Origin of the sequence: Anaplasma capra (assembly GCF_025628805.1) — a bacterium.
Classification (GTDB): Bacteria; Pseudomonadota; Alphaproteobacteria; order Rickettsiales; family Anaplasmataceae; genus Anaplasma; species Anaplasma capra.
On the sequence record NZ_JAOTBG010000002.1, the window covers coordinates 18,875 to 76,545 of the forward strand.

A 57,671-nucleotide genomic window follows, 5' to 3' on the forward strand; every position below is an offset into this window, starting at 1 on the left:
CTTTAAGAAAGCTCAGGCACCCCAGTAGGGCTAGGAAGCTACGTGGCTTCTTTTAGCCCATAAAATTGGAAGGGCGGTAAAGACCATACCCTAGAAGAGGTTGGCAAACTTTTCAACGTAACCAGGGAGCGCATCAGGCAGATTGAGGCAAAGGCTTTAAGAAAGCTCAGGCACCCCAGTAGGGCTAGGAAGCTACGTGGCTTCTTTTACCCTAAATAGAGCGGCGAAGCTTGTATTTGAACAAGCGAGCAATCCCTACCCCTTTAGCACTGCCAAAGACCCCTAAGTTTGTCATCTATCTCCTTTGCATGCTCAGAAAGATTCAGTGCGATATCATATCTGCCTTCCAACCTGAGTTTCACTATTTGACCACGGATTTCTTCCAGCTGTTTTGATAGCATCAGCTTTTCCCACTCCTTTCTTGCGCGCGTCTCCACCTCCTCGCCAACTGCCGCAAACTCGCATCCCATAGCCGACATATTATGTTGCATTGAACGCAACAGCGACTCAAAATTGTTGCCTCTAGAACACAGCTCTCCAATCAGGTCCTCTTTGGAAAGCTCAACACTATGCGTTTCTATTATATCTACTATGTGCTGCTGTAGCAGCTTCATGTCTCCAACAAGGTCAAGACTGGCAAATTGCTCAAAAATCGCGGTATCATATAGTAGCTTCGGACACCCAATAACTGCACATATCACCCGCATCTGGTAACTTTCCTCCACATATGACTGCAGGGAAATACCACCCATCCTGCTGGACCTTAATTCCTGCTCTATAGCACGTGCATCGTTGTTAAACTTGCTATTTTTGTTGTATTTCTCTCGCTGTAAAGCCCTAACCTGCTGATAAAAAAAATTCCTGTAATGTCTTGCAATGCTTGCATCCCGAATCTTGGACGTGTATTCCTGCATCTTGCTTTCGAGCATCACGTATTGTTCAGGCACCATTTGACCTGAAGAAGACACATCCACTCGCGTTAGCTCGTAGTTCCACACAAATTCCGAAAGAGGCTTGGCTTGCACAATAAGATCCTTAACAAGATCTGCCCCCAGGGCGACACAAACATCATAGGGGTCCTTCCCATGCGGAGCAACGACAAAGCGTATGCTCTGGCCAGGTTTCATAACAGAGAGAGCAAGACCCGCTATCTTAATAGACGCATTAACTCCCGCGCTGTCACCATCCATCCAAACTATTATTTCAGGTACGATGTCCCACATGTACCTAAGATGCGCTTCAGTCATCGCGGTGCCTAGAAGCCCTACAACATTGTTTATCCCCAGCTGACTGAGCATAAGAACATCCATGTAACCCTCTACCGCGATAATCTTTCCTAGCTTTTTTGCGTGGGCCAATGCCAGGTGCAGTCCGTAAAGACTCTCCCTTTTCTTAAACAGTATATTTTCCGCTGAGTTTAAGTATTTGGGAGTATGCCCATCACTTACAGATCTCCCACCAAAGGCTATAACCCTACCCGTAGCACTGCATATGGGAAACACCAATCTGTTGTACAAACAATCTTGAAAATTTTTAGTCAGCAAACCCGCGTCGCGCAGCTTCTCCGCACTTATTTGGGATGACGCAAAGCACATCTTGATGCCAGATGCGGGAACGTACCCCAACCTGAATTTACGCGCAGTCCTTTCGTCTATACCCCGCATCTTTAAGTACGAAAGCGCAACCTGCGACTTCGATAACTGCTCACCAAACCAGCGAGCCACATGGTTCATTAACTCATACAGGAAATCCACCTCCCTATTTCTGCTTTTCGCCGGTAGATTAACACCGTACGTCTGCGCTAGGTGTTCAATAGCTTCTTTAAAGCCCAATCCGTCAATGTCGGACACGAACTGTATTACATCACCGTGAACTCCGCATCCGAAACAGTAGAACAGACCGTTGTCACAATTTATGTGAAATGATGGCGTCTTTTCTGAGTGAAATGGGCATAAGCCAACATAGTGGTTCACGCCCCTCTTGATGAGCTTAATCTTTTTAGATACCACGTCAAGCAGCCCAACTTTCTCTCTGATCAGAGTTACGTGATCGCTCTCCGAGTGGCTACTACTCATCAACGTTATATCCCAGGCCTCACCGCAAAATTATATCGCCAGAACCACACGTTGTCACACTGATATGTGTCGGTACCCCAATACTGCAAATGGTTCACATTAGTAAGTCTGTGTAATACGGACGCCGAACGGCACAGGTATCACGCGCAGTTGAGCAACAATACTTTGAACAGAGTACCCATATTCTCCGTGAGGCGCAAAAACGCATTTTTAAGCTCCTGCGCTTGTCGCTCCGTAGCGTTGCGCATCAAACACTCCAACCTTTCCCGAATCCCAAATTGGTATAAAAACTCCCTTTGTGTCATAACGCTACTAGTGACACATCGCAAACTTCTCCGCAGAAAACTGAAGTTGACATGCGCAGTAATATCGCACTTTCCGATATTGTTGAGAAAATTGCAGTAGCGATGTTGCATAACCGACTGTATGGTGCTCTTATATGGCGGGTCTAAGTACCCGTAATCTAGCACGATACCCGCCCCCCCGTTGCGCACAATTAGCCCTTCAAGATACCTCAAAACACTTTTGGCGGCATCGCAGTGCTCAATTATCCCTCCTGTAGGTGCATCAGCATATTCGTCAAAATCCCACGTGGTTTCCATGGCCACAATTCCCAGATTCCCTTGCTGATCACAACATATACAGTTCTCTTTCCAAGTTCCGTCATCGGCACGTATAAACTGCTTCACAGGCAACGCATCGAAAAACTCATTCGCTATCACAATCGTGGGCATTTCAGGTAATTCTTCAAGCCTGTAGTGCCAAAAGATCTCTCTGCAAACCAACTCACCCTTCAACGTTTCGCGCTGCACTTTACGCAATAATGAACTGATTTCAAGCAAATGAACTTCAAGTAGATCATCGTACCTAGAAAATTGTCTCAGCACCCTCAGAATGTCGTTCATTAGCGTTCCTCTACCCGGACCGAGCTCCAAAAGGGAAAACTTTCCTGAGATTCCCGCACCTTCTAGGTAGTGCAAAAGCCAAATAGCTATTACCTCTCCAAAAAGCTGGCTGATTTCCGCAGATGTTATGAAATCCCCTTCCCTACCAAAAGGGATTTTAGTCATATAGTATCCATGCTCATCGTGATAGAGAGCAAGTTCCATAAACTTGTCTATCGTGACGCAAGCTGAACTGGAAAAAATTAACTTCTTAAAGGAAAAACCCATACGTTAACGCATATATTACCCGGGTAAGTTACCATGGTGGTAAGGCCCATGTGCAGCCTCAGTTTACGAGGTTTTGTCGTACAAGGCAACAGCGCGCCTAGTCTCACACGGTCTTTACTCCTGCTATCGTTCCAACAAATTTTGTTGTACACACGGAACGTTAAGATCTGTAGAATGTCCAGAAGGGCGCAGTTTGCAGTTACTATAGTAGTTGAAGTTATGACTAACATTAAGAAGTTCATCGTCCCATGCGAGTTTGGTGGTAAGATTGCGCCATTTGCTATATACATTGGCGAACCAAGACCAGACGCGCATCCAGTACAACATCAAAATACCTGGCTGTCGAAAGAGCGCGGCGGGTCCGTACCCGAAAAAGTTAAAAACAGCCTGGAAAAACTACACAAATTGGCCAAGAAGAACGGCATATGCTTTGCAGACCTGTGCGCATACGCTCTAAGTGTGGCATCCTCAAACAAGAAGGATTGCAATACCGCCGACGTGCAGCAATAGACTAAACACTAGCGCAGAGAACTCCAGTTCGTGAGCAAGGCCGGCCCCCGCTGGGGCAACACTTTACTGTGAAGCTATAGACAGCAACTTTCCTATGACGTCAACGCCGTCCCACTTCACATTGCCATCTATACGGTAAAGCACAAGACCGCCTCTGTCGACAATAAGAGTAAGCGGTATGGCCCTCACATTGAAGTAATCAAAAAGAGCCCTACCCTCATCAAGGTACACGGTCATGCTGATCCCGTACTCTTTACAAAAAGACCGTACTGCATGCCGGTCGCCATAGGAGATCGGTAAAAAGGTGATCTTATCCTTTATTTCTTTTTGATTCAAATGATCCCAAATGGCCTGCAGCTCCCTAAGCAGCGCCACAGACTCAAGACTCCACGGAGCCCAAAACGCCACAACCAACACCCGCCCTTCAAAGTCTTTCGCGGAAAACTCCTTACCACTCAAATCGAAAAAGGGCTTATTCGCCATTTTAACGTTCTCTCTTAACTCCCCAGCGATAAACGCCTTGGGCAGCCCGCCAACGTCCTCGCTTGCGTCATCACCGAGAGCAACTGACCCCTGAAAGAACACCGAGGTAGCCGTAAGGAGAAACCAACACATCCATGTTAGTAAGGCTCTACCCATCTTCAAACGCCTCATCCCACGTTCCCTCCGTCGCGGCACGTGAATACTCTGTGACCCGATTCTCAAAGAAATTAGTGTGCTCAACCCCATTAAGAATCTCATCCAGCCATGGCAGGGGATTGACATTATCGCTATACATGGGCTCCAGATCCAGTTGTCTTAGCCTCCTGTTTGCTATGTAGCGTATGTACCGCTTAACCTCAGACGCCGAAAGCCCTTCTACATCCCCAAGAGCAAACGCAAGATCTATGAACTCATCCTCTAGCGAGACTATAACCTTACAGGCGCCATACAACTCATTGCGCAAATCCTCATCCCATATCTCGAGATTCTCGTGGATAAAGGTGTTGAACAACCGTATTATAGACTCAGTGTGCAAAGTCTCATCTCTAGCCGACCAGGCTATGATCTGCCCCATCCCTTTCATTTTGCCAAAACGCTGAAAGTTAAGCAGAATCGCGAACGATGCAAAAAGCTGCAGGCCCTCAGTAAAAGCACCAAACACAGCCAGAGTCTTTGCTACATGTCTCTTATCACCCTTTCTAGATTCTTCGAACCTCTGCATATAGTCATACTTTTTCTTCATTACCTCGAACTTCAGGAACGCCTGATACTCAACTTCAGGCATCCCGATAGTGTCTAAAAGGTAAGAATACGCCGCAATGTGCACAGTCTCCATGTTAGAGAAGGCAGAAAGCATCATGCAAATCTCTGTGGGTTTAAAGATGTTCGAGTAGTGCTTCATGTAGCAGTTGTTGACTTCTATATCCGCCTGGGTGAAGAAGCGGAAAATCTGCACCAGGAGGTTCTTCTCCTTCTCGGACAGTTTGGTCTTCCAATCCTGAACATCGTCTGCGAGAGGAACCTCCTCAGGTATCCAGTGTATTCTCTGCTGGCACAACCAAGCATCATACGCCCACGGGTAATAGAAGGGTTTGTAAACCGGCCTGGCATCCAACAAAGACATGTACGCGCTACCCCAGAAAATGCCCATAGCCCAAACTTACAAATAACTCAGAAATTGTCAATCATTACCGCTGCTTTTTCGGAACACAGAGCATTGGCCGTTCTTATCAATATTGCCTACTAGAGGGCAACCAATGTGCTACAACAATTTAAGCACCGTAAGATTTAGGTACCCGAGCACTACACCCCAACTTGTAAGTGCGGAAGCGGTGGTTTATCCGTAGTAGTATGTCTATGTTTGGGGCGCACTAGCCTTTTCTGTACCAATGTGTTGAGCCATCTTTTTCGTCAGAGATCCCTATCCCCAGGTCAGACAGACGCTGTCTTATTTTATCTGCCAATTCGAAATCTCCGCACTTCTTAGCTGCACCCCTCTCTTCTATTAGCTTAATAATCTCGCTCTCATCGATTGTGCGTTGTGCGCCATGTAATCGCCTCTCTGGAAAATTGCGAAACACACCCATAAGTATTGCGCTCTTGTTCAACACTCTGGCAAGTCGCAACTTCTGCTTACTACTGTCGGCTTTGTTAATTTCCTTTACAAGCTCATGAAGAGCCGCGATTGCCCCTGGCGTGTTCATATCATCCTTCAGTGATTCCATTACCGCATCATGAACATCCACATCCTCTAAATTTGTATTCAGTGACTCAGCAGAAAACTCCCCGCAGGAACGGTACATCCTGTTCAGTGCCTCCCTGGCATCAAGCACGGCTTTATCTCCCCAATTAAGGGGCTTGCGGTAATGCGTACTAAGGAAGACGTACCTGATCACCTCCCCATCCACTCCCCCACTAAGCAATCCCCTAACAGTTATCACGTTACCAAGAGACTTGCTCATCTTTTCACCGTTGTTTACTGTTAGAAATCCGTTGTGCACCCAGTATCTGGCATACTCGCTGCCAGGAAATGCACAGCAACTCTGCGACAGCTCATTTTCGTGATGCGGAAACATCAAGTCCGCTCCACCCCCATGGATGTCAAAGTCTTTACCCAGGTAGCGATAGCTCATGGCAGAGCATTCTATGTGCCACCCAGGCCGCCCCATGCCCCATAAACTAGGCCAACATGCCCCAAGCCTTAGGTCGAGCTCAGTTGCAGGTTTCCAAAGCACAAAATCCCCGGGGTGACGCTTGTCGGCATCAACCTCCACTCTGCTACCAGATATCATATCCCCTAGCCTCCTTCCGGACAGCCTCCCGTAGGGCTCATAGGACTCCACACTGAAATACACGGTACCGCCTTTTACGTAAGCGTGGCCTGACGCGATTAATTCATTAATTAAGTTAAGCATAACCTCGATTTCTTCCGTAGCCCTAGGCTCATGGGTCGGTGCAAGACAATTGAGCTCTGCAACATCTTCGTGAAATAGTTTAGTATAGTGCGCGGTCAGCTCCGCTATGCTTTTACCTTCCGCATCTGCGGCATTTATAATCTTGTCGTCTACATCAGTTATATTCCTAACGTATACAACCTCCGGATACAGCGCCCTCAGCAACCTGAACAGAACATCGTATACAACAACAGAGCGCGCATTCCCTATATGCGCCAAATCATAAACCGTGGGACCACAAACGTAGACACCCACACGCCCACAATCAAGAGGCGAAAAAACCCTCTTGTTTGCGTGGAGGGTGTCATAAATCCTCATCTCACCACAGCCCCGACAGGAAGGAAAACATCTCAATAACCAATTTGGGCCCCGCAACCAGCACAACTGAAGTAACTGCAAGCCCGAAAAGCCCCACCAACGCTCCAAGCACAACCAGTATACCATCCCTGTTCAGTACACCGAGCGCCATGGCCGATATACCCCAAGCGGGAATGAAGTTGGTCAAGGGAAGAGGGATCGCGATGGAAATAGCACACAAAAGGCACATCAAAGCCACCATCCTGTCTCCTATGCCGCTAAACACCACTAGCACCCTAGGCTTACTCCACCTTTCCATTCTCTTCAAAACTGGCGACGTCTTCTCAATCACAGTCGCCAAGAACTCGCGTTTGAAGGACCGCTTCTCCAAAAAGGCAGGTAGCCAGGGCGCGGAAAAACCCATGAGCATCTGAGCAGAAAACAACAAGAGTGGCAAAGACAGTACAGTCGTATAACCAGGCGGTACAGGAATTGGTATGGAAAGGGGAAGCGCAACAATAAGCATCAGTACACCGAACCCCCTGTCGCGCAAGATCGCCTTGAGCTCATACAGCGTGACCCTATCAGCGTCCCCCTGCGTTCCCACCTCTGCCAGCAAGTCAGAGACAGCTTTCCCACCCTTGTATGCAACCATAACACAACTCACAACAAACAACGTACCAGCAGAGCTGGATATCACAATAGCAAAATCGTGTACAGAAAAATGTCGGGGCTAGGCGAGGACAATCGAGCGGGCCATCCTCATAAATCACACCTTGCAGTTACGCCTATAATCCTGCGCCCCGCACGGGTGCGGTTGCTAGATGCAGGCAAGCAAAGTTGGTTAAGATCACTAATTACCGAGCTCTACCCCACATTGGTTGGTATCGTAATCTGCCACGTCCCTGCTCAACAAAAATTTAGCTGCGATCACAGCCAATATACGCAGGAGCCTCAATCATCCGCGCATCACAAACGCGCAAGTGTACATGATATGCATTCACAAACGTATTGTGATACAGGCACATAAATCCAGACTCGGTTCCACGGGCGCGAAATAGAGTGCGTACAATAAATTTTCAAAAAAAATTTAATATTGCTGTGTACGACAGCCGGTTATATGGTTACCATACAATCGGGGGATCTACATACAAGAGTTCGGTGAATTAATTGTGTTTTAATCGGTATGGGATATGCTACCCTGGGGCCTGTGGTAGGTTGTATTGCTCCCTGTTGGTTTTTGTTCCTTAAGACATGTAAAGTAAATGCGCATCCCACAAGATAGTGCTTACAGTTTCGATGAACATGTGGTTGCCCCCGTACTCAACGCTCTGAAGCAGAAGTTTCCATCGTCAGCCAGCAGCTATAGTGTACTAAAAAGCTTCATAGAGCAGTTCTACAGTTTTTCCTACAGCACAGACGTCAGGCTTACCAGCGAGTTTCTGTTGGATGTCGCAGAGGATTTATACAATTTCATAGGTGGCCGAAAACCCCAGGAGAGCATGGTGCGCGTATTTTTGGCGGATCGCCCGGGTTTTCCCGGAGAGTCCCTCACCGTTGTAGAAACCGCCCACGACAACATGCCGTTCATAATAGACTCGGTGATAATAGCGCTGAAGAAGCATGGGCTGCCCATATATCATTACACAAACGCTGTTTTACTCCTCAAGAGGGAGAATGGCAAAATTGTGGAAGTTGATGCGTCATCCACTAAACCCTGCACAGAAGGGTATACGCGCGAATCTGTAGCATACTTTGTGGTGGAGTCTACAAGCACGGAGTTGCAACATGAGATAAAAGTAGAAGTCGAAAGGGCTCTGCGCTCAGTTACCCATTGTGTGGGAGATTGGCATCCTATGCTTGATCAAGTGGACGAGCTAATATCTCACATGAAGGAAGATGTGTCACACGGGGAGGTTTGCGATTTTCTGAGGTGGTTGCGCGAGGACAACTTTGTATTTCTAGGGTACAGCGAATATGAAGCGTCAAAGTCCGGAAGTTTATTGCTGAAACCGGAGCGCAGCCTGGGATTACAAAGAATAGGGGAAGCCCCCCAGGAGCCCGAGAAAAGCCCGATACAGGGCGGAGAGCCTTTGTACGTCGTGCAATCAAATTGCATTTCCCACGTCCATAGGCACGGATATATGGTCTGCATAGGCCTCCGCATACTGGACAGAGCAGGAAGCACAAAACGGGAAGGGTGTTTCTACGGATTTTTCACCTCATCGATAGAATTCCAAAGCGCGTGCCACATACCAGTGATCAGGAAAAAGGTAGAGCTTGTCGAGAAGAGATCTGGGTTCCTCAAAAATGGGCATAACAGCAAAGCGTTGATGGCTATCATGCAGAAATTCTCTAGAGAGGAGCTTTTCCGCTTTTCCGAGGAGGATCTATTCCAAATTTCAATGGGGATACTTTTCCTGTCGAGCAACCAGAAAGTGAAGTTGTTTATTCTGAAAGATGTAGTAAACAACTTCATCGGCTGCATCATATTCATACCAAAAAATCTAGCCAGCACAGAGTTGGCCAACCGGATAGCTTCAGTACTGGAGAAAGTCTTTGATGGCAAAGTAGTCGGCCAGTACTACAACATGTATGACGAGTCTGACCTGGTGAGGCTGCAATTCACAGTAAAGACTGACAACGAAGCTTCCTATACCATATCGGCGCAAGAAGTCGAAAGGATAGTGGTGGAATCAACAAAGCGGTGGGAAGACAGGTTGCAGCAAGTGGTTTCCCAGAAACTGGAAGGTGACTTCTCAGCATACGTAAACGCCTTTCCCGCCAGTTACCAGGAGTATTTTACTCCGGAGAATGCGCGCCACGACATTTTGAAAATACACAAAGTGCTGGAGAGTTCCACAGGTGAAAGCGAAGCAGATCTTTATCTACTGGAGAGCTGTAGCCACTATCAGCTCAAGATATACGTACCACTAGAGGGGGATCTCAACCTATCAAAGGTTCTCGATGTGGTGAAAAAAATGGGAGCAAAAATGTCGCAGCACTACAGCTATGACATTACAGTGCGGGACAAGTGCGTACGTTTGCATCACTTCGTGCTTGCCAATACGAGCAAATCCTTTGACCATCGCGACATAAAGGGCCGATTTGAGACTACACTGAAAAAGGTATTCTCCGGAGAAATTGAGAACGATTACTTCAACAGTTTGGCGATCCTAGCAAATTTGAAGTGGAAAGAGGTCTTGCTCGTGAGAACGCTGAGCAGGTACCTGAAGCAAATCTCATTCAACTACAGCCAAGCGTATATTCAAAAGGTCGTCAGGAAGAACTCCAACATGGTGCACCTGTTTGTAAGGCTATTTGAGGCTAGGTTTGACCCAGACATAAAGGGCAACAGAGCAGCCAAAGTGGCAAGCGTGCGCAAGTCAATCGATGAGCTGTTTACGCAGGTCTCAGATATAGTACACGACTATATTCTAAAATGTATATACAACCTTATATCCGCGGTGCTACGGACGAACTATTACCAAGACGCTAGAAGTTACCTCTCCATAAAGCTAGATTCCAGCGCGGTTCCCGATATCCCTAAACCCTACCCCTTCAGGGAGATATACGTTTACTCCAACACACTTGAGGGAATACACCTGCGTGGTGGCAAGGTGGCAAGAGGCGGCATACGGTGGTCTGACAGGACAGAGGACTTTCGCACAGAAGTTCTGGGATTGATGAAAGCACAAATGACAAAAAACTCTGTGATAGTCCCAGTCGGCTCAAAGGGCGGCTTTGTCTTGAAAGGCAATTCGAGGAAGCTGGGATCCGTTGAGTGTGCGGTTGAGTGTTACAAAAACTTCCTGCGTGGTATATTGGATATCACTGACAACATAGTAGATGGAAAGTGCATCACTCCCGACCGCGTAATTAGATACGATGACGACGATCCATATTTGGTAGTCGCAGCCGATAAGGGCACTGCGTCTTTTTCCGACCATGCGAATAAGGTATCTGCTGAGTATAGTTTCTGGCTCGGGGATGCGTTTGCATCTGGAGGATCTGTTGGATTCGATCACAAAAAAATAGGCATCACAGCGAAGGGAGCGTGGGTCGCTGCTCAAAGACATTTCTGGGTCATGGGAAAAGACATACAGAAAGATACCTTTACAGCAATTGGCATTGGAGACATGTCGGGTGACGTGTTTGGAAATGGAATGTTATTATCCGACAAGATACGCCTGCTCGGGGCCTTCAACCACATACACATATTTGTTGACCCATCTCCTGATCCGGCCACAAGTTTTGTGGAGCGCAAGCGGTTGTTTGAGACTCCCGGATCGTCTTGGAAAGATTACAAGCCAGAGCTCATATCTGAGGGCGGAGGTGTGTTCTGCCGCAATTCAAAAGCCATCAATCTGACTCCAGAAATGAAAAAGTGCTTTCGGATAGTCACCGATGACGAAAGCATTTCCCCTACTGCCCTGATCAGATCTATGCTGAAGGCACCTGTGGATATGATTTGGAACGGGGGGATCGGAACATATGTTAAGTCATCAAAGGAAACCCACATCACTGTTGGTGATAAGGCCAATGATAGGCTTAGAATTGATGGCAAAGACGTACGTGCTGCGATGGTAATAGAAGGAGGTAACCTCGGGTGCACACAGCTGGGTAGAGTGGAGTATGCCAACAATGGGGGGAGAATCAATACAGACTTCGTGGATAACGCTGGTGGGGTTATCTGCTCGGATTTCGAAGTAAACTTAAAAATCTGCCTGGAAATGGCTGTCAAGGACAAGTTCATATCACTAGAAGAGCGCAACAAAATACTGTACGGCATGCTCAATGACATCCCCAATATTCTAATGGAGCACCATAATAAGCTGGAAACCAGGACACTAATGCTAGAATGCATGCAAGCACAAAAGCGGATAGAGCAGCATCATAGGATAATGCAGTACCTCGAAAAGATAAAGGTTCTGGATCGAAGTATAGAGTTCCTACCCAGTGACGAAGAGGTCTTGAAAATGGTCTCTGAATCTCGGGGGCTTGATGCACCACAAATAGCTGTGCTCATAGCATATGTGCGAACATTTATAAAGGGTGAGATTATAAAATCTAACCTTCTTAAGCACGGTCTAGCGGACATTTACGAGTCTCAGTATCTGCTTTCATATTTTCCAGAGTGCATAAGGAACAAGTTTGGGAAGTACATAAAGCAGCACAAGTTGAAGCATGAGATACTGGCCACCTGTATCTCAAACGACATAGTAAACAGGATGGGTTGCGTCTTTGTTAGCCACATCGAGAGTATGGGCATCACTATAGACACAATCGCCAGGGTGTATGTAATAATATCAATGATATACAACCTGCAGGACATATGGAGCGAGCTTGACAGGGTAGACGGCACCATAGATGCAAGCGATTATGTTAAGATTGTCAGAGAGGTTCAAAAATTTGTCGGGCAGGCAACTTTTTGGCTGTTCCGACACATGCACAAGTTTGTCGATATAGAGAAAAGGCTGGGGAGCCTCTCAGCGCAAACTTTGCTTATTGAACAGAACATGGAGAACATTCTGTGCGGTGAGTTCTTGGAATCCTACAACGCAGTACGGGAAAACTTCCCATGGCAAAGCTTGAGCCCCGAAATAGCGCAAAGAATCAAAGGGCTACAGTTCCTGGTTTTCGCTATGGATATAATATATCTGGCGGAGAGCACTGGAGTTGACATAGTCGCAGTTGGCAAGGTGTATTTCAGGCTGCGTTCCGTCCTGAGCTTTAGTCGGATCAGAGAATTAGCTATGCAGATGGATGCGGTTTCTCCGTACTGGCAGCGTATAGCCATCAGAAACCTGCTTGACGATCTAAGCGATTATCAGTCCATAATCACGGGTAATATAGTAAGGCATGTGTCCCCCGAGGAAAAAGCGGGCACACAAAAATGCATGGACACCGTAGCAAAGGAGCACGTAGACTCCTGGTGTACTCAGTACAAAAATCAATTAGATGGGTATTACAGGTTTTTGGAAGATATAAATTCGACTCAGCTCGACCTGAGCAAATTGGTACTAGTGATAAGGTCTCTCAGTGTCTTCACTGTGGGAAAGGACTATCATGCTTAATGTAGGTTTTTCCGAAATGGTGTTGATCCTGGTGGTAGGATGCCTGGCTACAGACCCTAAAAAAATTCCGGGATTGCTGAGAACCGCAGGAACGTACTATAGGAAGTTTTCAGAGATTAAGGAGGAAGTGCTGAGTGCCGTGCGTGCAATGTGCAACGAAAGTAAAGACGGCAACAAGACACATGCAGGCAAGAAAAGGTATATCATGGGCAACGACGGGGCTCTACACGAAGCGTACGAAATTCGCGACATGGTGGGCCGCAGTACATCTGAGATTCAGGAGTCCGTCGACGAAAATTATGCACCTGTCCCAGACGAGAGGAAGCATCAATCAGAAGATTGACTCGAGTGGCGAGGCATCCTGCTAGCTGCGCGTAGTGAGGCAGTTGAAACGTGCGCTTCTGGGTGGTATTATCTAGACATCGGGTACAGGATTACAACGTTTGGGCCACGGTACCTATGCTTCGCTGCATAGCGTGCGTTTGTCAGTAGTGACAAAACCAGGTCGACGTACGCAACCCAAAATATGCAATCAACTTAGTGTGGCAGAAGACAATGACAGCTAAAATATTGGTGGTAGATGACCTCGTAGCCAACGTTAAGCTACTGCAGGCAAAGCTCACAAAAGAGTATTACAATGTACTCACCGCAATGAGCGGAGAAGAGGCTATAGAAGCGGCAAGAGAAAAACATCCGGACATGATACTGCTAGATGTAATGATGCCGGGCATGGATGGATACGAAACTTGCAGAAGACTCAGGGCAGACCCTGCAACCACCTATATACCAGTTGTGATGATCACGGCGCTGGACAACACTACTGACAATCGCGTACAGGGAATTAGCGCTGGAGCCGACGATTTCCTCACTAAGCCAATCAATGATGTGGCGCTCTTCTCAAGAATCAGGTCACTTACCAGATTTAAAATTCTTGTCGATGAGTTGAGACTCAGAGGCAAAACCAATACTGAGATAAGCTCAGTAGATGGGGATATCATGCATTATGCAAACCAGATCTCCAACGCTAAGGTCATGATTATAGACGGGGATAAGACGCGCTCAGAACACATCAACAATGTACTACAAGAGTCTTTTCAGGAAACAGCAGTTTTGGACAATCCGTCGCAGAGCGTCAATCTCCAGAACGCAGAAAGCTATGATCTTTTCATAGTAGATCTAAACTTCGACGGCGATGGATTAAGGCTCTGCTCAAACTTTAGGAGCAATAACAACACACGTTATACCCCAATCCTGGTGCTATTGGACGAAAGCGATGATGCTGGAATATTGAGTAGGGCCTTTGAGATTGGTATTAGCGACTACATCATGGCTCCCATAGATAGCAACGAGCTTCTGGCAAGAGCAACCGTGCAGGTTAAAAGAAAAAGGTACCAGGATGCGCTTCGAATGCATCTGGAAGATAATGCAGCAATGTCCATCACGGACCCGCTTACAGGGTGCTACAACAGGAGATACTTTGACATGCACTTTCAGAATATTGTGAATGAAGCGCGAAACAAGGATAAAAACCTATCCGTAATGATAATGGATGTAGACCATTTCAAGCGTGTAAACGACACTCTTGGCCACACAGTAGGGGACGAGCTACTGCAGCAACTCAAAAAACGAATTTTTGACAATATTAGAATATCTGATTTGCTCGCAAGATTCGGAGGTGAAGAGTTTGTAGTAATTTTACCCGAAACAGACATAGACAACGCAGTGGGAGTGGCCAATCGTCTCAGGACAAAAATAGCCGAGGCGCCCTTTGATACAAGTGCGGGTGCAATTGACAAAACCATCAGTATAGGCGTTGCAGAGTTCAATCCCACTGAAGAGGCAAAAGACTTTTTAAATAGGGCAGATAGGTGCCTGTATTCCGCCAAGGAAACCAGAAATACTGTTTACTACTAGCAATGTAGCTCCCTGCCCCTGCATTTCATGCAAATTGTGATCGCGCCACAGCATAGCGCCCCCACTTGCAGCCACACTCCTGTTGATGAAGTGGCAGCTAGCAAGAGCCATCGCGAACTTGGCAAGCGGTAGAAAGCGCGTTTATTGTCTCTTCCATGTAATTGGGAATAGGAGCAGATATACTCAGCTTGCGCCCCATTGGCTCCAAGATCAGTAGAGAAGCATGAAGATGTAGTGCTTGCTGTCCTGTAGGATCACATTTACAGTACTTCCTATCCCCAACGATAGGGCACCCCATCTGCGACATATGAATTCGTAATTGATGCTTTCTTCCAGTTACAGGATGTAGTAACACTACTGCAAAGTTCCCTAAAGTCTTCACCACCGAGAATATGGTTCTTGCCTCCTTGCTAACCACCCCACCCCCAATTTCGGCCTTGTATAGTATCGGCGTATTCACCTCCCCAGTAGTTGGGCTTGGTATTCCTAGGGTAATCGCCGTGTACTCCTTATGGACCCTTCTGTCCCGAAACTCACTAGCTAAGCGCCTAGCAACACTCAAGTTTCTTGCGAGCACGAGCACACCGCTCGTATCTTTGTCCAATCTATGAACTATCCTGCAGCATTCACCGGGCCTTATTTTATCCAGCAAGTCAGCAATGCTAGTCTTAACATTGCTACCACCTTGAACGCTGACACCAGCAGGCTTGTTGACCGCTATTATGTCTTCATCTTCATACACTATGCTACTGCTTATCAGGCGCAAAAGCGACGTATGCCGAAATTCGTGAATTTCCTTCCCGCGCTGCTCGATGCGGTGAGTGCCTTTTATACTTAAGACATCACCATCACTCACCCTAGTAGACGATTTTGTCTTAGTGTTGTTAAGTAATATTTCTCCTTTGCGCAGCGATTTCTCTATGAAAGACTGGGGAACACCGGGCAACAGGTTACGCAAATACCTGTCCACCCGCACTCCAGGGCACGCTTCTTCAACAATATATTCTTTTCTCACTGCAAGAAATTCCGCTCGACAAAATCACACAGAAATGGGTTGCCAGCAACCAGCATTCCGCCCTTGCTGATCATACCACCCTGACTCCCCTCAATAAAGAGCCTGCCCATACGAGCCTTGTACTCACCAACACCAGAGTAGACCACTACGTCATAATATGCGGAAGATGCGTACACAAACCCAAGAATAACAGACCCCATGGAGCGCAGTATAGCATGCTTAGACACAAACCCCTGAGCTACAGGCAGGACATTAGAACACCCAGCAGTAAAATCTACCAATGCGGTACCGACGCCCTCTTTCCTGGAAACACGCATTTTAACATATCGAGATTGATTATTCTCCACAAAAGCACCCAAGCCTTTATCCACGTAAAACGTTTCCCTCAGCACTGGAGCATCAACCACTGCTGCTATTACATCTCCGTCCTTCACAAGCGCAACTGCAGTCGCGAAATATGGTAACCCATTGATAAAATTCGTCCTGCTGTCTATCGGGCTCACAAACCAGAACATATTCCCCAACTCTTGTGCTTCGCTGGAGCTACCATCAAGGAATATCCCATATTCCTGCTTGTAGGCCTTAAGCTCTTCACCTATGATCATACCAGATCTTGAGTAAGCAGATTTGGTAAACTCTCTTGCAGCAGCGTGGGAAGATTGCAAACACCTGATCTCATTAAAGTCCCGGGCCAGCCCCCTGGAGGATTTGCGCACAGCTCTGAGCATAACACCAACTACTGGAGAAAAAAGCGCAGACATACTTAGTCTTTTGCCCTCTCGTAGTATGTGTCATCCACAGTATATACGACTATCTTCTCACCGACCTTAATGAAAGGCGGAACACTAATTCTCTTGCCATTTTCCAGTGTGGCAGACTTATAGGAAGAAGACGCAGTCTGCCCTTTTATTACAGACTCAGTCTCCATTACTTCTAGAACCACGTAGTCGGGAACCCTAGCAGCTACAACTTGCCCCTGGTAGAACGACAGAGTAAGAACCATGCCTTCCTGAAGATATATACCCTTCTCGCCAAGGAGATCAGCACTTATAGAAACCTGCTCATAGGTCGCGGTATTCATGAGAGTGAGCGATGCACCGTCACTAAAGATGTACTGATGCGCTACCTCTTCAACTATGGCGCGTTTTACGTAACCATCGGAGCGAAACCTTTCCTGATACTTCGCACCAGTCTTAATGTTCTTGAGCTCGGCTTGTATATAGGCCCCACCCTTGCCGGGCTGGGTGTGCATAGTCTTCACAACAAGATAAAGAGCGCCATTATGATCGAGAACCTGGCCAGGCCTTATATCGCTACCCCTCTCAGCCATGTCGACCTTCCAAAAACAGGTTCCATTCTAGAACCAAGAGCGCAGCAACTCAAGTAAAAAGAGGCATACTACCACCACATCTTGTTCACACACTACAACACCACTGTGTACTCGCCGCTATAAGTGCAGGCTACCCCACCACATACCAAGCATCAAGCAGCGATCAACGTTTAAAGAATCTATTCACCACAGAACAAAATTTTGAGCTGGCATCGGGCATAGAATGTTTTATCGCATTGTCCGACATTTCGCGCAATTTGCCCCGATTGTTTAGCAGATACAAAAGTGTATCTCTAGCCACCGTTACGTTAAGATCTTTCTCCTCAATGCACAAGCCGGCACCTAAGCTCTCAACCAACCTCGCATTGTGTAGCTGATGATTATTCACAGATCGCATATGTGGAATGTATATGGCTGGCTTACCAACAACCATGACTTCCGCAATTGTGGTTGCGCCGGCTCTGCTGATAATAAGGTCAGCCTCATTGATTACATTTTCCATGTCCATAAAAAAGTAGTCTACCCGGTGTTTTATATGATTTCGAGTATATAACTCTTTGATCGTATCCAACTGCCCTTTTCCGCACTGTTGGGTCACAAACACTTTACCCCTAATACCGGCGGGCAATTCGGTAATTGCCAACGCAAATGCCTTACCAAAAGTGCAAAGGGCTTGACTACCCCCCAACAGCACTAGATTAATCTCTGCAGTGGAAGCGCGTTTCACAACCCTTCTAATGTTGGTAGGAATGCCCGTGTAAACAGCCTTGCGTGCAAGTTGGTGAGTTACCTGTTTGAGCTGTAATCCCAGAACAACAACCTTTGCGTACTTCGCAAATACACGATTTACCCTTCCCAAAGTGGTGTTTTGTTCGTGCAACATCACATCCACAGACATTAATCGCGCAGCAAGTAGCACAGGAAAGGATATGTAGGCACCGAAGCCAACGACCAAATCTGGTTTTAGTGAACGTAATTTCACATATGACAGCACACAACTATATACGAAAAGCGCGGAGAACTTTGCGAGCTTAACAGCTCCGCCCGACCTCCTGCAGAGGGGGAGAACATATCTTTCTATGCCAGGAAATCTCTTCTCGTACAGCAAGAAGCTCCGGTCAGTAAATAAGGTGCATTTATAACTCTCACGGTTTAGGGCTTGGTAAAGCGCAGCTGCCGGAACTATATGCCCCCCTGTCCCACCAGCTGCAAGTACTACTCTCTTCACTGTCATATGCCTAGCGTGCCCAAGGTCTACTACATCATTCCTCATGTGGCATGCGCATTTTACATTACTAGCGCTCCAAAAACACCACAAAAGCGCGCAACAAATCTGAATCCAAAATGGTAATACAGCCGTAAGCAAATTGTTTAAAGAAATTAATATTAATTATTAATTTATTGACTTTTATTAATTTCTTAATAAAATTCCGGGTCCCTTACAGAAGGTAATCTTTATGAAGAAGAAAACTAAACAACCCATATCACAGGAACGTATAGAAAAAATGCCACTGCTTTCCGAAGAAGCCGACAATTTATGGGATCTTAGTGCCCCTAATTATGAAACTTCAGAAAAATATCGTGAAAGTCCTAGAGCAAGTATGTTGCGTCATAACATAATGTTAAATGCTAAGTCAGGCACCGTAAAAGACATTGAATACAGACAGCTAAACACCGGGGGTGCTCTAGAACGCGAGAGCCCAGACTCCCCTCTAAGCACTAGTAGCGAGAGTATTAGTTCAGATTCCTCTATCGCTTCTCCAAGCACTAGTAGCGAGAATATTAGTTCAGATGCCTCTAGCACTTATTCAAGCACTAGTAGCGAGAGCGTTGATTCAGATCCCCCTAGAATTTATTCTAGCAAAACCTCTACTATCCGCAAAGGCGCGAAAATTTTGCGCAGTAAAATTTCTGCTTTGATCAAGAAAGGTCGAAAAAATCTTCCGAGGCCTGAGTCAGACCCTATGCTGTCACAAATATCGCAAAATGCAGAAAACCTAGGATATGTCTCCGGCAACCAAGTACCGGACTATGAAGAGATTGGGGAGCAAGTTAGCGATTTTCCAGCCGAGCATGACTACGCTGTTATCGAAGAAAAACACTCACCATTTTCAGCGTCAACATCAGGCCATAGCAATTCTGAATTTGCCGAACAATCTACCTACCAAAACGCTCCACAGAAACCACCACGGGGCACAAGTTCTGATACACAAAAAGGAGCCCAAAGTAACATTTATGATGTAGTGAGAGGGCCGACTAGTGCATTGGAACCAACTCACAGTAGTACGGGAGAATCCCTTCTCATAAACAAGGGCCCCGTGGCTGCTCCGAGAACCGCACCAATAACACCTAAAGGTGGAAACAATACGGAGATGGTCGCGGCTAGATCAGAATACAACGCTTCTAGCCTAACATCTGGAAACACTACTCCCCAACTGGAGACTCCTAAGAGAACTGTTGTTACAGGATCAATGCACCCAGCAAGAGAAGTAAATACAAATCCTGTAGCTACTCCTCAACATGCAGGTGCACGGTTAGCAGCAAACACCAGATTATCAAGCACCAATCCATTTAGCACGGAATTATCAAGCACCAATCCATTCAGCTCAGAATTATCAAGCACCAATCCATTTAGCGCGGAACTATCAAGCACCAATCCATTTAGCCCGGGATATATACCGAGTACTTCAGACACCGTTTATACAAAAACACAACACACGCCTGGTGCTGCTTCAACAGTTGCTGAAGAACGCGCCATTGGAGCTCAGAAGCCACCTATCGCTTCTAAACCTGCGACCGCTCAGAAGCCACCTATCGCTCCTAAGCCAACGGTAGCGCCTAAACCTTTGGCTACACAACCAAGAAAAGTTGCCGAATCTGTAGGGGAAAAAATAGCTACCACACCTGGCAGTGCAAGTAGAACTCCTGAGTACGTGAAAAACGCACCGCTTAGCGTTGCACAGAGAAAAGCAATGCTCGCTGAAAGCAGCACCGCATTTGATCCAAGCTCACGCAAGGTCAAGCGCTCCTCTCAAGCCGAGGGCACTATGCAGGAAATCAGTAGTGTACGCAAGAACTTAGAACAACCTCAGGAAGCTAAGGCACGCAAAGAGTTTGCCAGCAAGTTGAACGCCGTGCTTTCAAATCGCAGCGCAGCTACAGGTAAACATGCTGAGACAAGCAAACCGGTTGCAAAAGCCAGCAACCCTATTTCTACCTCTGGCAGCGCAGAATTGCCTAAAAAAATACCAGCAGACCTCGCTGCCGCGCTGAAGAGCCGAATTGCTGCATCTAGTGGCCCAACGATGCACAAAGAGCAGGCTCATAGCAGCGCAGCAGGTGGCAGAACAAAAATCGCTGCGAGTGATACCTCACCATCGCATGCAACTGCATCAGCTAAAAAGTCCAGCGCAGTACCTGCACCGCTCCCTCATGTAGAGGCCATAAGTAGAGAAATGCAAGCTGCATTCGCCGAGGGAAGAGTTGCTCCGTCACGAATACGGAGGTCTGCTGCAACCGTAAGTGGGCAACGAACCCCTGAGAAAACAGTGGCATCCGTCGAGGGAAGAGCTGCTCCGTCACAAATACGGAGGTCTGCTGCAACCGCAGGTGAGCAGCAAACCCCTGAAAGGACAATGGCATCCACGGGAAGGGCTGCTGCTTTCAGAGGTAGCCCAACTTTCGCACGTATTTCTGCAACCTTAAATGCGGGGTTTGCACAAAAATTTCAGGTACAACCGCAACCGGAGCAGCATGGCGATATAGCATCCGAAGCGGGGCCCAGCACAATATCTGAGATAAGAAATAGGGAAGCAGCAACCAGGAGCGGAGGAATGTACGCTCAGCCAGCGGCAAAAGAAGGAGGTAAGGTTGGACCCACGGAGGATCAGGCACCAACCAAGCAAGGAGGACACGTGTCGTCTCTGATCCGCGAATTCGAAGCTTCCAGATCTCAGGCAAAGGGCGCTAGACACTAGTCCAGTTAAGTTGCCTATTCTGGTCTCCGCCAGAATCACAAGCGCCGCGCAGTGGCACCGTCACAAGAATTGCGCGGCGTGCCAATCTCCAACGCAGCACAAGTTCATAAAAATCCGCACTATTACAAACAGCAAGACCACAAAATATTGGACAGTAATTCAGTTTAGCCACTGGTGCAGCGCATCTCTTGGAACGCTAAACTTAATGTGATACACTCTGCGCGGTCGATTCGTGAAAACATGCTACCACAGTAGGGGTGCGTGATTTACTGGGAAGGTCTGTGGGTTTTGTTAGCCACTTCAGAAGAACATTAGGGACAGTACAATTCGGCGCAAGAGCGCGTTTTCAGCGACGTCACGGGCGCACAAGATGTCAGGAGAGGCGATGCACAAAATAGGCAAGCACACTTTGCATACGCAGTGGCATGACTCCGAGCGCGCGGGCACCGTGAACTGCGAGGATTTATATTCTCAGGCAGGCTTGGAAAGACTAGATGAGCTGTTCCTGTGCACAGTCAAGCAACACAGCAATACACTATTCGAAGAGCTAGTACGTGCCCGTAGCGAAGGTACAGGAAGCTCGGAAATTATCATTGAGCTGTCCTACATATTGGAAAAATTCGTAGCTCAGTTGTTTAACATCGAAGAAGAAATAAGACTAAACCAGACGGCGCACGCAAAGTCTCTTGCGCTGTATAAATGCAAAAGAACATTTGTGCATCGTTACGCGCTGAAAAAGTTCGGTAGTGCCGAAGGAATAGATATAATAGCCATAGCGAACAAGCTATCTGAATTTCTTTGTGTTCCAATCGAGGAATACAGTTTCGCACAGCAAGTTAATCTTTGGCTAGAAGAACCAGAAAGGTACGCATACCAGCTGGAAATTGCGGCTCAATATGCATCGTATATGGTCCACATGGGTGCGGAATCCCTACTGTTCCAAATACCAAGTAAAGTAGATTTCGCAGATCTGATCCCGGTAAATACAATACACAAATGTGGAATTGGTCTCAAAATAGCAAAAACGTTCGAAGCGAGAACGAGTTTCAATGTTGTAAAGCCACCATCCCCGGAGCGTGCATTGAATGAAGTGCACTATTGCATAATGTGCCACAAACAGCAGCGTGACAGCTGCTCAAAGGGTATGGTGGACAGGATAGGAAACGTTAAGACATCCGAGCTGGGCATCCCCATGGGCGGATGTCCAATAAGGGTAAAAATCTCCGAAGTCAACCTTCTGAGGGGACAGGGGCTTATTCTGGCGCCGCTTGCAGTTGTCGTGGCTGATAATCCGATGTGCGCACTAACCGGACATAGGATATGTAATGACTGTACCAATTCATGCATATACCAGAAGCAACAGCCCGTTGATGTTCCCTACATAGAAACTCACATACTGGATCATGTATTGGGTTTGAGTTACGGATTCGAGATATATTCACTATTCACGAGATGGAACCCGCTTTCCTTCACAAACATGCTGCCAAAACCCGAAACAGGCAAAAACGTTCTGGTTGTGGGACTTGGCCCTGCAGGGATGGGCCTGGCCCATTATTTACTTAACGAGGGGCATAGCGTTGTCGCGGTTGATGGACTAAAGATCGAACCATTGCCGGAACATATATCTGGGGTAACCAAAACGGGCAAAAAGCGCAATTTTGCCCTGATCAAAGACGCCAAGAGCGAGTTGTTTGAAAACCTGGACGATAGGCTGTCATACGGATTTGGCGGCGTCTCTGAATATGGAATCACCGCACGGTGGAACAAGAATTATCTCAAAATTGCAAGGCTACTATTGGAAAGAAGAAAAAGTTTCGCCATGTATGGAGGGGTGCTGCTGGGAGGAACTATGAGCTTAGAAGATGCATTCTCCATGGGTTTCCACCACATATCTCTGGCTACAGGCGCGGGATCACCAAAAATTCCACAGATCAAGAATATTATGGCAAGAGGCGTGACAACAGCATCTGCTTTTCTAATGTCATTACACCTGGGAAACGCCGCACATACGGATTCCATAACCGATCTGCAGATAAGGTTGCCTGCGGCAGTAATAGGTGGAGGGCTAACCGCGGTGGATGCGGCAACTGAGCTGTTGGCCTACTATCAAGTGCAAATTGAGCGATTTCTTTCAAGGTATAATACCCTTGTCAAAAAGCTAGGACAAACCGAAGTGGAAAATAGATGGAACGAGGAAGAGCAGGAAATTTTCCAGGAATTCTTGAGTCACGCACGTGAAATTAAGAGAGAGCGGGCTTCAGCGCTAAGGGAAAAACGGCAACCTGATATTTTGTCTCTCCTACAGAAATGGGGAGGTGTAACTATAATCTACCGAGGGGGCTTTAATTCCTCTAATGCATACAGACTCAATAGCAAAGAGCTACAACACGCCATGTCAGAGGGAGTGTACTTCGCTGAAAATATGCAGCCGATCGAGATAACATTGGATAAATACGGCCACGCCTCCGGAGTGACAGTAAGGGATAATGCAGGTGGCGTTAAGCACATCCCGGCAAAGTGCGTAGTCACAGCAGTAGGCACGCATGAGGGCCATCTACCATTGGATACGCAAAACACCGCTACCACACTCAGAGACCAGGAAAGCCGCAACTACGCAACGCAAGGTCACCTAAAAGCCTTGCTCACCGATGAGAATAGCTTTTTTATCTCTAACAACAAAACAATTAGTGCATTTGGAGATCTGCACCCTTTTTACGCAGGAAGCGTCGTAAAAGCGATTGCAAGCGCGAAAAACGGATATGCATCAATAACAGAAGCACTAAAAGCATGCTCAGAACATCGCGAAAGCACATCATTTCTGGAGTCAATCAACAAGTACTTTTTATCACGCATAGTCTCGGTCACTCCCCTGGCACAAAATGTAGTGGAATTGACGATATTTTCCCCCCTGGCTGCACGTAAATTCAGACCCGGACAGTTTTATAGGCTGCAGAATTTCAGTAACACAAGCCAACGTACCGGGCACACGCAGCTTCTAACAGAGGGTGTTGCAGTTACTGGAGCCTCTGTAGATGGAAACAATGGCACGATAACCACGGTAGTGCTCGACGTGGGCGGATCCTCCAGGCTATGTAGCCGGCTACATGAGAACCAGTTGGTTAGCCTTATGGGTCCCACAGGCTCCCCAACTGAAATACCACACAACGAGAATGTAATGCTTGTTGGTGGGGGGGTAGGAAATGCAGTTCTGTTTTCAATCGGTAGGGCATTATTATCAAATGGATGCAAGGTTCTGTATTTTGCTGGATACAAAAACCTAAACAGCGTCTTCGGGATGCGCTCCATAGAGGCCGCGTCAAATGCCACTGTATGGTGTTGCGAGGATGGTATCATAGAGCCCGGTAGGCCCGGGGACTCATCACATAAAGGAAACATAATAGATGCCATACTAGCCTACCATGGCTCGTATAATGATGACACAGTAAATTTGCGATCAATAAATAGAATAGTAATGGCTGGCTCGAGTGGCATGATGGCTGCAGTGTCCCGTGCAGTGGCTGGAAAGCTGCGGTCTTGTTTTGATAGCGATATAAAAGTAATAGCCTCGATCAACTCCCCAATGCAATGCATGATGGGAGGAATATGCGGACAATGCATTCAGCGCCACGTAGACCCATTAACTGGAGAAGAAAGCTTTGTGTACAGCTGCGTAAACCAGGACCAATGCACCAAATTGGTGGATTTTGCATTCTTGCAAAATAGGCTGATGCAGAACAGCGTACTGGAGAAATGCACGTCTCTGTGGGTCGATCATTGCCTGGAAAGCCTGGAAAACAACAATTAGACTTCTGACAATATGCTGCTGTTCCCCTGCCGGAACGGCGTTTCACGTGTGCAATGTGTGTTTCATGCACTATCTGCTACGCTATACACCTAATTGCGATTGCGCAAACCTAGCACCAAACAAACTGTAGTTGCACAAAAAAAACCCTGCCAACAACAATCAGAAGCGAGATATTCAAATTATGTATGGTGGGGCAAAAGAGAAATTGCAATCCTCGTAATAAACCCTTAGTATCTGAGTTGTTTCGGTATTTAACAGTGTACATTAGCTTCCCTAGTATTCATAGACATGGGTACCCATTCATATGTCTGGCGTTTGTTTTTTCGTGCATAGGCTTTGCATTCTCGTCTAGCTTGGGCGTAGTCTTTGCAGTGATCACTGGGTTGTGCGCGTACTTTTTCCGCGATCCAGTGCGAGTCGTACCGCTAAATGACGCTCTCGTGGTGAGCCCGGCAGATGGGGTTGTCACATCTATTGCAGAAGTCGAATCCCCTGTGGAGGACGGTAAGACGGTTACTAGAATAAGCGTCTTCCTCAGTTTATTTGATGTGCACGTGAACCGCGTGCCGGTGTCCGGGGTAGTAAGGTTTGTCGAACACCGTCCCGGTAGCTTTTCTTCCGCAGGTTCTGGTGGTGCAGTGAATGAGAATGAGCGAGTAAGAACCGTGATCGAGTCGTCCGTTGGCGGCCACAGTATAGTAGTGGAGCAGATCGCCGGGGTTTTGGCACGTAGAATAGTGTGCGACTTAGAGGTAGGAAAAACTGCAAAACTTGGCAACAGGTTGGGTATTATCAGGTTTGGCAGCAGGATGAACATTTACATCCCGTTGGGAACCCCCGTATATGTATCAGAAGGGCATACAGTGATCGGAGGGGAGACCATAATATCTTCACTTGATTCTGGAATTACAGACGTTCACAAGGATCTTGCCTTCGATAAGGTATAGATTGCTCGTAGTGCGTATTTGTGCTAGCCTCGCTAACTACCTGCGGTTTGTGGTCACCGTTTTATGAGTAGCGACGAAGTGAGGGAGAAGAAGGGCCATGGCTCTCCTTCGATAGCCAAGCTGTTCCCCAGCATGGTCACCATGTTGGGTTTGTGCTCGGGGCTTACCTCCATAAAATACACGTTTGCGGGGCAGTGGGAGCCAGCAGTGACGTTCATTGTCATAGCTGCGCTCATGGACGGTCTTGACGGCAGAGTGGCCAGGATGCTACACTCCGCCACTAACTTTGGTGCACAACTTGACTCTTTCGCTGACTTCTTAAGTTTTGGAGTCGCTCCAGCGTTCCTGCTGTATTTCTGGCTACTGTACAGTATGCGTGCAGTGGGGTGGATGCTCGTCATGATATTTGTGGTGTGCATGTCCATAAGGCTGGCAAGGTTCAACGTTTCGCTATACGACGAGGACGAGAGAGAGGATTGGAAAAAATTCTTCTTCGTCGGGGTACCGGCCCCCATAGGTGCTTTACTCTCATTGATTCCAGTCATGCTCACCTTTTATGACGGTGATGTAACGTGGATATCAAGCAAGGTGTTGAACAAGAACACAGTTGCTGTGTACTTGGCCTTTGTTGCATTCCTTTCAGTAAGTAACATTCCAACCATCTCAGCCAAGCATCATAACATTCCCAGGCGATGGTTCTACATGTTGGTCACACTGCTAACCATACTCATGGTACTGGCAATCACAAACCCGTGGGTCATGTTCCCTCTAATGGGCCTACTGTACCTTGTTTCAATACCCATAGGCAGCGCGTATTACGCGTACATAAATGCGCGCAGCACCGCGGCCAAAGCCATGAGGGCACGCAAGGCTGCTGCCGGAGTTGAGGGCGAGACCAAGAAAAAATAGGCATGTAGCGCCCCTGTTACGCGGGCCAGTAGATCCGTGTTGCCTTGCGGCGCTTTATGTGCTAGCCTCAGTTCTCCGGTCATGGCGCTTTGAGCAAGGCGCTGGCAAATCGCTGGTACAACCTGTTGTTGGTATATGTCAGAAGTTCGTAATCTAGTGCTCGCCATAGCAACCTCTGTTGCTGTTACGGTGGGGTGGAAGTTTGTATATGAGAGGATGTTTGTTAAGGAGCCTCCTCGTCAGGAGATAACATCAGAGTCGCTGATTCCGGAGCTCGTCGACGTTGCTGAGTACAAGCCCAGAGCATATGCTATAGGTGCAGTACCCCGTGTTAGGCTAGGCAACGCCAACGTCCACGCCTCCATCGCGCTAAAAGGCGCTCTTGTGGATGATCTATCCCTAACCAAATACCGAGTGAGTACCGATAAGCGCTCAGAGAATGTGATTCTCATGTCTCCTGAGGGGACGGAGGGAGACTCAATAGTGGAGTTCGGGTGGATAGACCCTGGGCGCAGCATTAAGGTACCTGGTAAGGACACACTGTGGAAGGTCGAAGAAGAAGGGTCAGAGTCTGCTGAAAACCGGCGCTTCACCTCCCTAAGCTGGGACAATGGAGAGGGAATAACCTTTAGGTTAAAGTTCTCCCTAGACAAGAGTTACATGTTTAGCGTCTCTCAAGAAATAGAGAACTCCACCAAGACAGAAGTGCGCCTGGCCCACTATGGAAGAATAAACAAGGCACACGCCTCAGATGGCAAGTCGTATTGGATATCCCATGAGGGAGCAATTGGAAGTTTTGGTCACGGTCTCCAGGAATGGACCTACAAGGACCTACAAAAAGGAGATGATGTAAAAGTAGTGAGCGCAGTTCATGAGGGCGATGGAAGCCATTGGATTGGGCTCGCGGATAAGTACTGGTTTGCAGCCCTCATACCTTCACCAACAGGTGGTGGCAAGTTGGCTTTTCGTGCTAAGCACGTTCCCAGAAGCGGCGCAGACCACTTTCAAGTGGATTTCAGTAGATCGTACGGCACCATCCCGGCAGGCGGGAAGGCTACGGCAACAACCCGGCTCTTTGTAGGCGCGAAGGAGCTAGCTGCGCTGGACGGCTACCGGAAGGAGCTGAATATACCACTGTTCGATAAGGCCGTAGATTTCGGCATACTATACTTCATAACAAAGCCTGTATTTCTGCTGTTACAGTACTTTCACAAGGTAATCGGCAATTTCGGCCTAGCAATCGTAATGCTTACCATCTCAATAAAGCTGGTAGTTTTCCCTCTTTCTAGCAGATCGTATGTCTCGATGTTCAAGCTAAAAAAACTTCAGCCTGAAATCTCTAGGATTAGGGAATTGTACAAGACCGACGACGCAAGAATCGGCAAGGAGATCGCATCGCTCTTCAGAAAACATGGCGTTAGCCCAATCTCTGGCTTCCTACCAATATTGGTGCAGATACCGGTGTTTTTCGCCTTGTACAAGGTTTTGTTCGTCACAATAGAGATGAGGCACGCCCCACTTTTTGCCTGGATACAGGATTTGTCAAGCCAGGACACTGCGAATCTATTAAATCTTTTTGGGCTCCTTAAGTTTGACCCCCCCGTATGCATAGGAGTGTTACCCATAATACTCGGCATAACTATGGTGATACAGCAAAGGCTTAACCAGCAGGATCAGGCAGCTCAAGATCCTTACGGCATCATGAAGTTTTTGCCATATATCTTTGTTGTCGTATTTTCCTCCTTTCCCGCTGGGCTAGTCCTCTACTGGATTTGCAGCAACGTCATAACCATTCTGCAGCAACTGCTTGTACGTCGCCTAGTCTCTGGTAAAAGAGACCTTGTTAACAATTCTGCATAAGTATAAGTAGTGGTGGTCACATAGGGGGTTGGTATGCACGGTAATTTGAGCGTCTTGATTGCTGTTGGGGATTTTTACCCCGAGATATCCAAGCTAATGATAGATGGCGCGGTCGATGTGCTGAAATCCTATAAAGAAGCCTCCGTTCGGTATGAGATCATAACTGTACCTGGGTCATTTGAGATTCCCACAGCAATCTCGTTCGCAATCATGAGTGACCGTGAGTGCTATGACGGCTATATAGCGCTCGGGTGTATTGTAAAAGGGGCAACGAATCATCATAATGTTATCTCCAACTCCGTGTCGGCTTCTTTAGGAGAAATAGCAGTTCAGCATGCCGTGCCTCTGGGATTTGGCATCATAACTGCCGACAATATGGAGCTTGCCATGGAAAGAGCTGACCCAAATGGTAAGAATGTTGGAGGAAGTGCGGCTACAGCTGTGTTAAGAATGATAGAGTTGTATAAGAGGTTTCTGGGGTAAATCCATATGGAGGCGGATAGTAGCGGACATGACAGCCTACCTTGGTACTCTGGTAAAACCACAGCTAGGTTTCTTGCGGTTCAGGGAGCATACTCTATGATGTTTTCCTCCTATTCAGTGGAGGATCTAGGCGAGCTGTTGGAACATCTATGTGAAATGCGCGACGTGTTGGGCTTGGCAGGTAGAGTAGACAAGAAGCTGCTGACCAAAATTCTTGAGTCTATGCTAGCCAGACATTCTGAAATTGATGCCAAGATTGCAGGGTATATTAGCGAAAAGTGGGCTATGGACAGGATAAATCTCGTCAGCCTATCTGTAATGAGGACAGGAGTGTGCGAGCTTTTATGCTGTAATACCAGTGAAAGCATCATCATAAATGAGTACGTAGACATTGCGTCTTACACGCTTGAAGATGCAGAAGTCGATTTCGTTAATGCCGTACTAAACAAAGCAAAGTTGGCACGTCTCGAACACAATGCAGAAATGGAAGCCCAGCTCCAACAAAGTTGCGCTACCGTCAAAAAGTTGTTAGTTTAACACCGTAGCATAAGGGTGTAGCCAAGTGGTATCTGATGGGGTAATAAGCATCCGGGGAGCTAGGCAACACAACCTTAAGAACGTAGATTTAGACCTCCCCAAAAATAAGCTTATAGTAGTCACTGGAGTTAGTGGATCGGGTAAGTCCAGTTTGGCGTTTGACACTCTGTACGCAGAGGGACAGCGCAGATACGTGGAGAGCCTCTCTCCATATGCAAGGCAGTTCTTGAATTTACATGCCAAACCAGACGTTGACCATATCGATGGGTTGCTACCAGCAATATCCATGAGCCAAAAGCACGTACACAAGAACCCGAGGTCCACTGTTTCCACAGTAACCGAAATCCATGACTATCTGCGCCTGATGTATGCCAGAATTGGCGTGCCATATTCCCCAGCCACTGGTGCTCCTATATCAAGGTCATCCGCATCAAAAATAGCCCGAGAGATTGCAAGCTTACCAGTGGGCACCAAACTGCATATCTTGGGTCCGGTAGCCCGGAAAAAAAAGGGCGAACACATGAAAAAGATCGCCGAAATGAGAAAGCTCGGCTACGCTCGCGTTAAGATTGACAATCAAGTTCACGACATAAATGAGATACCGCAGTTGGAGCAAAATGGGACGTACAAAATTTGTGCAGTGGTTGACCGGCTGGTTATCACCCAAGAACAGTCAAACAGGATACCAAACAGCGTGGAAAACGCGCTGCTGGTAGGTGGAGGCGTAATGCACGTCGAGATAGTGTCTTTACCTCCTGACTATGACGCACAGGAATATCGTTCTGGGCAGACTCTGGTGTTCTCAGAGCATTTTATCTGCCCGGAAAGTGGTTTTAATGTAGGAGAGCTAGAACCGCGACTGTTCTCATTTAACACAGTTTACGGGGCATGCAAGCACTGTCTGGGCGTAGGTAGAAACCACGCAATAGACGTCAATCTAATTGTTCCCAATACGGAACTATCAATACTTGAAGGAGCAATTGATCCTGCAGGCCCAGTGAAGTTGCCATACTCCGCCTATCATGGATCTAGTTTTGCCCATCAGTGCGCACATGAAATCGCTACTATATCAAAAAAGCATAACATCGACATTTCAATACCGTGGTGCAAGATGGACACGGAACTTCGCAATATAGTCCTGTTTGGCAACAAAGAAGGAGTAATACACCCCGAAACACTAAAACCCTCAGGTAGTAGGGGTGTGCTTGGTCTACTTAGTGAAAACGGCAATATAGTTGCTGAAAAGATCGCCGAACGGTATTCCGTTTCTAGTACGTGTCCGTATTGCGAAGGCTTTCGGCTGTCTCAGGAGGCGCTATCAGTAAAAATAGACAACAAGCACATTGGAGAGGTGTGCACATTCTCGGTAGATGAGGCAATAGCATGGTGTGATGCTCTACCGAGTAAGCTCTCTGAGTATGACAACACGGTTTGCGCAAAGCTGCTACAGGAGGTAATAAAGCGGCTAAAGTTTCTCAGTAATGTGGGGCTCGGTTATCTAACTTTAGGCCGTGAATCCAGAACGCTCTCTGGTGGAGAAAGCCAAAGAGTGAAATTGGCATCACAAATTGGATCAGGGCTCACTGGGGTCCTGTACGTGCTTGATGAACCGTCTATAGGGCTACATCAGCGCGACAATGCGCTGCTAATCAATACTCTAAAAAATCTGAGGGATATGGGTAACACCGTGGTAGTCATTGAACATGATGGTGAGACAATGTTGAACGCAGACTACGTGGTGGACGTAGGCCCCGGGGCCGGCACTAATGGAGGGGAAATAGTTGCCCAAGGTTCTCCGCAGGACATAGCAGCAAGTAGCAGAAGTGTGACTGGCAAGTACCTGAGTGGTAGAATGCGCATAGATGCCGTCAAGGAGAAGAAACTTTTCACTAGCTGGATAGAAATCATAGGAGCACACAAAAACAATCTCCAAAATGTGTGCGTAAAAATTCCTATTGGAGGTTTTACTTGCGTCACGGGGGTTTCTGGTAGTGGAAAGTCAAGCCTAATTTGGGACACGCTTTACAAGTACGCGCAGCATAAAGTTGGCGGAGGGCCCGCAAGACCGGATACAGCGGAGTGCGACGCCATTCTCGGTTTGGAAGACATAAATGAAGTAATAGAAATAGATCAATCCCCAATAGGTAGAACCCCGGCGTCAAATCCGGCAACTTATGTGGGGCTATTTTCACATATACGCGCATGGTTTGCTGGGCTTCCCCTGGCGAAGTCGCGTGGATATACCATGGGCAGATTTTCTTTCAACACCAAGGGTGGAAGATGCGAAGCATGCAAGGGGGATGGCCATATCAGGATTGAAATGCACTTCTTACCGGAAATGTATGCAAAATGTGAAGAGTGCCGCGGGCTGAGATACAACCGAGAAACACTCGATGTTACCTACAAAGGCAAATCCATTGCTGATGTTCTCAATATGACAGTAGACGAAGCTCTAGAGTGCTTCAGCGCAATTCCATTGATCAGAGAAAAGCTAGAATCCCTGCACAATGTAGGCATGGGGTATGTACAAATAGGACAATCTTCCACAACGCTCTCTGGTGGAGAGTCACAAAGGGTTAAGCTTTCTAGGGAATTGTCAAAACGCTCAACCGGAAGAACGCTGTATATTCTCGATGAGCCAACCACCGGATTACATATCTCAGACGTGAAAAACCTGCTGCACATCCTACATGCGCTGGCCAAACTAGGAAATACTGTCGTGGTAATTGAGCACAACCTGCACGTGGTGAAAACTGCAGATTACATAATAGATATAGGCCCAGAAGGTGGCGATAAAGGAGGAAGGGTAGTTGCATGCGGCCCCCCGGAAGAGCTGATACAACATCCAGATAGCGTAACAGCACAATACCTTGCACCATATCTACAACATTCCTGAGCTCGCGCCCTCGCCGCACGTGGTGTGAATTTTCACCCTCCGAATCGTAAGCGCGATTGTTGGCACCGAACAACTGTGTCAAACAACGTGGATGGGTACGAGCGCGGCACTGCCTGTATTTTGGTGTAATCGTGTTTTAATTCGACTCCCTTTTCCAATGCCAAAACCATTGCAAATTGACATGCAGTAGGAAATTTGCGAGAATCAGCCTGGTATGTCCCGTAGCTGCGTAGGTGTCATGGTAGGCATGGGTGGGTATTCCTCAATACTGCTGTTCGTCATGCTCGCTGCCATGGTGTCCTCAGCGTTCGCTGTGCTGCCTGTGTTTCTCGCAAGAAAGAAGGACAGCGCCGGCAAGTTGTCTTCGTATGAGTGCGGATTTGACCAGGGCTCCGCACCCGAGTCCTCCACGTTTGACATAAAATTCTGCGTGGTAGCGATTTTGTTCGTAGTGTTCGATATAGAAGTTGCATTCCTGTTCCCCTGGGCAGTGTGTCTGGGAACGATAGGCGCATTTGGGTTCTGGTCTATGGTGTGCTTCATGTTGATACTGACCGTGGGGTTTATATACGAGTGGGGCTTAGGTGCCCTAGAATGGGAGTAGAAAAGCCTATGACAGATCAGCAGAATCAAGTGTTGGAACAGGAGTTATGGCAGGGCTACAAAGATAAGGGCTTTGTGGTCACCAAGTTCTCCGATCTAGTCGATAACGTAGTAAAATGGTCCCGTAGTGGCTCGTTATGGCCCATGACGTTTGGCCTTGCCTGCTGCGCAGTTGAGATGATGCACACAGCAGCCAGTAGGTACGATCTGGACAGATACGGGGTTATGTTCAGAGCTAGCCCTAGACAAGCGGACGTCATGATTGTGGCTGGAACTCTAACTAACAAAATGGCACCTGCGCTGCGCAGAGTGTACGACCAGATGGCAGAACCTAAGTATGTTATATCCATGGGGAGTTGCGCCAACGGCGGCGGATATTACCATTACTCATACTCAGTCGTGCGGGGGTGTGACCGTATAGTGCCTGTAGACATCTACGTGCCTGGGTGCCCACCAACCGCGGAGGCTCTACTCTACGGGATTTTGTGCCTACAACAGAAAATAATTCGGGGTAATTCTGGAGTAAGAGGAGTATAGACCGTGTCACAAAACATGGAGCACGTAAGGAAACATGTGAATAAGATCCTCAAAAGGGAAGTGAGGATCAGGGACGACGGAATACTAGAGTGCCTGCTAACTGCAAAAGATTTGAGCGGATGTTTGACTAAGTTGCGGGACGACGAAAAGAGCAAATTCAGAGTTTTGACTGATATATTTGCTGTAGACTACCAGGCTCGCAAAATCAGGTTCGAGGTTCTATACATGCTACTGAGCCTGGAATTCAACGTCAGAATGTGCTGCAAGGTGCCGTTGCCGGAAGGGGACAGCGTCCCCTCTGTTACCCCAATATTTGGAGCTGCTGGGTGGTTTGAACGCGAAGTATTTGACATGTACGGCATCCTGTTCGAAGGACACAAAGACCTACGGAGGATCTTGACCGACTACGGCTTCAGTGGCCACCCCATGCTCAAGGATTTTCCACTTACCGGATACGACGAAGTTAGGTACGATCTCCACAAAAAACAGGTAGTATATCAGCCAGTTGACCTTCAGCAGGACTTTCGCAATTTTGATGCTATATCACCGTGGAAGGGTAACAAATAGCATAGCGCGCAGTATCTGTGTTTGGCCGTGCAGAGGCTGTAGCTCTTTGGCACAGGGCCCCAAACCGCAGGCTTTTTATTTCCGGTGGATTGTCCGGAATGCCTCCCACACCCCAAACTGCCAGCCCCAAGCACATAAGTGGGAGTTGTGCCTTGAGATGATTTGTGTTAGGCTGCGGGGGGGGGGGGAGCTTCTGCTGTGGAGATAGATTGAGGGTATTGCTAACCAACGATGACGGCTTTGATGCCTGGGGTATGCGGATATTGAGAGAGATTGCTTATGAGTGTTTCTCTGAAGTTTGGGTCTCAGCACCTTCGTGCGACCGTAGCTCAGCAGGCGGTGCAGTTAGCGTCAGCAAGAAAGTCGCAGTTCATGTGGTGGACAAGAAAGAATGCAGAGTTGCAGGCACTCCGGTTGATAGTGTTTTGATGGGAGTACACAGAATGATTGCGGGCACGGGGGCAAAACCCGACCTCGTAATATCGGGAATCAACTGCGGAGCAAATGTTGGCCGGCATGTTCTAAGCTCTGGCACCATTGGTGCCGCTCTTGCAACCTCTGCCTTGGGTATTCCGTCGATCGCAGTGAGCCAAGAGTATGGATGCGAGCGCAACTGCGTGCGCTGTGAAGACTGGAAACACTCCAGAAAGTATTTGGGGGGCACACTAAGGCAGCTCTTGAACAGCCCCGAAAAATCGTGGCAAGGAAAGTGTATCATGAGCATCAACATTCCACACCGGGAACGGGATGTGAAGGGCATCGCGTTCTCCGCATGTGGTGGTACCGTGTCGGCATCATCTTTTTGCATCGAAGAATTAACAGATGTGGAAAACAGAGAGGGCCTCACAATACAGTATTTCATGCGCGGCCTCACAAGTGGCAGCAGCCAGGCAGGTGACGACGCCTCGCTCCTCGCGCAGGGATACATTGTTGTGACCCCGTTGGGGTGCAACATAACCTGCTATGATACCCTGAATAAGTTTCAGCTACAGTGATGGGTGCAGTATATTTGGCATATTCGCTCAGCTTTGCCGTTCTATTTTCCTTCGCGGCGTTTTTGGTGAACGACTACCGCAAGGCTAAGAAAACGCTAGAAGAAATCGTGGCAATGGAAGATGAAGAGGAGGCATAAGAGGCTACTCATTATTGTTGTGTCCTTCTGCGCTGTCGGATTAGTGCTACTATTCATACTATCCGAACTACGGAGGAACATTTCTTTTTTCTATACCACCAGCGAGCTGTTGTCGGGCCCACACAGAAACCCCAATGCACCGGTAAGAGTGGGTGGCATGGTGATCAAAGGCAGTGTAGTAAGAGATGCCAGCGGTGTTGTGTCTTTTGACTTAACAGATCTTAATACAGAGCTCAAAGTGATCTACTCCGGCGTACTCCCCCCTTTGTTTGGGGAGGGAGTGGGTGCTGTAGCAAAGGGGAGATTATTGGACGGAAAGTTCGTGGCAGACGAGGTGCTGGCAAAGCATGACGAGAAGTACATGCCTAAAAAGTATAAATAACACTCCAAGAAATCTTGCGGAGTTACAGCAAGACGCACATTAACCGCAGTGGGCCCCAGTCGCTGCACCATCACACTGGAGAATATGTACAAAAGACGGGAATTAACGCATCCCTATTAAGCGTAAGATCTCATCAACCTTAACCGAGGGGTCAGGACTCTGGGTTATGGGGCGCCCAATAACTAGATAATCTGCTCCTTCCGAAAGAGCTTCCATAGGCGTTTTGACTCGCTTCTGATCATCAGTACCAGTGGTGATACGAATCCCAGGAGTGACAAGCTTTATCCCGGGGTGCAGCTTACGTATTGGGCCAACTTCATGAGCCGAGCACACCACGGCACGGAGCCCCGCATCCACTGCCAGATCAACCAGTCGCATAACATAGGACTCCAAGGACTTCCTTACCCCCAAAAAGGCAGAAAGGTCATCTTCATCGAGGCTCGTAAGCACCGTAACACCAGCCAGCAATATGTTTGTATCTAACAAGGCATCAAGCGATGAACGGATCATGCTCTTACCTCCACTAACATGAATTGTGAGCATGGCAATATCTAGGCACTTCACCGCATTGATTGCCCTCGCTACTGTGTTCGGGATGTCATGAAGCTTAAGATCGAGAAACACTGGAACACCGAGCTCTATGATCCTCTGCACGCCCGAAGTACCATACAACGAAAAAAATTCTAGCCCTAGCTTCACCATGGCAACTTTACTGCGCACCGCCTTAGTTAGCGCAACGGCACGGTCAATATCCATCATGTCCAGCGCACAAATTATCGGGTTATTGGGCATTGTAGTGACGTGAACATTTATCAAAAAGCGTGAAAAAATTCCTGGTGGTAATCTCACTTACAGCTTCAACGCTCTCCCCCCAAATCTGAGAAAGGCATTCCACAACTAATCTAGTCATGGCAGGAAAGTTGGTCTTACCCCTGTAAGGCTCCGGACACAAAAACGGGGAATCGGTCTCAACCAAAACTCTGTCCTTGGGCACAAATTTGGCAATCTCCCTGAGGGATGCAGCATTTTTAAAGGTCAGTATCCCGGAGAAAGAAATATACAATCCAACATCTAAAGAGTTCTTAGCCAGCTCCATGGATGAAGCAAAGCAGTGCATTACACCCCTAAACTCACCAACTTTCATCTCAGAAGCGCAAATTTCCGCCATTTTTGCATCAGCGTTCCTGGAGTGAATGATTACCGGTAAACCTAGCTCTCTAGCCGCGGAGATGTGGGCCACAAAATTTTTTTCCTGGCGATCTATACCATCTTCGCATCTGTAAAAGTCCAGCCCGGTCTCTCCTAGACCTATGACTTTGTCACCCTGAGCCAACTGAATTAAGTCCTCAGCAGAAACTGACTCCCCCTCAGTACTATTACATGGATGTACCCCAACAGATGCGTACACTTGCTTGTGATCGTTCGAAATCTTCAATAACGCAGGAAATTCTTTGAGCGTGGTGCACACAGTTTGCATCAGCGTCACACCCGCATCTACAGCCTGACTCACTATACCACACACTTCAGAGTCATCAAAGTGGTTCAGGTGGCAGTGCGAATCCACAATCATGTTGGGAACCTAACTCAGAACCCCCATTCTAGCAAATTTATGTGGAAGCACAACGTCTGGCACATCCAGCCACCAGCACGTATGTAGCGCTCTCCCTCTGGCTCATTCTCACCTTCGCATTGGTCAACAACAGTAATGGCCGCGCACCAAAGTCAGATATCCGAAGGTACCTGGCCGAATTGCAATCAGCGCTACTGAACGAAATGTCACTTCGTTACAATGTTCACGACCCTACCTGGCACGAAGTAAATGTTACGGATTTCGCTACCACTGAGCTTACGCTGCGCAATTTTAATAGCTTCAGCCTTAACCGCCTCACCATCACACTGTGGGCTCACCTCCATGGTGCCACAAAGTTTGCCATTAACCTGTACCGCGATCGTAACAAGATCTTCTGTTATCAATTCTTCCCGAATAGCAGGCCACTCCCTATCACACAACATGCCCTCACCACCTATGCGCTCCCACAGCTTCTCTGCTATATGAGGAACAAAGGGCTCCATGACCCTGAGTAAAATGCACACCGACTCGTTAAGCGCTGACTTACCAGCACCACATTTCATCATATCAACAACAATGTTGCTCATCTCCCTAAATTTAGCTACCGCACAATTCAGCCTATTATGCTCCATATCAGCGCTCAGGCCCCGCAGAATCTTGTGTATACTAGACAGGTATACGCAATCCTCACCACTCACATCAGAATTGTCGAAGTTCGCACTGATCGAATTATTGCCCTCAAACAATTTCCACAAGCGCTCCAAATATCTCCAAGCACCCTCTACACCAACATCTGACCATTCTATGTCGCGCTCCGGAGGAGTGTCAGACAGCATAAACAATCTAACTGTGTCTGCGCCGTACTTTTCTATTATACCGCTAGGATCAACAACATTTTTTTTAGATTTACTCATTTTTTCGACTTTTCCGCGCTGCACAGCCTCACCTGCTTTGATCATTTTCTGCGCATCTTGCGGGAACAAGTAATTCCCAGCCGTGTCCCTATATACCGAGTGGCATACCATACCTTGTGTAATTAGGTTACGAAACGGCTCTTCCACCTCGAGATAACCACACTTTTTCAGCGCTCTGCAGAAAAATCTCGCGTATAACAGGTGAAGAACGGCGTGCTCCACCCCCCCTACGTAATAGTCAACAGGCAACAGCCTGTTGCAGTCAGCAGCGTTGATTCCTCCCTTTTCGCTACAAAATGCAGCAAAGTACCAAGATGACTCAAAAAAAGTGTCAAACGTGTCTGTCTCGCGTTGGGCGTCTGACCGACACTTTGGACACTGTACATACTTCCACGTTGGATGATTGTCCAGAGGATTCCCTCCCTTGGAGAAGTCTACATCCTTGGGCAAAGACACGGGTAAGTCACGCCTGTCCACCGGTACGACACCGCATCGCTTACAGTGCACAACAGGAATGGGGCATCCCCAATAACGCTGCCTGGATATTCCCCAATCATGCAGGCGATAGTTCGTAACACGCCTACAATTATCTATGGACTCCAGGTTTTGTATCATGGTGTCACGCGCCTCATTAACCCTGAGGCCATTTAAAAATTCAGAGTTGATGTAAGTGCCGTCCCCAGAATAAGCCTCCTTTTGCAAATCATGGTGCACTCCACTATCAGGACGCACTACTTGGTGTATATCAAGACCGTGGACAACTGCAAATTCAAAGTCCCTCTGATCATGGGCTGGACACCCGAAAACCGCACCTGTACCGTATTCTGATAGTACGTAGTTCGCGACGTAAATCGGCAGTTTCCTATTCAAGAGCGGATGCGTCGCGAAAAGCCCGGTGTCCACGCCAGTTTTTTTCTTGTCCTCATCACCCGAGAGTTCGAGCACCATACCGTTTACGCGCGCGGTAAAATCTTCATCCTCAACGTACTGCAGTATGGGATGATCAGCAGATACAGCACAGAATGACGCACCAAACAGCATTTGTGGCATCGTAGAAAATACCTCTAACTTCTGCCCACAGCTAGCCTCAAATTCAATAATAACCCCCTCAACCCTACCTATCCATCTCTGCTGCATCAGCCTCACCTTCTCAGGCCAACCAGCAAGGGTTTGCAATCCATCTAGCAAGCTGTCAGCAAAATCGGTAATTCTCAAGAACCACTGAAACAGCTTACGGCGTTCAACCTTGGCACCCGACCTCCATCCCCTACCATCAACTACCTGCTCATTAGCCAGCACTGTATTGTCCACGGGATCCCAATTTACCCAGGCCTCTTTTCGATACGCTAGACCGTGCTGCAAAAAATCGAGAAAAAAACTCTGCTCATGCTTGTAGTAATCTTCCTCACAAGTTGTAATTTCCCTATCCCAGTTATATGAAATGCCAACAGATTTTAACTGCTCACGCATGGATTCTATATTGCTTGCAGTCCACGAAGCAGGATTGACCCCATATGAAAGCGCAGCATTCTCTGCAGGAAGCCCAAACGCGTCCCACCCTATAGGATGCAACACTTTGAACCCGCAGGCACGCTTGTACCGCGCAATTACATCGCCTATCGCATAGTTGCGTATGTGCCCCATATGTATGCTACCAGACGGGTAAGGAAACATCCCCAAAACATAACAATTTGCCCCCTCACCCCCGGCAATTTCAAAATTCCACCGTTTTTGTATTTCTTTTTCAACTAGCCTGAAGTTGTAACTCATGCTAAGTAAATCTCAACCAATTGACAAAATTACATGCCGTTCAGATTATAACGTTATGCCTATTAAGTACACCACAACCTCAACAATAAAAAAGTATGCGGTCATAGCATATAATCCAGTACTGGCATTAATATCAGACACATATAAACATAAAAGCCATTAGTGTGTAATTGTCATATTGATCACAATCCTAAGCAGAGGCTGATTTGCTTAGCACAAGAAGTTTGACCTATGCTTTATTAGAAAATTAATCAATTGTATATAAATATGATACCATTCCACGTAAGCTATACTCACAGTGTTATCGCATTCAGTATCGGGTTGGCTGTTAGTATGCCTTTCGTTGTATAGAAATAGTCGCAAAAAGATATAAATTCCAAATACCGGGTGGGGAGTTCTATGATAGAAAAGCATGGGCCTAATGGGCAAAAGATAAAGCCTCAAATTTTAGGTATTATAAAAGAGATCATACATAAAAGTCAGTGGAACCAGATAGCTGCGGCTAAGGTGCTGGGCGTTGACCAACCCAAAGTTTCTCAAATAATCAACGGTAAGGCAGCCGGCTTCTCCCTGGAAAGGTTGTTGGTGTTTCTACTAAGACTGCAATGCAAGATAGAGCTTTCAGTATCTATGAACAAGACTGGGCTCACAAACATGGATGAGCAGGTTGCAGACAATTTGGACGCAATAAATCTCATAGTGTTGTCTAAGGACGACTACTAAGCCAAGGTACACATAGTATACAACTCAATCGCCGGACAACTTGTCCGCTACGGTATAGGTTCACGGCTATCTTTAGGCTGCCCTGCTTATTCAAAAGATGGACCCCGGCTTTCTGCTAGGAAAGGCGCAGCTGCCCCGTCTGCAGTCCTGTGCAGCAACATAAAACAGTCAGCAGAGCGCGTCGTACCGCAATACAGTAGCGGCATGAAAGCCGCAGGAGACAACTTCACCTCGTTTGTATGCAAATTTGTATTAGCGATTTACGCCAAGCAAGTATGTGTTGCACCTATGGTACTTGAGACTGTATAATCCGGGCATTATGTTGTGATAGTTTTGCGGTGTAAGATGCAGGGGGGAGATTCCGAGTATTTTTCTTGTTATGACAGCAATAGGTTTAAGCTGGTAATTTTGGCTAGCCAAAGGGCGCATGAGCTGAGCTCTGGCGCGTGCACTGCAGTGGCACGCAAGGGGGATAAGAATACAGTCGTCGCCCTGCGCGAGATAGTTGCTGGCCAACTGGATCTTGCTGCCGTCTTTGGGCTAGCAGTACACAGATGCAAAAAATACCTGGAAGAGTTTACCAATTCGCGGGAAATTGCTGCTGCACGCAGTAGTCAGACAGCTTCCAAGAATTCTAGCCAAGGAATAGGCAAGAACTTCAGGGAACAAGACCCTGGGTCTGCAGCGTTCTTAGACCAAGAGAAGTTCCTGTCTGGAGGCGGGGAGGAAGGCTTTTAGCGAAGCGCCCTGGTGCAAATTGGGTTTATGTGCGCCACAGTTGGTCTTTGCGTTTTGTCTTGCCCGCAAACAACTGTGTTGCTGTAGAGATTTCGGTGTCTACTATGGATAAGCTGAGGTTAGGCGGTTCTGAACCGAGTGACGATCATTGCTGGAGTAGCGTTGCCCGGCTTACTCGCCCCATGACAGGTAACAGGAAAAAGGTTGTCGCCCATGGAGGATTGGTGGGTAGCAAACCTGCAGCCGAAAATTATGCCAATAACTGCAGAAGCAAGGCATATTATGGAGGAGGTGAAAAAGCAGCTAAAAGTGTGACCACAGGTGTCTTGGCTAGAACCGTAACGGGGGAGAGGTGCCATTCATCGCAGAGTTTGGTCTGCACTGAGGAATCAGGGCTGATTTCAAGCATAGACAGTAGAACCAAAGCCAGAGTAGACAAGGGAAAATATCGAGTAGACGCGGTCATTGACCTGCACGGGTATAGCGAGGCTTCTGCATGTGAGAAACTTATAGACTGTGTTGTATCTAGCTTTCAGTCCGGAAAAAGGTGCATACGCGTTATCACGGGATGGGGCAGTACAAACCTCGGCAAGGGCAGCAGCATTAGAAGCAATTTACATAGATGGCTCCAGTCCGACACTGTGGCGGATATGGTGCTCTATTATAAGCAGGCAATTCCGGCACACGGGGGAAAGGGAGCGTTTTACGTGTTACTCAGAAGTAATAACAAGGCCTAGCGCTTATCTCCAAAAGCAATATTCCGCACCTACCCAGAGGTGCACATTCCTTGACAAACTAAAGCAGAAGGATCAAATACCGATCCAAAGGGGTGTTGTACACTTATTAAAAAAGATATATACTCCGCACGAATTTTGGGGTCTCTATGGATTATTCTGAGGTATACCCGTCGTCCTCGAAGGTATACGTGCGCGGAAGTTTGCATCCTGACGTCAATGTTGGGATGCGTAAGGTCGATATAAAAGATGGAGCCTCTCAGTTTCTTATGTACGACACTGGCGGGCCTTATACTGACCGCACGATTGGAGTAGACATCAGGTGCGGCATTCACAAGGTGAGAGACAAGTGGATTGCAGACAGGAATGATACCGCGCCTTTTCGCAGAAGTGTTGCCCCAGCTGAGGATTCGTGCACCAAGCATCAGGTAACAAAAGATACGGTTCTTCGAAAAATAGAGGGGGGCAGCCCCATAACGCAGCTCTTTTATGCCAGGAACGGTATGGTAACACCAGAAATGGAGTATGTAGCCATTAGAGAAAATGCTCTGCGCGCACAGACAGATTCTTTGCAAACTGGGCCCGTGCACGGCGCGATCACTCCGGAGTTTGTCAGGCAAGAGATTGCAGCAGGAAGAGCAATCATCCCTTCAAACGTCAATCACCCAGAATCCGAGCCCATGATAATAGGCAGAAATTTCCTGGTAAAAATAAATGCCAACATTGGAAATTCTGCCGTGCTTTCTGGCATCGAAGAAGAAGTCAAAAAAATGGCGCTGGCTGTCGTGTACGGAGCGGACACAGTCATGGATCTATCCACTGGAAAAGACATACATAACATAAGGGAATGGGTAATAAGGAACAGCCCCGTACCAGTGGGGACCGTACCTATATATCAGGCACTAAACAAAGTTAACGGGGTGGTGGAGGATCTAAGCTTTGCAGTTTTTAAAGAGACCATAATAGAGCAGGCTGAGCAGGGAGTGGACTATTTCACAATTCACGCTGGAGTGTTGAAGGATTACATCAGACACACTCGCAATCGGGTTACCGGAATAGTGTCTCGCGGCGGCGCTATAATGGCGCAGTGGTGCCTATCACACAATAAGGAAAACTTCCTTTACACACATTTTGACGAAATCTGCGAAATTATGAACGGCTACGATGTTGCGTTTTCTCTAGGAGACGGCCTGAGACCTGGCTCCATAGATGATGCAAATGATGAAGCGCAGTTTCTGGAACTAAAAACTCTGGGAGAGCTAGTGAAGGTCGCTTGGAACCACAACTGTCAGGTAATGGTTGAGGGCCCGGGGCACGTGCCCATGCATCTAATAAAGGAAAATATGGAAAAGCAGCTCAACCTTTGCAGCGAAGCACCATTTTACACTTTGGGCCCTCTAACGACCGACATAGCACCGGGCTACGATCATATAACAAGTGCTATCGGCGCCGCCATGATAGGGTGGTACGGCACTGCTATGTTATGCTACGTCACTCCAAAAGAGCACTTGGGGTTGCCCAACATTGATGACGTAAAGGCTGGCGTGATATCCTACAAAATTGCGGCGCACGCAGCTGATCTTGCAAAAGGGAATCCGTCTGCATATGCAAGGGACCGCGCACTGAGTAGGGCAAGGTTTGACTTCAGATGGTATGACCAGTTCAACTTGTCGCTTGACCCAACAACCGCAAAGTTGTTGCACGATGAATCTTTGCCTGGTAAGGGGGGTAAAACAGCAAATTTTTGCTCTATGTGTGGCCCAAAATTTTGCTCTATGAAGCTGAGCAAAGACCTTGCAAACATGGATACGTAGCTCATGCCGTAGCCTGACAGCGATGGCAGCGCCTACTTGAAGCCGCGTACGCAGGCAAGTTTCCGTTTCGCAGTCTCGCCGCGCTGCCCACTGGTATCAAGTCCCCTGACAATTTGCAGTACACGCTTTAGCACTTCTCCTCTGCGACCACCGCAATTTATATGAAAGTCAGCTAGGCTACGCCTTCTCTCTCTGGGTAACTGCAGGGAAAGTAGAAACTTAATCTCTTGCTCGGAAAGGCCGCGTTGGCTCAGTCTGTGCCACTGCAAAGATTGACTGACATCAATGTGCAAAATGAGGTCGCAGCATCTCCAGAATCCCGCTTCTAGTAGCAGAGGAACATCCAACACGATGCAATCATACCCTGCCCTACCCCGCTCCAGGATAAACCTACGCTGCTTCTCCAGCACAATTGAGTGCACCGCAGATTGAAACTTCCGCCACAGTGGGCCATAAGAAAAAAAATGTTTTGATAGCTTCTCCCGGGAAATATTACCATCACACACACAGTCAGGAAAATGTTCTGCCACCAAACCCGCTATAGCAGCGCTGTTAGAATACATATCATGCACGACCTTGTCTGCATCAAATACCGCAGCTCTGCAGGATCGCGCAAACATAGCAGCCACAGTGCTTTTCCCAGAACCCACACCTCCACTCAGTCCTAGAACTACCATACATACTCCACATAGCAACAGCGATCATATCACAAAAGCTACACGGGGTAGAATTGCCATACTTCCCCGCATGGTCAAATATGTGACGAATTTACACCGAATACAGCCTGGTTGGCTTACTGTACGCACATCGGAACATCAGCGGGTTCGGCCCCGGGCACCGGCATGCCACCTAAGAGACGCGTTGTTGCCCATGCGAAATCTCGCGGGAAGCGCCAGCAAATGCGGCACAACTATGGCAAGGAGTGCAAGGCTTAAGAAAGAATGTACCATTTTCCGACAAAGTGCTGTACCCTAGACCGGCCTCGTATACACAAATGAGGTATGTTGCCTGGGTGAAGACGGGATTTGGTGTGACGTTTACAATACAGCAGGTCGTTGAAGCACTGAAGAAAGAACAAGTGGTCTGCTTCCCTACAGACACGCTTTACGCCCTGGCGTGCAGCGCTTTTAGCACAAATGCGGTACAGCGTTTGTATGAGATCAAAAGGCGGCAGCACCACAAACCCATTCCCCTGCTGCTAAGCAGCTCGGCTATGCTCCGGGAATTTTCTTCACTCAGAGATGAGGACTGGGCGATAATTGAGCGCTTGTCATCCAAGCCGGTAACATTCGTGGTTCCATTGCACCACACCGGAAGGTTGCCACACAGGTTTTTCAATGGCACCGTGGGAGTCAGAGTGCCCAATCATGCGAAGGCCCTTGCCATATTACAAGAATTCGGTGCACCAGTGGCTGCAACCAGCGCCAATTTATCTGGAATGCCAAACGCAAGATGCGCATCGGACATTCCCCAAGAAATACTAGATCGCGTGTCAGCATTCATAGAAGACGATTCGGAAGTAAGTGGAACGTGCTCCACTGTTTTCGATTTACAGTCACGTAAGGTATTCAGGCCCGGCATGCTTTCAGAGCGCAGAATTACCAGGGTAGTAGAATCCTGTGGGAAGATATAATGGAATTAGTTGTAGGACATACCACACAAAAGGACACTTTGCTTAGAAATAGTGACACTACAGTGTGGCTGTTGTGTGGAAAACGAGGCATAGGCAAGTGCACGCTCGCACGCGCCTATGCAAAACACGTAACGCAATCTACGGAACTGGAGTCAAATCCAGATGTCATGGTTATAGAGAACACCCATGAACCAATAAACGTAGATAAGGTGCGAGAAATGAAGCATTTTCTCCACATGACCGCCATAAACTCTGATCGAAAAGTGGCAATAGTGGACAGTATTGATGATCTAAATATAAACTCCATCAACGCCATGCTGAAGACTTTGGAGGAGCCACCAGAAGGTTCACTAACACTTCTCATTTGCCACAATCTGCACAGTATTCCAATGGTGCTGAGATCTAGGTGCGCCACACTACTCTTTCATGAGCTAAGCCCAGAAGAAACAAAGTTGGTAATTGATCACAACTTTTCAGGTACACAACATCTGAGTGACAAAATAGCCAGCCTGTACCCCGGTACTCCCGGTATGGTAACAGAAGATATAGATAAGGAAATATCCTTATATGAGAATTTTGTGGCCATAGTACATCAAAAGAGTCTCGCACCAGTCAAGGACATCCTCGAGGTAGATCTACCGTTGCACAAGGTGGAGTACATCTTGCTACGGGTTATATCAGACATCATTTATGATATTTTAGATAGAAATCCAGAAAATCGCACATGCTGTGATGGAACTATCATAGATATGCTGGAAAGATACCATAAGGCTCAAGAGATATTTCGCACGGCCCACACCATGCATCTCCAGGAAAATGTCACCATTCTCAGAGCTTTGGAGATAATAGCAGGTAGAAGCGCGACAATTGAGTGAAAAGAGGTTAATGCATTCTCAATAGTGATACTAAAGCGCGTGCATGCCCCACCAGCCGCACTCATGGAGCGTATATGCCTCGCGTTTATTACACAAAGTCAATGACACTTAATAATGCATTAGGCAATAGCGACAAATTTAGTTGACTATACGAACTAACCTAATATCCTAGGTCCAATTAACTTATGTCAAGAGTTAGGGGTTTTACTTATGAGTAAGGAGATCATAGTCAGAGCATTGATGTCGAATCTGGGTTTTACAAAAAAAGATTCTAGCGGTGCCTACGATGTGGTTATGTCAGCGATAAAGACTGCGCTGGAAACTCACCATTCCATACGTCTACACAACGTTGGCACGCTGCATGTTATTCAGTGCGCTGAGAAGAAATATCACAATCCCAAAACTGGTCGTCTTGAAACTCTTCCCCCAAAGAGGAGGGTGAGGTTTAGGTCCAGTAGAAAGCTTCTGGACACAGTGAATGTGTAGGGGTACCACTGGATCCGCTTTCGGCTTTTGTTGGGTGGCAATATTGGGGCTCTCTCCCTGGGTGTGTGTGTTTCTTGTTGAACTTGTTTTTGTATTGCGCTGCCTTCAGTAGTCCGCTGGGTTGGTGAATTTCGGGCACTGCTTGGGGCTTGCTGTTGCACCCCCCTTCGTGGTTGGGGTGCCTGTTGTCACTTGTTTTGGGCAAAGTCTCCCGTGGTGGTTGCTGCCAGTTTGGTGTTTTCTAGCATGGCGGGGTTCGCCCTTTCGTGTGAGGTGCCTGTGCGTGTATTTGGCAGTCAGTGCGCGGTTTCTCTCTGGAGTTGCCGCTGTTGGCGCGCGTGGTGGTTTGCTGGGCCGCGGTTGCGTGGTTCGGTACTGTGTAAGGCATGGTAGTGGGGTTCAACGCTGCGGTTGTAGCCGTTTGAGGCAGGGGTGCCTCCTGTGCTGTAATGGACGCAGCGTTTGTGCACCGCTGGTGGGGAGGTACGAGTCGGGTAGTGTGGCCACCCGTGTTGCGTTCTGGCTGCAGCGTGTGGGAATTTGTGGGCTCCTTGTACCACGGAGCGTGGTTACCGCCTCTACCCCGAGATTATCTTCTTCATGTTGCGGACTGCGTTTCCCATCCCGTGGAGCAGGGACTCACATATCAGAAAGTGCCCTACATTCAGGGCGGATACGTGCTGGATTTTGGCTATGGCAGCTGCAGTTTCATAGTTTATGCCATGCCCGGCGTGGCATTCCATTCCTTCGGAGTGGCTGTAGGCAGCAGCGTCAGCTATTCTTTGAAGTTCGTTCTGCGACCTGCTCAGGCAGTATGCCCCAACATGGAGCTCAACCTTGTCTGCGCGTAGTTTTTTCGCATAGTCTATCTGCTCCCTGTCAGGTTCAATGAATAGAGTGACTCCAATGCCACTCTGTTGCAAGCCAGCCACAATCGGAGCGAGCACACTAAATAGGTCCTTGGCATTGACACCAGATTCCGTGGTAATCTCCTCCCTCTTTTCTGGTACCAGGCAAACATATTCAGGTGATACCGCCTTTGCAATTTCCAACATCTCGTGCGTTGCGGCCATTTCAAGGTTCATGGGAACCTTAAGATTATTTTTCAGTACAAAAACATCTGTATCCTTTATATGTCTGCGGTCTTCCCTAAGGTGCACAGTAACAAAATCTGCACCGCACTTCACAGCTTCATTCGCAATTTCTACAACATCGGGGTAAGCAGTGCCCCTAAGGTTGCGTAAAGTAGCTACGTGATCGACATTAACGCCAAGCTGCACGACAATCCTCTAAAGATGACCGCACAATGGTAAACTAAAACCGCGAAATACACAATTATGTAGCCATCTGTGCAATCTGTGTAATGCACGCCTACTCCCCTAACGCACCGATAGCTACACTTGGTACTCATGAGGCATAAAGCGCACCCGCAACATGCGCTGCACACCAAGCGGTACGTAACCCACTTCTACACGCCCACCAATCACCCCATATTAGGCACCCCTGATTCTGGATGAAGATTCGGCACACACTCTGCCTCTGACCATACTCCATCCCCTGCGCTTCCTGAGTAGTAGTTTTAAGTCCGGTAGATATTCATTTGCCATAGAAATCGCAAATGGTGCTCTCAAAGCCCCGTACACATACCCGTGACGCTCCAATAAAGCTATGGGTAGCAACCTGCAAAACTCCCTCCATCTGTACCACTTATGCATAGTCAATAGAATATCTGAGCCTGCTATCCAAACAAAATTTACACACGGGTAGCGATTCTTCAAACTCTTTACCACTTCATAACTGAAGATACCACCCACACACAACACCCTCATGCCCCTACAGCCAAAAATCATGTTTTTGACCATAGCCACCCTCTCCTCCAAGCTGCAAACACACTTCGATTTCAAAGGGTTCACTGAGACAATCCACCAAACCTCATCCAACTGCAGCAATTTCATTAATCGGCTTGCGACATGCATATGACCCTCATGTGGTGGGTCAAAAGACCCTCCGAATATTCCAACTGTCACAAAGCACCTCTGCAATAGCGGTACGTTAAGTATTCAAGATTATAATTAATCCGGTTGCAATACATTTGTACTCACCTTACACTCACCGGCGGCACCATGTTTGCTGCGTGTTTCGTGGGCTATAGTGGGAATCCGGAGATTTGTAGCATCGGTTCCGGAACCTCTTCCGTGTCGCGTGATGTAGTCTGGTTTCAAATATATCCAAAAAGAGGAGGTCATCAATGAAGCCCTTAATGAGTCCTGAGGGAGTTTTTGCAGCGTGTACAACCGTAAACACAGTCGTAGACAAGGCAGTGGAAAATGCCATATCCGAAGCGCTGCTACGAGTCGTTAAGAGCAGTGGAGGCGTCGAAGATATGGAAGCACTATGGAAAAGTGCATACTCAGATGACGGACAAGCCGCGATACGAGGAGCCAAGAATGGGTTTCTACGCCATAACATGATACCTCACATGAGGAACACCTTTGGTGATGCCAAAACCGAGACTTTGCTTAAGTATATGGACACGGAACTGCCGCACAATAATGCGGAAGCGGGGTTTAACCTCGCACTGGCAATGTATAAGCTGTCAAAGCTTACAACCCCTGCCCGCTTTGTATCATCCATGGACACTGAAGATTTTAAAAAACTAATCAGGTTTGTCGATGCGGCATCCAACGTTTTAGACAGCATGTCACAAAACGAACTGGAGGAGGAATATCGCAGGCACGAGGCGTTATATAGCAAACAGAAGGCCTCTATGACAGAGTCTATCGCAGACAAAGTCGCCCAAACTGTTGGGGGTGACGGAGGCTTGGGAGACATGGCCAAAGGTGCGCTGAAATTCTTAAAAGACAAAATAAGCTCCAAGAAACCTACAAGGAGCTCAGACGTTGTGTGCATAGAACTCTTTGGCGGCATGGCCGGCGCTGTAGCGGCGGTGTGCATTCTATGTATAATTGGCAGCGGGGGCATGGCGGCGGCTTTGTTCCCATTTCAGATGGCTTTTGCCGTTGTGGGAGCGTTAAGGACAGCCTCCGCTGATGAGAAAGACGCAGCCTGTATACACTCGCCCGTAAGTAGTGCAAAACCCGCGAAACTATTTGCCGGAATTGAAGCAAGGCAAGACCAAGGAGAAGCGCAGGGCCATGGAATGTTTAGTGCCAAAGAGGAACATAGGAGATCCGCAACAAAGGCCGATACAGGGTTCAGAAACCGCAGTGGCGGCGGCGAGCTGCAGGGCAGGTAACTTTTCGAATCCAGGAAGTGATACACCCGTTAACGCTCGCGAGCTGCTCCGGGCACTAACCCCGGCCACACCTACATTGATCCAGATCTACTTCCGAAGTACAACCCTTCGGTTATCTTAGCATTCGAATCAGAAGGCTAATATCTTCCGCAAGTTTTGAGTCACTCTCCATAAACTTTTCTATCTGCTTCACAGCGTGTATGACAGTGGCGTGATCCCTGCCACCAAAGCTCTTGCCTATGTCAGGTAGGCTCTTTTGCGTTAGTCGCTTTGCCAGGTACATTGCGACTTGCCTTGGCCTAGCTAGAGCTCGCAGCCTTCTCGCAGAATACATGTCTTCAAGTTTGATGCCAAAAAATTCAGCCACTTTCTTCTGAATCATACCGACGGTGACCAACCTGTGATTTGCTCTAAGTAAATCGGAAAGTATGCCGCTGGCGGACTCAATTGTAACGCTACTACCCACCAAAGAAGAATGGGCCACAACCTTGTTGAGTGCACCTTCAAGCTCTCTGATGTTGGATTTTATATTCTTCGCCAGAAACTCCAAAACCTCATCGGGTACGTGCACGCCCATCTTTTCAATCTTAAGCTGCAGTATACCTAGCCTCAGCTCAAAGGTGGTATCGTTAATATCAGCAACCAAGCCCCAACCCAGACGTGATTTTATTCTATCTTCGACTCCGTCCAAATCACTTGGAGACCGATCTGCAGAAATCACCAACTGCTTGTTCTGGTCTATCAAAGCATTGAAGGTGTGGAAAAACTCTTCCTGCGTGCTGTCCTTACCGCTAATGAACTGCACATCATCAACCATAAGAACGTCTACTGAGCGAAACTGCTCCTTGAACAGCATTATATCCTTGCTCCTGAGCGCCGTAACATACTGATACATAAACTTCTCTGCGGAAAGGTAGGCTATTTTCCTCTTCATAGAAGAGTTGAGCACGTGCCAGGCTATGGCGTGCATCAGGTGCGTTTTTCCCAGTCCCACTCCCCCGTAAAGGAAAAGGGGATTGCTCCCGGGAATGGGAGCAGAAGATTCCGCAACCCTCCTGGCAGCAGTAAATGCCAACTCATTCGGTTTGCCTACAACGAAGTTATCGAAAGTAAATCTCGGATCCAGAGGTGAGCTGAGATGATCATAGGTGCCACCCACAACCATAACATGTGAGCTATCCACCACACCGTCAGAAGAACTCTCAGCTGGGGACAGAGAAGGCTGCGCCTCAACACCGTCACTAACGCAAATATCGACGGAATAGACTGCATCGCTCTCATCCTGCCAATACTTCAGGATCCGCTCCAGGTAATGTACGAGAACCCACTCCTTTATGAACCTGGTCGGCACCAACAAAACAACGCGACCGTTCTCATTCCCTGAGTACGCCAAAACACTCAGCCAACTATCGTATATGGCACTGCCGTAGAAATCCCGCAATTTCTTCTGAACGTTACGCCATGCCGCACGACCTTTGTCCTGTTCTTGCTCCCTGTGGTGAGCCACGCAGCGCTCAGTAGTTTCGGAACCCTCAATCATAAAGACAAACCCAATTCATACACCACCCACCTCAACGACGCACGAGACCCCAGCCACAAATTAGGAATCACAACACCAACAATAAAAAACCCTCCGCAAAGTCACCGACGGCAGCTGAACACCACACAACGGGCACCCACAGAACTGCACCGCCACCAGTAGCCAACAGTCACGTAACCCACACACACCCCACAAGGGCAACACACACCTAAAACGGGAATTCCCTGGCATGCCAAGGCAATTCCTAACTAGACTTCATCCTTAACGCGAGTGATGTCCGGAGCATCCGCGTCCTTAATTCCCACAACATGATACCCAGAGTCCACATGAAGAACCTCCCCAGTAGTGCCCTTACCCAAATCACTCAAGAGATACGCAGCCGCACCTCCAACTTCCTCGATAGTAGTATTACGCCCAAGAGGAGAATTGTACTTATTCCAAGCCAGTATGTAATGGAAACCGCTAAGACCGGAAGAGGCCAAAGTACGTACAGGACCGGCAGATATTGCATTCACCCTAATCTGCTTCTTGCCCAAATCAACCGCAAGGTACCTAACACTGGCCTCAAGCGCCGCCTTGCACACACCCATCACATTGTAGCTGGGCACCACCTTCTCAGCGCCATAATAGGATAGGGTAAGAATGCTGCCACCACCCCCCATTATAGGCTCAGCCCTACGTGCAATAGAGGTGAGGGAGTAGCACGAAATGTGCATAGACAGCAAAAAGTTATCCAGTGTGGTATCTATGTACCTACCCCTAAGCTCATTACGATCAGAGAAGGCCACCGCGTGGACTACAAAATCCACAGTCTTCCACTCCTTTTCAAGTATGGAGAACATGCTGTCCACGGACTCAGGATCGGAAACGTCACACGGTATCACCAACCGCGCACCAACAGACTCAGCCAGTGGTTCCACTCTCTTCTTCAGCGCATCGGAGAGATAGGTGAAAGCAACCTCAGCACCATGCTCACAAACAACTTTAGCTATGCCCCAAGCCAGAGACCGATCATTCGCAACCCCAATAATCACGCCCCTCTTGCCACGCATTAGCCCATCGGTACGCACAGACCACCCATAAACTCTCAAAAACACACGTCAAGACGCGGGAGTGACGAGACTTGAACTCGCGACCTCAAACGTGACAGGCTTGCGCTCTAACCAACTGAGCTACACCCCCACCAGCCAAGCAGAATGCTAATGTCTTACAAATCTGTTGTCAATCACAGTTTTGCCGCGTACATACAATCGAAAAAGCGCACCCTCTTGAGGAATATTACTGACATAGTGCAACCCACTGCATACGCTGCGAGTACCCGTAAAGGTGTCCACAGGTATAGGTCCCTCGTACAAAACGTAAAACATGGAAAAGGCGCCAATGACGGGGCAACGCGTGCTTCGATTCTCGCGCAATTCGCGCCTTGCGGTAACCTCTACACTGCAAAACTCAAAGGTTCGTACAGTGCACTAATCTTCGACAAGCCTGCGCTTGATCAATGCATTAACTAGTTCGGGATTAGCTTGCCCGTTAGTCTCTTTCATAACCTGCCCAACAAAGTATCCCAGAAGCTTTACCTTGCCCTGCCTGTACTCCGCCACTTTGTCCGGATTTTGGTTTATTATACTATCAACCACTGGAGCTAACGCTTCTTCGCTAGTTATCTGGCATAACTTCTGTTCACGCACTATATCAGGCGCAGACTGTCCTGTCTCAAACATAAGTGCAAAGACCTGCTTGGCCATTTTCCCTGAGATAGTACCGTTGGCTATAAGATTCAGTAGCTCTGTAAGGCTTTCCGCGCTCACAGGTGAAGCTGCAATGCCCAGCCCACACTTATTTAGGGCACCAAAAAGCTCCCCAGTTATCCACGATACAGCCAGATCTGGGCTACAGCCAGTTATAACACTCTCAAAGTACGTAGAAACGTCCTTATCCGAAGACAAGATGTCCGCATCATACTCGGACAAACCCATATCCCTCATGTACCGCTCTTTCTTCTGCAGCGGGAGCTCAGGCAGTGACGCACGCACACCGTCAATGAATGCCTCTGTAATGTCCAAAGGTAACAAATCTGGATCCGGAAAATAGCGATAGTCACATGCGTCTTCCTTATCTCTTATCACTCTGGTAGATCCAGTATCAACATCGAACAACATAGTACTTGGGCTGAGAGCCCCCACACTTTCAAGAATTTCCACCTGTCTGTGTGCCTCGTACTTGATGGCATGGGCAACATGTTTAATAGAGTTAAGGTTCTTTATTTCTGATCGCACGCCCAGCCTATCATCGCCAACTCTTCTCACAGAAACGTTTGCGTCGCAACGCAGTGAACCACGTTCCATATCCCCGTCACAGGTCCCTATAGAGCGCAGTATAACGCGCAGCTTTTTGAGATACTCAGCAGCCTCTTCTGGAGATCGCAAGTCAGGCTCAGATACAATCTCCATTAAGGCCACCCCAGCTCTGTTAAAATCAAGGTAGGTTTTGTCATGGGCGTGAATGCTCTTGCCCGCGTCTTGCTCCAGGTGAATTCTAGATATTCTGATACGTTTATCACAACACTCACTAAGCGCAATAAACCCATCAGTCGCAATGGGGAAGTAAAATTGCGTTATCTGATATCCAAGTGCAAGATCAGGATAAAAATAATTCTTTCGGTCAAAAACCGAGCGCTTATGGACCACACAGGAGAGTGCCAGGGCAGTTCTCACAGCCTGTTCCACGCATCGGGTGTTCAGCACGGGAAGAGTTCCCGGCATTGCAACATCAAACAACGACACTTGCACATTGGGGTCAGCACAAAAATCTGCAGAAGAACCAGAAAATAGTTTGCTAGCAGAAATAACTTGAGCATGAATCTCAAGACCTATGACCACTTCCCAATTGCCAGTACCACCCTTTATCACCCCAACATTCGTCACATCAGTCACTCAATCAACTCCCCTTTAGCAGGGCCATTACTTCCTTAGAAGAGATAACCTTCCCATGTACGACATAAGATTCATGATTGTCATCAATCTTTGCAATCTCGTAGTAGTAATTCACCATGATGCCCATAGAACCTGCCAATCCCTTTTCCGATTTATCTGCCATCCAGTTTAGTCTCCTTATGGAGGCACCATTGCTGAGGTGAAAATGCGCCACCTGATCTAGCACCCTGTTCCCCCTTTTCGCGTTCACCAGGTAATACGCACATAACTTTAGGAACACCTCCTGCACAGAAGGCAACAAGTTCTCATACTCGCCCACTTCGTCAACGAGAGATTTTATTCCATCAAGAGTTTGAGTAATACCCAATTTTTGCAGGATGACCTCTTCATCTTGAGTTAAGCTCTGCAACCATTGCACAAATCCGGGCACAGGGGAAAGCGTGACATAAATTTTAAGATTACAGAACTCACTCGAAAGCTTCTCAACCACCCTCTTGATCAAGAAATTCCCTAGATTAATTCCACTGAGACCCACCTGGGTATTCGAGATTGAATAAAACACCGCAACTTTTGCGTCTGCCGGATCTTTCTTCGGAACGTTACCGTCTAGCAGGGCCTGCACGCTACCCGCTACCGTATCAACCAAGGCAACCTCCACAAATATCAGCGGCTCTCCGGGCATTTTGTAGTGGAAAAACGCGAAGCACCTGCGATCAGAATCCAGCCTATAGTGCAGGTCATCCCAGGAAGATATGGCATGCACCGCCTCATAAAATATGAGTTTCTCCAGCAAGGAGGCTGGAGAATCCCAAGTAATCTGGTGCAGATCTAGCAATCCAACGTCGAACAGCGATGATAGTACGCTTTTTAAATCTCTCTCAAGTGCGAGCAAGTCCTCCCCCTTCCTGATAAGCGAAACTATATCGGCCCTCATGTCCACAAGAAATTTGACCCCCTCCGACAGAGACATAAATTGCTTGAGGATTGCTAACCTTGGAGACATTAGCACGGAAATTAGCTCGAATTTGAGTTTTTCCTCAAACTTTGGATCACTATTGTTGACGTACTCATGAATTTTGCGTTCTATGTCCTCTCTACTGGAATTAAACTGGTCATTCAACATGCGCAGAAATTTGGCCTTACCTACATCAGACAGGTGCAGGTAAAGATTTCCGAGAGATATGGTATTGTGCCTTGCTTTAACCTCACCACCCCTGGGGCTGACACACTCCTGCATTTTTCCAAGAAGCTTCTCCATGTCCTGGCTCCTAGCCAGATCGCTACCTATGTTGCCAACCCAAGACATAACAACATCAGTCACCTCGCCGACAACCTTGGCTACACTACTGAGCGTTCTATGCTTTATCTTGAGCAACGAGCTTTCCACGGGGGCAGAACGGCCTACAAACTCTGCAGTTTTATAACATTTATCGAGTTCCGTCTACCTATACTTCACCTACAGCAGCACCATACAGTAGAATGCACTCATACTGGAGTTGCGCGCTCTCGCACGCTCGTAGCATAACAACAAAAACTTGAACTAAATACATTGCGCTATTAAGATTGTCCGCACTTCTCTTGTACTTGGGTTCGTTTGTTATGTCATCGCTTGGTATCAATAAGGTAATTCTGATCGGGCACCTGGGCAAGGACCCAGACATTAGAGTAATGCAGAATGGCAAGGAGATGGCAAGCTTCTCCCTGGCAACATCTGAGAGTTGGTTAGACAAGGCGTCGGGGGTCCGTACCGAGAAGACCGAGTGGCACAATGTTGTGGTGTTCAGCGAGGGGCTGGTGCGCATAGTGAAGTCATGTGCGCGCAAGGGCAGCAAGATTTACCTGGAGGGTTCATTGCGCACCAGGAAGTGGTCAGACCAAAGCGGTAATGACAGATACACGACGGAGGTAGTGTTACAGGGGTTCAACGCTGCATTCTGTTTGCTTGATCCCAGAGGGGCAGCAGGTGGACCAGATGCGCCGCAGGACATGCACGGCGAGGATGAGGAAGCTGTAACGGGTGCAAATTCTTCCGACGATGTGATCGGGGAAGTCAGTTTTGCAGACACTGACATGGACGAAATACCGTTCTAGACCAGCAACATAGAAGCCTCAGAAATGTGCAACAATCATCAAGCGCAGGCCGGTCAACTCGCCAGCGAGGATTCGGTTTTTTTCCGCATGGGAGACACAAACCTGTAGACCCCGTTTTCCACTCGAAGACAAAACGCAACCATAAGGGAAACTATAGTTGCAAAAAAGATCAGGTAAAACGCCGGGGCCGTACTAAGCCCGGTAGCGTGGGAAAACCACAGACAAATTGCGGGAGAAAGCGCTCCGGCAAGGTATCCGGCACCATAGGGCAGTGAAAAGCATGTTTGCCGGCACCCCACGGGAAAAATCAGCGCGATAAATGACCCATACCACCCCACGTATGCACCACACATGATGAAAAACGCTGTGCATGCAATTACAGAGCCCTTGTAAATGAAGTACACAACGGGATACAGGGAAACAATAATGCAGGCCATCATAACCAGGAAATACCCCCTCCTCTTACTTGCGTCAGACGCAAACAAGCTGAGGCACGATGCGAGCGACGCTAGCAACAGCGAGACCACGTACTCCGGATAGCTCAACCTGTGACTTAAATCTATATAGATTGTGGCCAGATAAAAGAACCCGGAAGAGGTCGCTGCCATAACAAATACCAACAACACTGCACCA

At 47.8% G+C, this 57,671-nt stretch carries 48 protein-coding genes, 1 tRNA gene and 1 pseudogene (1 of these 50 cut by a window edge); 28 read left to right on the forward strand and 22 right to left on the reverse strand.

Going from position 1 to position 57,671, the window contains the following annotated elements; translation table 11 throughout:
• Nucleotides 1–69 precede the first annotated feature (69 nt).
• A pseudogene (locus tag OC187_RS04530) lies at nucleotides 70–219 on the forward strand (sigma factor-like helix-turn-helix DNA-binding protein); the annotation flags it as partial.
• Between the two features lie 44 nt (nucleotides 220–263).
• On the opposite strand, the gene dnaG reads toward OC187_RS04530, so the two are convergent.
• Complete coding sequence (gene dnaG, locus OC187_RS00685; RefSeq protein ID WP_262997851.1) at nucleotides 264–2,075, reverse strand: DNA primase; 1,812 nt, start codon at nucleotides 2,073–2,075, stop codon at nucleotides 264–266.
• A 140-nt stretch (nucleotides 2,076–2,215) separates the two neighbouring features.
• On the reverse strand, nucleotides 2,216–3,247 hold the full coding sequence (locus OC187_RS00690) for a class I SAM-dependent methyltransferase (RefSeq protein WP_262997850.1): 1,032 nt from the start codon (nucleotides 3,245–3,247) through the stop codon (nucleotides 2,216–2,218).
• Between the two features lie 219 nt (nucleotides 3,248–3,466).
• On the opposite strand from OC187_RS00690, the gene OC187_RS00695 reads away from it, so the two are divergent.
• Nucleotides 3,467–3,757: a DUF2610 domain-containing protein gene (locus OC187_RS00695; RefSeq protein WP_262997881.1), complete on the forward strand. Its 291-nt coding sequence runs from the start codon at nucleotides 3,467–3,469 to the stop codon at nucleotides 3,755–3,757.
• A 63-nt stretch (nucleotides 3,758–3,820) separates the two neighbouring features.
• Here OC187_RS00695 and OC187_RS00700 read toward each other — a convergent pair whose 3' ends face one another.
• The 4 genes from OC187_RS00700 to OC187_RS00715 all read right to left on the reverse strand — a co-directional run bounded on the left by OC187_RS00700 (nucleotide 3,821) and on the right by OC187_RS00715 (nucleotide 7,645).
• Nucleotides 3,821–4,396 (reverse strand): TlpA family protein disulfide reductase, encoded by a 576-nt coding sequence (locus OC187_RS00700; RefSeq protein WP_262997849.1) that lies wholly within the window; start codon nucleotides 4,394–4,396, stop codon nucleotides 3,821–3,823.
• The gene (locus OC187_RS00705) at nucleotides 4,389–5,363 is read right to left on the reverse strand and encodes a ribonucleotide-diphosphate reductase subunit beta (protein WP_262997848.1); all 975 of its coding nucleotides are present in this window, start codon (nucleotides 5,361–5,363) and stop codon (nucleotides 4,389–4,391) included. Before OC187_RS00705 ends, OC187_RS00700 begins: the two co-directional genes overlap by 8 nt.
• A 247-nt stretch (nucleotides 5,364–5,610) precedes the next feature.
• Nucleotides 5,611–7,011, reverse strand: coding sequence for a cysteine--tRNA ligase (gene cysS, locus OC187_RS00710; protein WP_262997847.1), 1,401 nt, complete (start codon nucleotides 7,009–7,011; stop codon nucleotides 5,611–5,613).
• A 1-nt stretch (nucleotide 7,012) separates the two neighbouring features.
• The gene (locus OC187_RS00715; RefSeq protein WP_262997880.1) at nucleotides 7,013–7,645 is read right to left on the reverse strand and encodes an exopolysaccharide biosynthesis protein; all 633 of its coding nucleotides are present in this window, start codon (nucleotides 7,643–7,645) and stop codon (nucleotides 7,013–7,015) included.
• Nucleotides 7,646–8,255: 610 nt separating this feature from the next.
• Between OC187_RS00715 and OC187_RS00720 the strand changes: the two genes are divergently transcribed.
• From OC187_RS00720 to OC187_RS00730, 3 genes are all read left to right on the forward strand, one after another.
• On the forward strand, nucleotides 8,256–13,067 hold the full coding sequence (locus OC187_RS00720; protein ID WP_263008489.1) for an NAD-glutamate dehydrogenase: 4,812 nt from the start codon (nucleotides 8,256–8,258) through the stop codon (nucleotides 13,065–13,067).
• Nucleotides 13,060–13,410 (forward strand): Sec-independent protein translocase subunit TatB, encoded by a 351-nt coding sequence (gene tatB, locus OC187_RS00725; RefSeq protein ID WP_262997845.1) that lies wholly within the window; start codon nucleotides 13,060–13,062, stop codon nucleotides 13,408–13,410. The genes OC187_RS00720 and tatB overlap by 8 nt, the downstream gene beginning before the upstream one ends.
• A 212-nt stretch (nucleotides 13,411–13,622) precedes the next feature.
• Nucleotides 13,623–14,981, forward strand: a complete 1,359-nt coding sequence (locus OC187_RS00730; protein ID WP_262997844.1) for a PleD family two-component system response regulator — start codon at nucleotides 13,623–13,625, stop codon at nucleotides 14,979–14,981.
• A 97-nt stretch (nucleotides 14,982–15,078) separates the two neighbouring features.
• On the opposite strand, the gene OC187_RS00735 is transcribed toward OC187_RS00730, so the two are convergent.
• From OC187_RS00735 to OC187_RS00750, 4 genes are all read right to left on the reverse strand, one after another.
• A complete protein-coding gene (locus OC187_RS00735; RefSeq protein ID WP_262997843.1) occupies nucleotides 15,079–15,996 on the reverse strand; it encodes an RluA family pseudouridine synthase in 918 nt (305 codons plus the stop codon).
• Complete coding sequence (locus tag OC187_RS00740) at nucleotides 15,993–16,757, reverse strand: inositol monophosphatase family protein (RefSeq protein WP_262997842.1); 765 nt, start codon at nucleotides 16,755–16,757, stop codon at nucleotides 15,993–15,995. The genes OC187_RS00735 and OC187_RS00740 overlap by 4 nt, the downstream gene beginning before the upstream one ends.
• A 2-nt stretch (nucleotides 16,758–16,759) precedes the next feature.
• Nucleotides 16,760–17,326 (reverse strand): elongation factor P, encoded by a 567-nt coding sequence (efp, locus tag OC187_RS00745; protein WP_263008490.1) that lies wholly within the window; start codon nucleotides 17,324–17,326, stop codon nucleotides 16,760–16,762.
• 163 nt (nucleotides 17,327–17,489) lie between these two features.
• The gene (locus OC187_RS00750; protein ID WP_262997840.1) at nucleotides 17,490–18,599 is read right to left on the reverse strand and encodes a UDP-N-acetylglucosamine--N-acetylmuramyl-(pentapeptide) pyrophosphoryl-undecaprenol N-acetylglucosamine transferase; all 1,110 of its coding nucleotides are present in this window, start codon (nucleotides 18,597–18,599) and stop codon (nucleotides 17,490–17,492) included.
• A gap of 184 nt (nucleotides 18,600–18,783) precedes the next feature.
• Here OC187_RS00750 and OC187_RS00755 point away from each other — a divergent pair, with 184 nt between their 5' ends.
• From OC187_RS00755 to ccmE, 14 genes are all read left to right on the forward strand, one after another.
• Nucleotides 18,784–21,303 (forward strand): hypothetical protein, encoded by a 2,520-nt coding sequence (locus OC187_RS00755; RefSeq protein ID WP_262997839.1) that lies wholly within the window; start codon nucleotides 18,784–18,786, stop codon nucleotides 21,301–21,303.
• A gap of 370 nt (nucleotides 21,304–21,673) precedes the next feature.
• Complete coding sequence (locus OC187_RS00760) at nucleotides 21,674–25,108, forward strand: FAD-dependent oxidoreductase (protein ID WP_263008491.1); 3,435 nt, start codon at nucleotides 21,674–21,676, stop codon at nucleotides 25,106–25,108.
• A gap of 257 nt (nucleotides 25,109–25,365) precedes the next feature.
• A complete protein-coding gene (locus OC187_RS00765; protein ID WP_396124682.1) occupies nucleotides 25,366–26,055 on the forward strand; it encodes a phosphatidylserine decarboxylase in 690 nt (229 codons plus the stop codon).
• Nucleotides 26,056–26,118: 63 nt separating this feature from the next.
• The gene (gene pssA, locus OC187_RS00770; RefSeq protein ID WP_262997837.1) at nucleotides 26,119–26,964 is read left to right on the forward strand and encodes a CDP-diacylglycerol--serine O-phosphatidyltransferase; all 846 of its coding nucleotides are present in this window, start codon (nucleotides 26,119–26,121) and stop codon (nucleotides 26,962–26,964) included.
• Between the two features lie 135 nt (nucleotides 26,965–27,099).
• Nucleotides 27,100–28,824, forward strand: a complete 1,725-nt coding sequence (gene yidC, locus OC187_RS00775; RefSeq protein WP_263008492.1) for a membrane protein insertase YidC — start codon at nucleotides 27,100–27,102, stop codon at nucleotides 28,822–28,824.
• A 33-nt stretch (nucleotides 28,825–28,857) separates the two neighbouring features.
• A complete protein-coding gene (locus tag OC187_RS00780; RefSeq protein ID WP_262997835.1) occupies nucleotides 28,858–29,307 on the forward strand; it encodes a 6,7-dimethyl-8-ribityllumazine synthase in 450 nt (149 codons plus the stop codon).
• A 6-nt stretch (nucleotides 29,308–29,313) separates the two neighbouring features.
• The gene (gene nusB, locus OC187_RS00785) at nucleotides 29,314–29,844 is read left to right on the forward strand and encodes a transcription antitermination factor NusB (protein WP_262997834.1); all 531 of its coding nucleotides are present in this window, start codon (nucleotides 29,314–29,316) and stop codon (nucleotides 29,842–29,844) included.
• Between the two features lie 25 nt (nucleotides 29,845–29,869).
• Nucleotides 29,870–32,740, forward strand: coding sequence for an excinuclease ABC subunit UvrA (gene uvrA / locus OC187_RS00790; RefSeq protein ID WP_262997833.1), 2,871 nt, complete (start codon nucleotides 29,870–29,872; stop codon nucleotides 32,738–32,740).
• Nucleotides 32,741–32,987: 247 nt separating this feature from the next.
• Nucleotides 32,988–33,344 (forward strand): NADH-quinone oxidoreductase subunit A, encoded by a 357-nt coding sequence (gene ndhC / locus OC187_RS00795; protein ID WP_262997878.1) that lies wholly within the window; start codon nucleotides 32,988–32,990, stop codon nucleotides 33,342–33,344.
• Between the two features lie 8 nt (nucleotides 33,345–33,352).
• Nucleotides 33,353–33,880: a NuoB/complex I 20 kDa subunit family protein gene (locus OC187_RS00800; RefSeq protein WP_262997877.1), complete on the forward strand. Its 528-nt coding sequence runs from the start codon at nucleotides 33,353–33,355 to the stop codon at nucleotides 33,878–33,880.
• A gap of 15 nt (nucleotides 33,881–33,895) precedes the next feature.
• Nucleotides 33,896–34,447, forward strand: a complete 552-nt coding sequence (locus OC187_RS00805; RefSeq protein WP_396124685.1) for an NADH-quinone oxidoreductase subunit C — start codon at nucleotides 33,896–33,898, stop codon at nucleotides 34,445–34,447.
• A gap of 164 nt (nucleotides 34,448–34,611) precedes the next feature.
• Nucleotides 34,612–35,442 (forward strand): 5'/3'-nucleotidase SurE, encoded by an 831-nt coding sequence (surE, locus tag OC187_RS00810; protein WP_263008493.1) that lies wholly within the window; start codon nucleotides 34,612–34,614, stop codon nucleotides 35,440–35,442.
• Complete coding sequence (locus OC187_RS00815; RefSeq protein WP_263008494.1) at nucleotides 35,442–35,579, forward strand: hypothetical protein; 138 nt, start codon at nucleotides 35,442–35,444, stop codon at nucleotides 35,577–35,579. Before surE ends, OC187_RS00815 begins: the two co-directional genes overlap by 1 nt.
• Nucleotides 35,563–35,961: a cytochrome c maturation protein CcmE gene (gene ccmE, locus OC187_RS00820; RefSeq protein ID WP_262997830.1), complete on the forward strand. Its 399-nt coding sequence runs from the start codon at nucleotides 35,563–35,565 to the stop codon at nucleotides 35,959–35,961. Before OC187_RS00815 ends, ccmE begins: the two co-directional genes overlap by 17 nt.
• A 102-nt stretch (nucleotides 35,962–36,063) precedes the next feature.
• Here ccmE and pyrF read toward each other — a convergent pair whose 3' ends face one another.
• The 3 genes from pyrF to leuS all read right to left on the reverse strand — a co-directional run bounded on the left by pyrF (nucleotide 36,064) and on the right by leuS (nucleotide 40,215).
• The gene (gene pyrF, locus OC187_RS00825) at nucleotides 36,064–36,753 is read right to left on the reverse strand and encodes an orotidine-5'-phosphate decarboxylase (protein ID WP_262997829.1); all 690 of its coding nucleotides are present in this window, start codon (nucleotides 36,751–36,753) and stop codon (nucleotides 36,064–36,066) included.
• The gene (locus OC187_RS00830; RefSeq protein ID WP_262997828.1) at nucleotides 36,743–37,531 is read right to left on the reverse strand and encodes a TatD family hydrolase; all 789 of its coding nucleotides are present in this window, start codon (nucleotides 37,529–37,531) and stop codon (nucleotides 36,743–36,745) included. Before OC187_RS00830 ends, pyrF begins: the two co-directional genes overlap by 11 nt.
• Before the next feature lie 206 nt (nucleotides 37,532–37,737).
• Nucleotides 37,738–40,215 (reverse strand): leucine--tRNA ligase, encoded by a 2,478-nt coding sequence (gene leuS, locus OC187_RS00835; protein ID WP_262997827.1) that lies wholly within the window; start codon nucleotides 40,213–40,215, stop codon nucleotides 37,738–37,740.
• Between the two features lie 399 nt (nucleotides 40,216–40,614).
• On the opposite strand from leuS, the gene OC187_RS00840 reads away from it, so the two are divergent.
• From OC187_RS00840 to thiC, 4 genes are all read left to right on the forward strand, one after another.
• The gene (locus OC187_RS00840) at nucleotides 40,615–40,938 is read left to right on the forward strand and encodes a helix-turn-helix domain-containing protein (RefSeq protein ID WP_262997826.1); all 324 of its coding nucleotides are present in this window, start codon (nucleotides 40,615–40,617) and stop codon (nucleotides 40,936–40,938) included.
• Between the two features lie 345 nt (nucleotides 40,939–41,283).
• Nucleotides 41,284–41,676, forward strand: a complete 393-nt coding sequence (gene rpoZ / locus OC187_RS00845; protein WP_262997825.1) for a DNA-directed RNA polymerase subunit omega — start codon at nucleotides 41,284–41,286, stop codon at nucleotides 41,674–41,676.
• Between the two features lie 104 nt (nucleotides 41,677–41,780).
• The gene (locus tag OC187_RS00850; RefSeq protein WP_262997824.1) at nucleotides 41,781–42,413 is read left to right on the forward strand and encodes a Smr/MutS family protein; all 633 of its coding nucleotides are present in this window, start codon (nucleotides 41,781–41,783) and stop codon (nucleotides 42,411–42,413) included.
• 146 nt (nucleotides 42,414–42,559) lie between these two features.
• A complete protein-coding gene (gene thiC / locus OC187_RS00855) occupies nucleotides 42,560–44,224 on the forward strand; it encodes a phosphomethylpyrimidine synthase ThiC (protein WP_262997823.1) in 1,665 nt (554 codons plus the stop codon).
• Between the two features lie 32 nt (nucleotides 44,225–44,256).
• Here the strand turns inward: thiC and coaE are convergent, their stop codons facing one another.
• Nucleotides 44,257–44,901, reverse strand: coding sequence for a dephospho-CoA kinase (gene coaE / locus OC187_RS00860; protein ID WP_262997822.1), 645 nt, complete (start codon nucleotides 44,899–44,901; stop codon nucleotides 44,257–44,259).
• Between the two features lie 317 nt (nucleotides 44,902–45,218).
• On the opposite strand from coaE, the gene OC187_RS00865 reads away from it, so the two are divergent.
• The 3 genes from OC187_RS00865 to OC187_RS00875 all read left to right on the forward strand — a co-directional run bounded on the left by OC187_RS00865 (nucleotide 45,219) and on the right by OC187_RS00875 (nucleotide 47,218).
• Complete coding sequence (locus OC187_RS00865; protein ID WP_262997821.1) at nucleotides 45,219–45,857, forward strand: L-threonylcarbamoyladenylate synthase; 639 nt, start codon at nucleotides 45,219–45,221, stop codon at nucleotides 45,855–45,857.
• Nucleotides 45,857–46,732, forward strand: a complete 876-nt coding sequence (locus tag OC187_RS00870) for an AAA family ATPase (RefSeq protein ID WP_262997820.1) — start codon at nucleotides 45,857–45,859, stop codon at nucleotides 46,730–46,732. Before OC187_RS00865 ends, OC187_RS00870 begins: the two co-directional genes overlap by 1 nt.
• A gap of 210 nt (nucleotides 46,733–46,942) precedes the next feature.
• The gene (locus OC187_RS00875; RefSeq protein ID WP_262997819.1) at nucleotides 46,943–47,218 is read left to right on the forward strand and encodes an HU family DNA-binding protein; all 276 of its coding nucleotides are present in this window, start codon (nucleotides 46,943–46,945) and stop codon (nucleotides 47,216–47,218) included.
• 578 nt (nucleotides 47,219–47,796) lie between these two features.
• Here the strand turns inward: OC187_RS00875 and OC187_RS00880 are convergent.
• Nucleotides 47,797–48,498 (reverse strand): pyridoxine 5'-phosphate synthase, encoded by a 702-nt coding sequence (locus OC187_RS00880; RefSeq protein WP_262997817.1) that lies wholly within the window; start codon nucleotides 48,496–48,498, stop codon nucleotides 47,797–47,799.
• A gap of 213 nt (nucleotides 48,499–48,711) precedes the next feature.
• Complete coding sequence (locus OC187_RS00885) at nucleotides 48,712–49,245, reverse strand: nicotinate-nucleotide adenylyltransferase (protein WP_262997816.1); 534 nt, start codon at nucleotides 49,243–49,245, stop codon at nucleotides 48,712–48,714.
• Nucleotides 49,246–49,466: 221 nt separating this feature from the next.
• Here OC187_RS00885 and OC187_RS00890 point away from each other — a divergent pair, with 221 nt between their 5' ends.
• Complete coding sequence (locus OC187_RS00890; RefSeq protein WP_263008495.1) at nucleotides 49,467–50,474, forward strand: hypothetical protein; 1,008 nt, start codon at nucleotides 49,467–49,469, stop codon at nucleotides 50,472–50,474.
• Between the two features lie 112 nt (nucleotides 50,475–50,586).
• Here OC187_RS00890 and dnaA read toward each other — a convergent pair whose 3' ends face one another.
• The 5 genes from dnaA to OC187_RS00915 form a co-directional block, all read right to left on the reverse strand.
• Nucleotides 50,587–52,014, reverse strand: coding sequence for a chromosomal replication initiator protein DnaA (gene dnaA, locus OC187_RS00895; RefSeq protein WP_262997814.1), 1,428 nt, complete (start codon nucleotides 52,012–52,014; stop codon nucleotides 50,587–50,589).
• A 248-nt stretch (nucleotides 52,015–52,262) separates the two neighbouring features.
• Nucleotides 52,263–53,066, reverse strand: a complete 804-nt coding sequence (locus OC187_RS00900) for an SDR family oxidoreductase (protein ID WP_262997876.1) — start codon at nucleotides 53,064–53,066, stop codon at nucleotides 52,263–52,265.
• Between the two features lie 56 nt (nucleotides 53,067–53,122).
• Nucleotides 53,123–53,196 (reverse strand) — tRNA-Asp (locus tag OC187_RS00905).
• 287 nt (nucleotides 53,197–53,483) lie between these two features.
• On the reverse strand, nucleotides 53,484–54,938 hold the full coding sequence (gene gatB / locus OC187_RS00910) for an Asp-tRNA(Asn)/Glu-tRNA(Gln) amidotransferase subunit GatB (protein WP_262997875.1): 1,455 nt from the start codon (nucleotides 54,936–54,938) through the stop codon (nucleotides 53,484–53,486).
• 13 nt (nucleotides 54,939–54,951) lie between these two features.
• Nucleotides 54,952–56,334 (reverse strand): malonyl-CoA decarboxylase, encoded by a 1,383-nt coding sequence (locus OC187_RS00915; RefSeq protein WP_262997813.1) that lies wholly within the window; start codon nucleotides 56,332–56,334, stop codon nucleotides 54,952–54,954.
• 212 nt (nucleotides 56,335–56,546) lie between these two features.
• Between OC187_RS00915 and ssb the strand changes: the two genes are divergently transcribed.
• Entirely contained in the window at nucleotides 56,547–57,038 is a 492-nt protein-coding gene (gene ssb / locus OC187_RS00920; RefSeq protein WP_262997812.1) for a single-stranded DNA-binding protein, read from the forward strand.
• Between the two features lie 53 nt (nucleotides 57,039–57,091).
• Here the strand turns inward: ssb and OC187_RS00925 are convergent, their stop codons facing one another.
• Nucleotides 57,092–57,671 carry the 3' end of an MFS transporter gene (locus OC187_RS00925; protein WP_262997811.1) on the reverse strand. 734 nt of this gene lie beyond the right edge of the window, so 580 of the gene's 1,314 nt are visible here — the last part of the coding sequence; its start codon lies off the right edge, out of view; the stop codon is at nucleotides 57,092–57,094.

Excerpts from the sequence above, each read along its gene's own strand:
- OC187_RS00760 (WP_263008491.1), top strand. The coding sequence starts at position 21,674 with ATGTCAGGAGAGGCGATGCACAAAATAGGCAAGCACACTTTGCATACG.
- OC187_RS00890 (WP_263008495.1), top strand. The coding sequence starts at position 49,467 with ATGAAGCCCTTAATGAGTCCTGAGGGAGTTTTTGCAGCGTGTACAACC.
- OC187_RS00705 (WP_262997848.1), bottom strand. The coding sequence starts at position 5,363 with ATGTCTTTGTTGGATGCCAGGCCGGTTTACAAACCCTTCTATTACCCG.
- OC187_RS00840 (WP_262997826.1), top strand. The coding sequence starts at position 40,615 with ATGATAGAAAAGCATGGGCCTAATGGGCAAAAGATAAAGCCTCAAATT.
- ccmE (WP_262997830.1), top strand. The coding sequence starts at position 35,563 with ATGAAGAGGAGGCATAAGAGGCTACTCATTATTGTTGTGTCCTTCTGC.
- OC187_RS00875 (WP_262997819.1), top strand. The coding sequence starts at position 46,943 with ATGAGTAAGGAGATCATAGTCAGAGCATTGATGTCGAATCTGGGTTTT.
- OC187_RS00830 (WP_262997828.1), bottom strand. The coding sequence starts at position 37,531 with ATGATTGTGGATTCGCACTGCCACCTGAACCACTTTGATGACTCTGAA.
- OC187_RS00805 (WP_396124685.1), top strand. The coding sequence starts at position 33,896 with ATGGAGCACGTAAGGAAACATGTGAATAAGATCCTCAAAAGGGAAGTG.
- coaE (WP_262997822.1), bottom strand. The coding sequence starts at position 44,901 with ATGGTAGTTCTAGGACTGAGTGGAGGTGTGGGTTCTGGGAAAAGCACT.
- thiC (WP_262997823.1), top strand. The coding sequence starts at position 42,560 with ATGGATTATTCTGAGGTATACCCGTCGTCCTCGAAGGTATACGTGCGC.
- ndhC (WP_262997878.1), top strand. The coding sequence starts at position 32,988 with ATGGGTGGGTATTCCTCAATACTGCTGTTCGTCATGCTCGCTGCCATG.
- OC187_RS00720 (WP_263008489.1), top strand. The coding sequence starts at position 8,256 with ATGCGCATCCCACAAGATAGTGCTTACAGTTTCGATGAACATGTGGTT.
- rpoZ (WP_262997825.1), top strand. The coding sequence starts at position 41,284 with ATGCAGGGGGGAGATTCCGAGTATTTTTCTTGTTATGACAGCAATAGG.
- OC187_RS00900 (WP_262997876.1), bottom strand. The coding sequence starts at position 53,066 with ATGCGTGGCAAGAGGGGCGTGATTATTGGGGTTGCGAATGATCGGTCT.
- OC187_RS00780 (WP_262997835.1), top strand. The coding sequence starts at position 28,858 with ATGCACGGTAATTTGAGCGTCTTGATTGCTGTTGGGGATTTTTACCCC.
- OC187_RS00695 (WP_262997881.1), top strand. The coding sequence starts at position 3,467 with ATGACTAACATTAAGAAGTTCATCGTCCCATGCGAGTTTGGTGGTAAG.
- OC187_RS00700 (WP_262997849.1), bottom strand. The coding sequence starts at position 4,396 with ATGGGTAGAGCCTTACTAACATGGATGTGTTGGTTTCTCCTTACGGCT.
- pssA (WP_262997837.1), top strand. The coding sequence starts at position 26,119 with ATGAGTAGCGACGAAGTGAGGGAGAAGAAGGGCCATGGCTCTCCTTCG.
- ssb (WP_262997812.1), top strand. The coding sequence starts at position 56,547 with ATGTCATCGCTTGGTATCAATAAGGTAATTCTGATCGGGCACCTGGGC.
- leuS (WP_262997827.1), bottom strand. The coding sequence starts at position 40,215 with ATGAGTTACAACTTCAGGCTAGTTGAAAAAGAAATACAAAAACGGTGG.
- OC187_RS00800 (WP_262997877.1), top strand. The coding sequence starts at position 33,353 with ATGACAGATCAGCAGAATCAAGTGTTGGAACAGGAGTTATGGCAGGGC.
- OC187_RS00690 (WP_262997850.1), bottom strand. The coding sequence starts at position 3,247 with ATGGGTTTTTCCTTTAAGAAGTTAATTTTTTCCAGTTCAGCTTGCGTC.
- OC187_RS00850 (WP_262997824.1), top strand. The coding sequence starts at position 41,781 with ATGGATAAGCTGAGGTTAGGCGGTTCTGAACCGAGTGACGATCATTGC.
- cysS (WP_262997847.1), bottom strand. The coding sequence starts at position 7,011 with ATGAGGATTTATGACACCCTCCACGCAAACAAGAGGGTTTTTTCGCCT.
- OC187_RS00715 (WP_262997880.1), bottom strand. The coding sequence starts at position 7,645 with ATGGTTGCATACAAGGGTGGGAAAGCTGTCTCTGACTTGCTGGCAGAG.
- tatB (WP_262997845.1), top strand. The coding sequence starts at position 13,060 with ATGCTTAATGTAGGTTTTTCCGAAATGGTGTTGATCCTGGTGGTAGGA.
- dnaA (WP_262997814.1), bottom strand. The coding sequence starts at position 52,014 with ATGATTGAGGGTTCCGAAACTACTGAGCGCTGCGTGGCTCACCACAGG.
- nusB (WP_262997834.1), top strand. The coding sequence starts at position 29,314 with ATGGAGGCGGATAGTAGCGGACATGACAGCCTACCTTGGTACTCTGGT.
- OC187_RS00750 (WP_262997840.1), bottom strand. The coding sequence starts at position 18,599 with ATGAGGAATGATGTAGTAGACCTTGGGCACGCTAGGCATATGACAGTG.
- yidC (WP_263008492.1), top strand. The coding sequence starts at position 27,100 with ATGTCAGAAGTTCGTAATCTAGTGCTCGCCATAGCAACCTCTGTTGCT.
- dnaG (WP_262997851.1), bottom strand. The coding sequence starts at position 2,075 with ATGAGTAGTAGCCACTCGGAGAGCGATCACGTAACTCTGATCAGAGAG.
- pyrF (WP_262997829.1), bottom strand. The coding sequence starts at position 36,753 with ATGCCCAATAACCCGATAATTTGTGCGCTGGACATGATGGATATTGAC.
- efp (WP_263008490.1), bottom strand. The coding sequence starts at position 17,326 with ATGGCTGAGAGGGGTAGCGATATAAGGCCTGGCCAGGTTCTCGATCAT.
- OC187_RS00740 (WP_262997842.1), bottom strand. The coding sequence starts at position 16,757 with ATGTCTGCGCTTTTTTCTCCAGTAGTTGGTGTTATGCTCAGAGCTGTG.
- OC187_RS00870 (WP_262997820.1), top strand. The coding sequence starts at position 45,857 with ATGGAATTAGTTGTAGGACATACCACACAAAAGGACACTTTGCTTAGA.
- OC187_RS00755 (WP_262997839.1), top strand. The coding sequence starts at position 18,784 with ATGAAGAAGAAAACTAAACAACCCATATCACAGGAACGTATAGAAAAA.
- OC187_RS00865 (WP_262997821.1), top strand. The coding sequence starts at position 45,219 with ATGAGGTATGTTGCCTGGGTGAAGACGGGATTTGGTGTGACGTTTACA.
- OC187_RS00730 (WP_262997844.1), top strand. The coding sequence starts at position 13,623 with ATGACAGCTAAAATATTGGTGGTAGATGACCTCGTAGCCAACGTTAAG.
- OC187_RS00815 (WP_263008494.1), top strand. The coding sequence starts at position 35,442 with ATGGGTGCAGTATATTTGGCATATTCGCTCAGCTTTGCCGTTCTATTT.